The 57,671-nt window shown below is 40.4% G+C and carries 45 protein-coding genes and 1 pseudogene (1 of these 46 running past the window's edge); 25 read left to right on the forward strand and 21 right to left on the reverse strand.

The genetic code is table 11. The annotated features are described in order from the left end of the window. Positions 1-628 precede the first annotated feature (628 nt). The 4 genes from RH40_RS00675 (at position 629) to RH40_RS00690 (ending at position 3,649) form a co-directional block, all read left to right on the forward strand. Positions 629-1,852 (forward strand): methyl-accepting chemotaxis protein, encoded by a 1,224-nt coding sequence (locus RH40_RS00675; RefSeq protein WP_009599309.1) that lies wholly within the window; start codon positions 629-631, stop codon positions 1,850-1,852. Between the two features lie 308 nt (positions 1,853-2,160). Further along, entirely contained in the window at positions 2,161-2,541 is a 381-nt protein-coding gene (locus RH40_RS00680; protein ID WP_009599310.1) for a hypothetical protein, read from the forward strand. A gap of 123 nt (positions 2,542-2,664) precedes the next feature. After that, on the forward strand, positions 2,665-2,847 hold the full coding sequence (locus RH40_RS00685) for a DUF6435 family protein (protein ID WP_009599311.1): 183 nt from the start codon (positions 2,665-2,667) through the stop codon (positions 2,845-2,847). Positions 2,848-3,310: 463 nt separating this feature from the next. Beyond that, the gene (locus tag RH40_RS00690) at positions 3,311-3,649 is read left to right on the forward strand and encodes a HopJ type III effector protein (protein ID WP_009599312.1); all 339 of its coding nucleotides are present in this window, start codon (positions 3,311-3,313) and stop codon (positions 3,647-3,649) included. 168 nt (positions 3,650-3,817) lie between these two features. Here RH40_RS00690 and RH40_RS20755 read toward each other — a convergent pair whose 3' ends face one another. The 5 genes from RH40_RS20755 to RH40_RS00710 all read right to left on the reverse strand — a co-directional run bounded on the left by RH40_RS20755 (position 3,818) and on the right by RH40_RS00710 (position 10,868). Then, the gene (locus RH40_RS20755) at positions 3,818-3,979 is read right to left on the reverse strand and encodes a hypothetical protein (RefSeq protein ID WP_158091811.1); all 162 of its coding nucleotides are present in this window, start codon (positions 3,977-3,979) and stop codon (positions 3,818-3,820) included. A 170-nt stretch (positions 3,980-4,149) separates the two neighbouring features. After that, positions 4,150-5,130, reverse strand: coding sequence for a helix-turn-helix domain-containing protein (locus tag RH40_RS19995; RefSeq protein ID WP_009599313.1), 981 nt, complete (start codon positions 5,128-5,130; stop codon positions 4,150-4,152). Positions 5,131-5,252: 122 nt separating this feature from the next. Continuing rightward, a complete protein-coding gene (locus RH40_RS00700) occupies positions 5,253-6,974 on the reverse strand; it encodes an ABC transporter ATP-binding protein (RefSeq protein WP_009599314.1) in 1,722 nt (573 codons plus the stop codon). Beyond that, positions 6,967-8,742: an ABC transporter ATP-binding protein gene (locus RH40_RS00705; RefSeq protein WP_009599315.1), complete on the reverse strand. Its 1,776-nt coding sequence runs from the start codon at positions 8,740-8,742 to the stop codon at positions 6,967-6,969. The genes RH40_RS00700 and RH40_RS00705 overlap by 8 nt, the downstream gene beginning before the upstream one ends. A 62-nt stretch (positions 8,743-8,804) precedes the next feature. After that, on the reverse strand, positions 8,805-10,868 hold the full coding sequence (locus tag RH40_RS00710; RefSeq protein ID WP_009599316.1) for a TonB-dependent receptor: 2,064 nt from the start codon (positions 10,866-10,868) through the stop codon (positions 8,805-8,807). Between the two features lie 456 nt (positions 10,869-11,324). On the opposite strand from RH40_RS00710, the gene RH40_RS00715 reads away from it, so the two are divergent. Then, on the forward strand, positions 11,325-13,238 hold the full coding sequence (locus RH40_RS00715) for a hypothetical protein (RefSeq protein ID WP_009599317.1): 1,914 nt from the start codon (positions 11,325-11,327) through the stop codon (positions 13,236-13,238). Positions 13,239-13,342: 104 nt separating this feature from the next. On the opposite strand, the gene RH40_RS00720 is transcribed toward RH40_RS00715, so the two are convergent. Continuing rightward, a complete protein-coding gene (locus RH40_RS00720; RefSeq protein WP_009599318.1) occupies positions 13,343-14,227 on the reverse strand; it encodes an AraC family transcriptional regulator in 885 nt (294 codons plus the stop codon). Between the two features lie 179 nt (positions 14,228-14,406). Between RH40_RS00720 and RH40_RS00725 the strand changes: the two genes are divergently transcribed. Beyond that, positions 14,407-15,555: an iron-containing alcohol dehydrogenase gene (locus RH40_RS00725; RefSeq protein ID WP_009599319.1), complete on the forward strand. Its 1,149-nt coding sequence runs from the start codon at positions 14,407-14,409 to the stop codon at positions 15,553-15,555. Between the two features lie 43 nt (positions 15,556-15,598). Here the strand turns inward: RH40_RS00725 and RH40_RS00730 are convergent, their stop codons facing one another. After that, the gene (locus tag RH40_RS00730; protein ID WP_009599320.1) at positions 15,599-16,039 is read right to left on the reverse strand and encodes a GNAT family N-acetyltransferase; all 441 of its coding nucleotides are present in this window, start codon (positions 16,037-16,039) and stop codon (positions 15,599-15,601) included. A 210-nt stretch (positions 16,040-16,249) separates the two neighbouring features. Here RH40_RS00730 and RH40_RS00735 point away from each other — a divergent pair, with 210 nt between their 5' ends. Beyond that, a complete protein-coding gene (locus RH40_RS00735; protein ID WP_009599321.1) occupies positions 16,250-17,320 on the forward strand; it encodes a nickel/cobalt efflux protein RcnA in 1,071 nt (356 codons plus the stop codon). A 24-nt stretch (positions 17,321-17,344) separates the two neighbouring features. On the opposite strand, the gene RH40_RS00740 is transcribed toward RH40_RS00735, so the two are convergent. Further along, the gene (locus tag RH40_RS00740; protein WP_009599322.1) at positions 17,345-20,446 is read right to left on the reverse strand and encodes an HD domain-containing phosphohydrolase; all 3,102 of its coding nucleotides are present in this window, start codon (positions 20,444-20,446) and stop codon (positions 17,345-17,347) included. Between the two features lie 557 nt (positions 20,447-21,003). On the opposite strand from RH40_RS00740, the gene RH40_RS20760 reads away from it, so the two are divergent. Both RH40_RS20760 and RH40_RS00745 read left to right on the forward strand, forming a co-directional pair. Further along, positions 21,004-21,153 (forward strand): hypothetical protein, encoded by a 150-nt coding sequence (locus tag RH40_RS20760; RefSeq protein WP_009599323.1) that lies wholly within the window; start codon positions 21,004-21,006, stop codon positions 21,151-21,153. Then, positions 21,140-23,332 carry a hypothetical protein gene (locus tag RH40_RS00745; protein ID WP_009599324.1) on the forward strand — a complete coding sequence of 731 codons (2,193 nt, stop codon included), beginning with the start codon at positions 21,140-21,142 and terminating at the stop codon, positions 23,330-23,332. The genes RH40_RS20760 and RH40_RS00745 overlap by 14 nt, the downstream gene beginning before the upstream one ends. Positions 23,333-23,416: 84 nt before the next feature. On the opposite strand, the gene RH40_RS00750 is transcribed toward RH40_RS00745, so the two are convergent. Next, entirely contained in the window at positions 23,417-23,953 is a 537-nt protein-coding gene (locus RH40_RS00750; protein WP_009599325.1) for a DUF924 family protein, read from the reverse strand. A gap of 446 nt (positions 23,954-24,399) precedes the next feature. Between RH40_RS00750 and RH40_RS00755 the strand changes: the two genes are divergently transcribed. From RH40_RS00755 to RH40_RS00780, 6 genes and pseudogenes are all read left to right on the forward strand, one after another. Further along, positions 24,400-25,584, forward strand: a complete 1,185-nt coding sequence (locus tag RH40_RS00755) for an FIST signal transduction protein (protein ID WP_009599326.1) — start codon at positions 24,400-24,402, stop codon at positions 25,582-25,584. Beyond that, positions 25,581-26,966, forward strand: coding sequence for a sensor histidine kinase (locus tag RH40_RS00760; protein ID WP_009599327.1), 1,386 nt, complete (start codon positions 25,581-25,583; stop codon positions 26,964-26,966). The genes RH40_RS00755 and RH40_RS00760 overlap by 4 nt, the downstream gene beginning before the upstream one ends. Before the next feature lie 153 nt (positions 26,967-27,119). Beyond that, on the forward strand, positions 27,120-28,172 hold the full coding sequence (locus tag RH40_RS00765; RefSeq protein WP_009599328.1) for an aminotransferase class I/II-fold pyridoxal phosphate-dependent enzyme: 1,053 nt from the start codon (positions 27,120-27,122) through the stop codon (positions 28,170-28,172). Positions 28,173-28,614: 442 nt separating this feature from the next. Next, a complete protein-coding gene (locus RH40_RS00770; protein ID WP_009599329.1) occupies positions 28,615-29,493 on the forward strand; it encodes a 6-carboxytetrahydropterin synthase in 879 nt (292 codons plus the stop codon). 77 nt (positions 29,494-29,570) lie between these two features. Continuing rightward, a complete protein-coding gene (locus RH40_RS00775) occupies positions 29,571-31,274 on the forward strand; it encodes a protein adenylyltransferase SelO (RefSeq protein WP_009599330.1) in 1,704 nt (567 codons plus the stop codon). A 446-nt stretch (positions 31,275-31,720) separates the two neighbouring features. Beyond that, a pseudogene (locus RH40_RS00780) lies at positions 31,721-33,890 on the forward strand (TonB-dependent siderophore receptor). Between the two features lie 97 nt (positions 33,891-33,987). Here RH40_RS00780 and RH40_RS00785 read toward each other — a convergent pair. The 4 genes from RH40_RS00785 to RH40_RS00795 form a co-directional block, all read right to left on the reverse strand. Next, positions 33,988-34,527 (reverse strand): GNAT family N-acetyltransferase, encoded by a 540-nt coding sequence (locus RH40_RS00785; RefSeq protein ID WP_009599333.1) that lies wholly within the window; start codon positions 34,525-34,527, stop codon positions 33,988-33,990. A gap of 75 nt (positions 34,528-34,602) precedes the next feature. Further along, entirely contained in the window at positions 34,603-34,743 is a 141-nt protein-coding gene (locus RH40_RS20765) for a hypothetical protein (protein ID WP_158091812.1), read from the reverse strand. 56 nt (positions 34,744-34,799) lie between these two features. After that, complete coding sequence (locus RH40_RS00790; protein ID WP_009599334.1) at positions 34,800-35,348, reverse strand: hypothetical protein; 549 nt, start codon at positions 35,346-35,348, stop codon at positions 34,800-34,802. 1 nt (position 35,349) lies between these two features. Then, the gene (locus RH40_RS00795; protein WP_009599335.1) at positions 35,350-36,078 is read right to left on the reverse strand and encodes a zinc-dependent metalloprotease family protein; all 729 of its coding nucleotides are present in this window, start codon (positions 36,076-36,078) and stop codon (positions 35,350-35,352) included. 848 nt (positions 36,079-36,926) lie between these two features. Between RH40_RS00795 and RH40_RS00805 the strand changes: the two genes are divergently transcribed. Then, positions 36,927-38,261 carry an MFS transporter gene (locus RH40_RS00805; protein ID WP_009599337.1) on the forward strand — a complete coding sequence of 445 codons (1,335 nt, stop codon included), beginning with the start codon at positions 36,927-36,929 and terminating at the stop codon, positions 38,259-38,261. A gap of 24 nt (positions 38,262-38,285) precedes the next feature. Here RH40_RS00805 and RH40_RS00810 read toward each other — a convergent pair whose 3' ends face one another. Together RH40_RS00810 and RH40_RS00815 are read right to left on the reverse strand one after the other, a co-directional pair. Further along, positions 38,286-39,089, reverse strand: coding sequence for a DUF535 family protein (locus tag RH40_RS00810; protein ID WP_009599338.1), 804 nt, complete (start codon positions 39,087-39,089; stop codon positions 38,286-38,288). A 318-nt stretch (positions 39,090-39,407) separates the two neighbouring features. Further along, positions 39,408-40,301, reverse strand: a complete 894-nt coding sequence (locus RH40_RS00815) for a LysR family transcriptional regulator (RefSeq protein ID WP_009599339.1) — start codon at positions 40,299-40,301, stop codon at positions 39,408-39,410. Between the two features lie 144 nt (positions 40,302-40,445). Between RH40_RS00815 and RH40_RS00820 the strand changes: the two genes are divergently transcribed. Further along, positions 40,446-40,928, forward strand: coding sequence for a GNAT family N-acetyltransferase (locus RH40_RS00820; protein WP_009599340.1), 483 nt, complete (start codon positions 40,446-40,448; stop codon positions 40,926-40,928). A 70-nt stretch (positions 40,929-40,998) separates the two neighbouring features. Here RH40_RS00820 and RH40_RS00825 read toward each other — a convergent pair whose 3' ends face one another. Together RH40_RS00825 and RH40_RS00830 are read right to left on the reverse strand one after the other, a co-directional pair. Then, positions 40,999-44,016, reverse strand: coding sequence for an efflux RND transporter permease subunit (locus RH40_RS00825; RefSeq protein ID WP_009599341.1), 3,018 nt, complete (start codon positions 44,014-44,016; stop codon positions 40,999-41,001). Between the two features lie 5 nt (positions 44,017-44,021). Beyond that, entirely contained in the window at positions 44,022-44,807 is a 786-nt protein-coding gene (locus RH40_RS00830) for an efflux RND transporter periplasmic adaptor subunit (protein ID WP_009599343.1), read from the reverse strand. A gap of 164 nt (positions 44,808-44,971) precedes the next feature. On the opposite strand from RH40_RS00830, the gene RH40_RS00835 reads away from it, so the two are divergent. The 3 genes from RH40_RS00835 (at position 44,972) to RH40_RS00845 (ending at position 47,546) form a co-directional block, all read left to right on the forward strand. Beyond that, positions 44,972-45,658, forward strand: coding sequence for a response regulator transcription factor (locus tag RH40_RS00835; RefSeq protein WP_009599345.1), 687 nt, complete (start codon positions 44,972-44,974; stop codon positions 45,656-45,658). A gap of 14 nt (positions 45,659-45,672) precedes the next feature. Next, a complete protein-coding gene (locus tag RH40_RS00840; protein WP_009599346.1) occupies positions 45,673-46,953 on the forward strand; it encodes a sensor histidine kinase in 1,281 nt (426 codons plus the stop codon). A 128-nt stretch (positions 46,954-47,081) separates the two neighbouring features. Further along, a complete protein-coding gene (locus RH40_RS00845) occupies positions 47,082-47,546 on the forward strand; it encodes a hypothetical protein (RefSeq protein WP_009599347.1) in 465 nt (154 codons plus the stop codon). Between the two features lie 14 nt (positions 47,547-47,560). On the opposite strand, the gene RH40_RS00850 is transcribed toward RH40_RS00845, so the two are convergent. Beyond that, on the reverse strand, positions 47,561-48,277 hold the full coding sequence (locus RH40_RS00850) for a sugar isomerase domain-containing protein (RefSeq protein ID WP_009599348.1): 717 nt from the start codon (positions 48,275-48,277) through the stop codon (positions 47,561-47,563). A gap of 242 nt (positions 48,278-48,519) precedes the next feature. Here RH40_RS00850 and RH40_RS00855 point away from each other — a divergent pair, with 242 nt between their 5' ends. Next, positions 48,520-49,590, forward strand: a complete 1,071-nt coding sequence (locus RH40_RS00855) for a phage tail sheath C-terminal domain-containing protein (RefSeq protein ID WP_009599349.1) — start codon at positions 48,520-48,522, stop codon at positions 49,588-49,590. 272 nt (positions 49,591-49,862) lie between these two features. Beyond that, positions 49,863-51,668: a GTP-binding protein gene (locus tag RH40_RS00860; protein ID WP_009599350.1), complete on the forward strand. Its 1,806-nt coding sequence runs from the start codon at positions 49,863-49,865 to the stop codon at positions 51,666-51,668. Between the two features lie 368 nt (positions 51,669-52,036). On the opposite strand, the gene RH40_RS00865 is transcribed toward RH40_RS00860, so the two are convergent. After that, the gene (locus RH40_RS00865; protein ID WP_009599351.1) at positions 52,037-52,894 is read right to left on the reverse strand and encodes a LysR family transcriptional regulator; all 858 of its coding nucleotides are present in this window, start codon (positions 52,892-52,894) and stop codon (positions 52,037-52,039) included. Between the two features lie 107 nt (positions 52,895-53,001). On the opposite strand from RH40_RS00865, the gene RH40_RS00870 reads away from it, so the two are divergent. Beyond that, positions 53,002-54,258: an adenylosuccinate synthetase gene (locus RH40_RS00870; RefSeq protein ID WP_009599352.1), complete on the forward strand. Its 1,257-nt coding sequence runs from the start codon at positions 53,002-53,004 to the stop codon at positions 54,256-54,258. A 161-nt stretch (positions 54,259-54,419) separates the two neighbouring features. Here RH40_RS00870 and cfa read toward each other — a convergent pair whose 3' ends face one another. Continuing rightward, positions 54,420-55,562 (reverse strand): cyclopropane fatty acyl phospholipid synthase, encoded by a 1,143-nt coding sequence (gene cfa / locus RH40_RS00875; protein ID WP_009599353.1) that lies wholly within the window; start codon positions 55,560-55,562, stop codon positions 54,420-54,422. Positions 55,563-55,872: 310 nt separating this feature from the next. Between cfa and RH40_RS00880 the strand changes: the two genes are divergently transcribed. Beyond that, positions 55,873-56,178, forward strand: a complete 306-nt coding sequence (locus RH40_RS00880; RefSeq protein WP_009599354.1) for a hypothetical protein — start codon at positions 55,873-55,875, stop codon at positions 56,176-56,178. Positions 56,179-56,266: 88 nt separating this feature from the next. Here RH40_RS00880 and RH40_RS00885 read toward each other — a convergent pair whose 3' ends face one another. Next, the gene (locus tag RH40_RS00885; protein WP_009599355.1) at positions 56,267-56,893 is read right to left on the reverse strand and encodes a LysE family translocator; all 627 of its coding nucleotides are present in this window, start codon (positions 56,891-56,893) and stop codon (positions 56,267-56,269) included. Positions 56,894-56,996: 103 nt separating this feature from the next. Here RH40_RS00885 and RH40_RS00890 point away from each other — a divergent pair, with 103 nt between their 5' ends. Next, positions 56,997-57,671 carry the 5' portion of a LysR family transcriptional regulator gene (locus tag RH40_RS00890; protein WP_009599356.1) on the forward strand. 222 nt of this gene lie beyond the right edge of the window, so 675 of the gene's 897 nt are visible here — the first part of the coding sequence; its start codon is at positions 56,997-56,999; its stop codon lies off the right edge, out of view.

Consider the following 57,671-nt stretch of genomic DNA (forward strand, 5'->3'; position numbering starts at 1 on the left):
TTTATGAAGAAATACAACATAAGATAATTATGAAAAAACTTATTAATATTAGATGTATAATTTATATAATGAATGATTTAAAAATATTAGGACACTAATTCAGCCACTATTAACTGACTAAATTAACAAAAAAATCCATGAATTTTACATTAATGGCCTTTCAAATTATGATGAAACAAGCTATTATCATTCACCAAAAAAATGCTTTGTTAATTAAAAACAAGCCTAGATAGCCATCGAGAACAACCAAGGTGAAGGGAATTATTCGCTCAGAATATTGCCTATATACCCAAGTAACCTCAAGATGCCAGGTCCAGCGAGAATGGCTTGCTTGACTGGCAAGGCAACGATTTGAAAATCTAGTCATCTAAATTGAAAATCGGTAACGACGCATGTAAAGCAAGATCGCCCTTTGGGAACGTGCCACAGCGCCGATTTCATCGTCAAATAACTTGGTAAGAGTCAACTATTTCGCTGCGTTATTTTTCTTGAACTCAACACTGTGGCATCGCTCTGAATCCTGCATTTTGAAGTCACTTGGGTATATGGTTCATTCAAAACAGATTATTTTTTATTAATCTGTTTTTTAATTCAAGGAGGACAAATAAGATTACAGAGGTACCACAATATGTTTAATTCTTTATTTCAGTCACTTAGAGTGAGCCACTTAGTAAAATCACTTGCACTCTTAAACCTATTCATTTTTTTAGGGTTATCCTTAATCATAGTAGGCAAAACAGGATTTATTTTTTTAGAAAATCATGTCGTATTTTCTATGGAGTGGGTATTAATGCTCACTGAAATCTTAGTGCTACTACTCTCCTTCTTCATTATATACAGGGTGTTAGATCCAATTGACGTATTCAACAAGCATATGGACCAGCTAGTCCAGTTTGACATTCGACCTGGACCTGTTTGTGATTGGCTAGAAAGCAACTCAAGAAGAAATGATGAATTTTCTCAATTAGCTAAAAAGTTACGAGCATTTCGAGAACCAATTCATAGCTTACTATCAGACTTGTCAAATAAAAATCTAGTAGAACTAAATACTGCGCAAAAAGAAATTGCTTGCGCTATTCTTACCACATCAGAAAACTCACAGTCTGAGTTGTCCGAAGTAGAACAAGTAGCAACAGCGGCTATAGAGCTAAATGCTACCGCAAACGATCTGGTATTGAGAGTCAGTGATACTGAAGCCGCGGTATCTGCCACTCTTGATATCATTAACTCAAGCCGAAATACCTTGAGTAAGTCTTCTAAGATTTCCGAGAAAATTGGGGATTCAATGAAAGAGTCTCGCCAAATAATGAACACTCTAAATGACTATTCACAAGAGATCGGTTCAGTGGTTGAAGTCATTAAAAATATCTCTGACCAAACAAACCTTTTAGCGCTAAATGCAGCAATTGAGGCGGCAAGAGCTGGTAATTTTGGGAAAGGTTTTGCTGTTGTCGCTAATGAGGTAAGGTCACTTGCCGCTAAAACTCAAGCCTCAACTGACGAAATATCGAACAGCATAAATAACCTTCAAGAGCTATGCCGAAAAGCGCAGACAATGATCGACACCAATTCAGATTTGGTCGAAGATTCGGTTTCTATCGCAGAAGACGTTCATGATGGTTTTGAGTCTATTGCGAAAAAAGTAAGCTCTATTTTAAATACCAATACTCAAGTTGCTTGTGCTTCAGAAGAGCAGTCTACTGTGACATCAGACATCTCTCATCGTTTAGCGTCTATCAGCTCATTGGTACATAGTAATGTACAGGGTTGCAACAATATAAAAGAAATAAACACTGAAGTCTCTACAATGACCGATGATGTAAGAGCGATCATCCAAAGATTTACAGTATAAAAATTTAATTCACAACAGTAGTAATAGTTCGTCGTAAAGGTGAGTATTACCATCATCAATGTCAAAAACCTACATTGACTGGGTCACGCTGCTCGTTTGGCGTGCCCTGCTTCTGAGTTTTCTATAAGTGTTGTCTAATTCAGGATCATTTACATTCGACCTCCAGATTTTTATCTCGCTGCCACTTTGAAGTGAGATTAGTCACGCTACATCGCATGTCTTTTGTTTATTTTTTTTAACTCGCTACACTGCTCGCGGTTTTTAACCTCACCTCAAAAAACATAACACATTGATAAATAGTGATTAAAATGAAAAAAATAAACAAGCTCTACCTCACCCTAGCAACCGTATTTTGGTCAAGTACCAGCTTTTCTGACCAAACTGACGTTTTTTGCACTAAAGCAGATGCAAGCTCATGGGATTGGCTTTATGAGGAAGACGGCACTTATACTAGTGTAAATGGTAATTGGGGGTTTCATCGTATTGATGCTATCAATCGCTTCAGATATTTTACGATTCCGTATGATAATTATCGAGAGTTACAAAGCAGGTGTGATGAGAAAGGCATGATCGCTCAGCCAGCCATGAGTCGTTTTAGTGATTGGAATATATTTGAAATACAAATGCCAAGCGGTGAAAAGATATTTGCTCGTGGCTATTACACAATAGATACTGACTTTCACCTTTGATTCATACTGTGACACTCATTTGTGTAAAGCAACTCATTCTTTGTCAGTTAACTTTATGTATTTTGAACCAATACACCCAATATCCCGTAAGACTTAGTTATTCAACTTACTGAGAATAAACCGATGTTTTCATTTTTTAAAAGTAACCCGACAAAAAAACTGACCAAGCGGCACTCAATGCTCCTTGAGCAAGCAATGCAGGCTCAGCGCAGAGGAGATATAAAAACATACTCACTGCTGACCGCCGAAGCGGAAGAGATATTCGCGCAAATTAAAACTATAAATTCCCCCGATAAAAACAGTTGAGCACGTTCGGTCAAATTAAAATTAGAATGTGGCATAAATAAAACCTCGCCTCATATTTTTCGCAAAAATGCTAGGCGGGGACATGCGCTGAGTGATTTGACAGATTTTCTGCTCAGCAAAATGTTCTCTATCCTGCGACAACGCTAATTTGTTCGAATCAACTATCACTAATAATGATTCGGACCTCTATTTGCCTCTTTGGCATTATGAGGTAGGTCAGAGGTAGCGTTACCGAATAGATTAGATTCAACTGAGGCCTGTGATATACCTTATCCCCAGATATACAAGAAAAAATCGTACGAGAGAAGGCTCATGATGTCGTTCAATTAAAAAACAACCAACCAAAGTACGCTCCCGCCCTGCAGTTATAAGTACACAAACGGATTTTTCACTATATCTTTGCTAACTTTCTTTTTCCTAATGATATAGTAACTAGCCTATTCAACTGTAAGGAAAGAGATAAATGGATAAGTTTCTAAAGCGACTGACTACCACACCTAATGAGGTTACGTTTGAGCAGTCAATACAGGTGATCGACGAACATTTTGACTTTCACCCCGTCAGCTTTATAAACGGAGAAACTCAAAATCAAGCGGGGCAAAACAATGGCTCTTGTAAGATCTTTGCCTTCGCGCAACTGCAAGGCTTAGATGAGCCATCAACCTTAGCTTGTTTCGGCCAGTTTTATCGTGACGATGTGTTGAATAATCCAAATGGTAACGATCACGCTAATATCCGCAATTTTATCCAACACGGGTGGGCTGGCATTGACTTTGATGGTGTTGCATTAACCAAAAAGTGAGTCATCTAAGGTGCTACCTCGATCACTATGAATAATAACATGCTCAGGAAACACTCGACGTAACCGAGCCATCGATAATGCATCCCAGACCGGAGTTGTCGTCATCCTCGTATGTATTGATCAGAAAATCCAGAATTTATCGCCAGTCCTGATGCCAAAGGATCGGAGCTATCTGCCGTATTCACGACCTCTCGATAGATATTGCATCGAAGACTGAGCATAACCAGAGAACCCTATACTTGATTGAATTGACTCAACAACGACATCGTCGAAACTGGTAAAAGGATCACCGGCATAGGTGCTAGCACTGACAACCCATAAAAAAACCACTATGGATAATGCTTACTTTGGGACTGACATTTGCCGCGATGTTGCTCGGTGCTCAAAGCTATATTCAATTGAATAAAAAGCAATTCGTGACTCAAACCCCCACGGTATAAAATCGGGCTCAAGCGATGCTTGAGCCCGACATAAATAAAATTAAGATACTGAGTATATATCTATACGGGGTGAACTGACTTGCGTCGGTATTGCTTGGGGCTGCACATATATTGCTCTTTAAATTTCTTTGAAAAGTGGCCAACGTGCTTAAACCCTACTCGATGAGCCACTTCTTGTACCGAAAGCTCTCCAATCGCTAATAGCTCGCCCGCTTTCACCATTCTCTTGTTCGACAAAAAACCATAAACCGTTTCACCAAAAACAATTTTAAAATTCCTTTTGAGTTTGTTGTCATTTATGCCAATTTGACGAGACAGTTCAATCAACGACGGCGGGGACTCCATCTGCTCCTCCATGATTTTTGCCGCCAATTGTATGCAATCCATATCTCTGGGTGTCATGCTACAACAAACCGTTACCTTTTGGCGCATATTATGATAGATGAGGGCAAGCAATTCCATTACCTTACCTTGGAGGTAAAGACTGTGAGCAGACTTTCCTAACTTAGAGCACAAAATCTCATCCACATTTTTAATAATGTCATTGGTCACTGAAACAGACTCAAACAAATTAATACTGAAAGGCCTGCCCGTATCATCCTCAAAAAGTGTTTTCATCATCGACTGAGGTACACAGAAGTTAATTAATTTGGTACAAGAGGTGTCGTAGCGAAACTCCAATTCACCCTCATGACATACAAAAAATAGTGCTTTGTTTTTATCAATGGTGATCGGCTCTGACCCTTGAGAAACCCTGACCTCTACACATCCCTCGATAACGAGACAAGCCCCATAATAGTCTTTTGCCGACTCAGTAAAACTGGTCGGCTGATTAAAAGTTACATCACTATATGTGATATTGAGTCCTGGGTATAACTCAACGATATAACCATGACCTAGACATACGTTTTCATCCAGTTCTACTTTCGTTGTGGCATAGTCAGCCAACCGATTTTCACCTCCCCCTTCATATCCAGTAAACATTTTAAAGGTGGACTCAATGTTACTTTCTACATAAGCCATGATGGTATCTCTATGCATTATTCCATATTACGCAATCGGTCAAGCTACTACAAATGAGAACCATTATCAATTGTAGTAGTAGATTTTAACAATAGGGACACACTGAAACAACACTAACATAACACCAAAGTAACACTCGCTTATATTTGCCATCCTTGTGCCTTTAACTGGTCACTCCACAAAGCCTGATAAGTAGGTGATATTCTCATCAGCTCATCATGGACACCAACAGCCTCAATTTCTCCCCGTACGAGCACAACAATTTTGTCCGCCTTAATCACGCTCGATAGATTATGTGTAATAACAATAACCGTCTTATCTTTGATCAAAGCACTAATAGCGCTGTGAATGAGTACTTCATTACCTGAATCTAAGGCCGCAGTCGCCTCATCAAGTAAAACAATAGGGGCATCTTTTAATAATGCACGAGCAATTGAGATACGTTGCTTCTCGCCACCAGAGAGTCGCGTACCTCCCTCACCAACAACTGTTTCCAAACCATTAGGTAATGACTGGATAAACTCCCAACATTGAGCCTGTCGACAAACTCTTTCGAGTTTCTCTGCTGAGATATCTTGGCCCATAACAAGATTGTTATAAATTGTATCATCAAAAAGATAGACGTCTTGAAATACCATACTCACATGTTGCGCAATTTTGCTTTGGCTCATTTCGCTAATCTTCTGGCCACCAATTGTGATATTGCCATTGTCCGTATCCCAAAATCTAGCAATCAAGCTCATCATTGTTGACTTTCCAGAACCTGATGGACCGACAATCGCAGTGACTGCTTGCTCCGGAAATACCACATTAACCTTCTCAAAAAGAGGCGCTTCTTCGTATGCAAAACAAATATCGTTAAACTCTATTTCATAGCAAGAAACTTGAGGATCTTTTGAGTGTTTGTTCTCCAATTCTTTTTCCCCCAACAACTCATCAATGCGATTTAACGATACATTGAAATAATCAAACTGCGACAGTAGGATTGCCAGTTGTGTCAGAGGCCTAAAAAACTGCATAGAGACAAGTAAAAATAACAAAAATACAGACAGAGAGAGGGTTTGAGTGCCGATAGCGTGGAGGCCGAACAATATAAGACTGGCAAACCCCACTTCGGAGAAGATTACAAAAGCAGCAGGCGCTAAACTCGCACCCATTTCGTACTTTAAATGCGCGTCACGGGCTTGTTTCATTTTCTCTCCGAGGGCCAACATATCTCCTTCAGCTTGACCATGTGCACGCAATACACGAATACCTAAGATGAATTCAAAGATTGAATTATTCAACGTATCGGACGATTGAAATAGTCTTCTTTTCCCCTTCTGAGTGAGCTTGGTTAACCATACAAATAAAGAGATAGCAACTGGAAACCCAATCAGCATACTGAGCGAAAGTCGCCAGTCCACCACAAATAAACCCGCCATGAGTAGCAATAAAACACAGCTAATACCCAACATATAACTCAGCACATGAGAAAGGGCATACTCGGAAAACTCGACATCTTTGAGCAAAGTATTATTTATTGTCCCCAAGTCCATCGATAGCAGAGAGCCTAAGGGAATTTTCACCAGCTTATCCATCAAATTGCCTCGCATAGTATATCCAGCACCGCTACTAAATGAACTGTGAGTAATGAAACTCATCCACACCGAGAACAATCGCGCTACTAAACACGCGGCAATCAATGCGCAATAAATCATGAGTTTAGTATTCGACGGCTCAGGCTCGAGCATTTCCATTAAAATAAAGAATATGCAAAAGTTCGGCACTACCATGGTCGTGGCGTCCAAAATCGCCACCGCGATATTTTTGACGATAGTTGTGCCGGAGCAGCCCGATAATCTTATGATTTTTTTAAACATAATCTACTTCTCTCTCATGTGATGTTTGACTCACTGACCATGTTTTCGAACGTTGGCTGCTACGCCACATTTCCGCATATAACTCACCCTTTTCTATCAACTCATCGTGAGTTCCCTGCTCTATCACTTCACCATTTTCCATAAATATAATCTTATTTGCTGCTTTTACCGTCGCTAGACGATGAGCGATAATAATTACTGTTTTCCCTGCAGTCAGGTTGGAGAGCGCACTCTGAATTAAGGCTTGATTGGTTGTGTCGGAGTGTGAGGTGGGTTCATCCAGAACAATAATAGGTGCATCCTTTAAGATCGCGCGAGCAATCGATAAGCGCTGCTTCTCCCCCCCACTTAGACGAATATCCTGACCAATAATCGTATCGTAACCATATGGAAGTTGGCTTATAAAATCATGAGCATTGGCAGCTTTAGCCGCTGCTATTACTGCTTTTGGGGGATAATCTTTACCCATAGTTAAGTTAGTCATTACAGACTGGGTAAAAACAAAAGCATCTTGATATACGATAGCCATTGCTTCCATTCGCTGGATTTCGGATAAATGAGATAATGATTGACCACCAATCAAAATATCTCCGTTATCAGGTAGCCAAAAGCCCGCTAGTAGTGCAGCTAAAGTACTTTTCCCAGCTCCAGAAGGACCAACAATAGCGGTCAAACTATCAGAGGGTAATCGAAAAGTTACTTCTTTTAATACTGGTGCATCTTGCCCTGGGTATGTGAAGTCAACATCATTAAATGTAATATCAAAGTCACCTATTACGGCCTCACGCTTATTTTCGACCGAGTTCGGTAAATTCACAATTTTGATCAAGCGTTTCACACCTTCAAAGACTTGCCCCAGATACGTACTCAGTAAGCTAAGGTTAAACAGGGGTTCAAGCATTCCTACGCCGAGCAAAAGACACAACAAAAAGCGAGAAATACTGAGCGAATCTTGGGACCAAAAGTATAAGCCAAATGGCGTAAGGAAAACCAAACCAGAACCCAAAATGGTTTTAAACAGAGCAAATGGACCGCCAGCACTTCTAGTCCAAGACTCAATATAATGTTTATGGCTTTGAATTGATTTGTCCAACTGATTGTATGACTGCTTCCCAATACCGAATAAACGCACCACAGGCATCGCTTTGATAAACTCGGTGAGCGAACGATTTAATTTCTCCGCTGATTCGTGGTATTGCTCTGCTTTTAATTGATAGTCTCGGAATAAAACCGCTTGACACATTAGCGCTAGCGGAATGGGAATCAATGCTATCAATGCCATTCTCACATCAATCATGACAAGGAAGATAAACGTAGCCATTGGTAGCACAAAAGAAGAAACCAAATCCGGTAGCTGATGGGCAATAAATACTTCGATACGATCAATATCTTCCGTAAGATTCTTTTTTAATTCCCCACTGTTCTTTTGGCTAAAAAATCCAAGCTTTGTGTTAGAAAGCGCCGCCAATGTAGACTGGCGAATATGATATTGAAGGTGAAAGGCACACCGATGAGAAAGATAAACCGCCGATAGTAGACAAAGATAGCGGCAAATCATCAAGGTTAATGCAACTATGGATAGTGACCACAAGTATTGACCGGTCTCACCAACAAGCAATTTATCCACGATCAAGTAGGCCACATAATAAGGCCCAAGTGCTAAAACTGCCGCTGCTAGGGAGAGGCAAATAGCAAACCAAAGCATCCACTGTTTCGATCGAGATTGATTAAATAGCCAGACTAAAGGATTTAGCGAACGTTTTTGCATGATAACTCTCATAAAAAACAAAGAGGCAGCACATCCGGTGCTGCCTCTTTATTAGGAAGAAATTAGAACTTGGCTTCTAAATCCACGCCAAATCGGAGTGGATCACCATAGGTACTAAAACCAGGATAGGAAAATGTTTTATAGCGTTCGTCAGTTAAGTTATCACCCCACAGACGAATCGAATAATCATCACGATATTTAAATTCAAAATTACTCTTTACGATAACATAAGAGCCTTGGAACTTTTCCCCTTTGTCATCGAGCGCAACCTGACCATAATGACCGACGCTCAATGTTGGAGTAAAGACCCAGTCATCGCTGATTTGCGCAGAATAGGTTGTTTCTATATTAATATTGTGTTTTGGAGCATTAGGAACTCTCGTGCCACTTGACATACTGGCACCTGAGTAGCCATCAACTTGGGTCACTTTGGCATCATTGAATCCAAATCTTAATACCGCTTGCCACACATCGGTCAATAAAGCAGAAATTGAACCTTCGACGCCACGAGAGCGAATTTCTTCTATCGAAGCAATACGAGTCGCAGCCCCATCAGGATAAGAATATTGATAGTTTTTTACCCTAGCATCAAAGAGGCTCACAGTCGTCATCACACGACGATCTAACCAGTAACTTTTATAGCCAACCTCTATTACTTCACTCATTTCTGGAGCATAGGTTTTACCATAACCTAAACGTTCACCAAGCATCGTCGTTTCTTCTGCCATCCAGCTAGCGCCACCACTCAGTAATCCCTTACCGTAACTTGAATATATCGTATGATTATCGCCAAGCTCTTTACTAATCGCGAGCTTTGGCAAGAATTTACCATAGTCTGTCGAATAACGTCCTTGAGTTTGATCGGGACTGTAAAACTCTGAGTCAATCTCATAATTTTCTTTCGTATATCGACCACCAATATTCAGAGACCATGTTGGCAAGAAACGCCATAAAGCATCCACATAAGCCGTATAGGTGTCTCGGCTGAAATCTCCAGAAGTCTTTGTTAAATCCAAATTAAGAGCATTAGACAACAGACGATTTCGATTATCTTCTGTCGACCTTTGATAGGCCGCACCAATAATCCAGTCCACAGGCAGCTCTCCCGGTGTAGAAGTTAACCTTAACTCTTGAAAGTAGTCTTTCTCATTGATCCAAGCATCCTGACTCATTGAAGTAAGGAGAGGGGAAACGGATAAATCTAAATCAAAACGCCCGTAGGATTCAATGCTTCGATAACCTGTTACCGAGTTTAATGCCCATTGCGGTGACATATTCCAACCAATTCTTAACGCGGCTCCTTTTGATTTCTGGTCAAAGATATTTTCAACCTCCATCGCTGCTTTTAGGTCGTCACCTCTGTCAGTCTCAGGATTATCTGGCACATAAGGGTATGCTCCACCGTCAATCCTACCATAATCTAAATATAAACTTGCGGACCAATCGGTCTCTGGTGTCCAATTGAGACTGAAAGCAATATTATTTTGAGTTTTTTCGTCAATTGTTTTGCCTAAATACGTATTGTCAACGAAACCATCTCTTTTGAGGTGATCAATAGCAACTTTAGCACTAATATCGTTTTTACCCACGCCACTGGAAGCGATCAGTTGGGCACTTTTTTCATTATAATTAGCGCGCCCAAATTTTACGCTGGCACTTGGCTCATCGCTGGGCTTTTTGGTGGTAATAACAATGATACCGTCACGGGCGTTACTACCGTATATGTTACCTTGAGGCCCACGAAGGAATTCGATAGATTCAACATCAGATAAACGTAAATTAAGGCCATAGAGACTCGTTTGAGGCACATCATCTATGTATATAGGGACATTATTTTGCTCCAGATTTCTAGGCAAGCCACGCACCTGAATATAGTGATAGTCACCTGCTGTAGTAGTTAATACCATGTTGGGAATCGATTTAATGGCATCGGCCACCGTTTGATACCGATTAGTTTCAATATCATCGGATGTCACAACATCAATACCCTGAGGAACATCTTTAATATCTTTTTCTACACGAGTAGCTTGCACTACTATCGTGTGATCTGTGCTCTCTTGTGCTTGCACAGGTAACGTCCCGAGGAGCCCTAATATAACTCCTCCAACCACTGTATTTTTTTTCATTTTATTCTCTGATAGTTTAATTATTTAAAATTAGAAAAAGATTAAATGAATATGATTCTCATTTGAATGTCAAAAACATCACAAACGGGAGCGGTTTTAGCATTTTGAGTAGTTTTGTTTTAAATGGGGCACACGTTTTGCCAAAATAATTCCATCTAGCATTTTAATATGCATCACTATTATTATTTTAAATAGATATATTCAAGTAAGCTCACATAGCTCAATCAATCTGGTGGTCATGAGAAAATAATAAGAAAGAATAAATATTATTTATAAGTATTTTAACATCACAATAATTTTTTAAAATTTATAATTACTATTAAATAAAATATATTTGTACTGTTATACCAAGATTTAATTATATTTTTTATTAAGATATCGTGAGATAATTAAAATTAATAAACACCTTTTAATGAGTAAATTTTATTACTCCTTTAACTATGAGACTTCCTTATTATGAAGTATCTTTTTATTTTGATAATTTTAATATTAAAATCTTTTTATCTATACGCAACACCAATATCTGATAATATTCGAGACCATATCTACTCCAGCCAACTTCTTCCCTACCATTCTAATCTGAGTGACCAAGAGTCAGAACAACTAATCTTACGTCAATTCCAAATAGTTCAAGAGTGTGTTTTGGGAGAAGGCTATTGCGAGCATGCTCTTTATTCACTAAAAACTTCAGCAGAAATTGCAATAAGACAAAACGATTCGGTGGCTAATCAACAAATGCTCTTATTTCTACAAGATGCCTACGCAGAATTGGAAGATGAACAAAGTTATTTGACTGTATTTGAAGTAATGATAGGTTTTGTACAGCCAAGAGTTGAGTTACTACGACAACATTTGTTTAAAACTGTATTAACTCAAAATGCTCAAGCGACTCCGATTGATTTTGCCGGCTCTTATTCGTTACTACTCCGCGCTGTTACCAATGGTAGTATTCAATCTTTTTACCCGTCACAAAATGATGAAGTCATTGATTCAGGCAGCCCAATCACCGCGGCTTACCTCAACCTATTGAAAGCAGTTTTAACTAAGCACAACGAAAAAAGTAACTTTTCTCATCAGATGGATGAGCTGATGGCGACTTCGTTTTCTAGTATGGTGAATCGAGAAGGGTACATTCCAAGATGTCAGCAATGCACAACAAAATTTATTGTAGAACACTACAACGATAGATCGCGTGACAAACTTTATGATGAAGTGGACGTGACAAGTTTTATCGCAAAGAAAACGCTCAGAAATGCTATGTTCGATAACTATCGAATTGCTTTTCCGCACTACTACGTTAGTGAAGTTGTGCCATTTTTATTGGGCTTGAAAACATTTGCACATGAAAATGTCGCCAAGTTTCTCAAAAATAACCGCAATCTGGGATCTATCAACGAAACTCAGAGAGTGCTTATTTTAAAAGAAGTAAGAGCAGCTATCAAAAAGAAAGGAATTGAACTGAGCTTTTCGAGCATCGTAAATATGACCTTTCGCTACCTTACCGCAACGGGCCAGATAGAATCAATACTTTCATCAGGTGTGAAGCTTAATGCCTTGCGTTCCGATCCGTTTAAAGCTGGCTCCCACAACAAAATATTCGCCGTAAATATTTTTACGAACGTGGTATTAAAGAAGATACCACGAGTTTTAACTGGTGAGGTGCTCAGGTTTGGATGTGGTAGAGATCAATGGAGATTACCTGCTGCACTTTACATGTTACTTGAAGACAAATGTGTGTTTACTCCCTCATTTTCATCTGGCTCGTTTTCGATTACAACTTCCACAACGTTCAGCGCACAAGACCAATATGATTATCAGTTTTCTGTCTATCACAAACCTACAAATACTACGTTGTTGACAAAAAGTATCCCCAGCAAACAAGAGATTACTTTTTATCGGTCTGCTTTAGGTGCATTCAGTCCCGAAGATTTAGTTTTATATATCTCAAATACAAATCCAGAAGTTAGATCTGATATCGCAGCGATTCAAATTAGTAATAAGCTGTTTAGATATGGTTATGGCGGAGTTATTAAAAATAATACCGTCTATTTTGTGAAAAAGTTATTAACGCCTGAGTTTAACCGTTTTCGAGCTGAAGAGTTTGGCTGTACTCTAGTCAGCCGGACTGAAGAGCAACAAATCGATTGCTTACAAACAAAGTTAGAAACCTACGATCTTCCCGATTACTTTTATAAAAATATGGAATCAATTGGTCCTGTTCCGCACGATACCCAAACTACACTTGAAGATGTTATTGAAGCAGAGGATAACCGACAGAAAGAAGCGGAAAAAAAGGTTATCGAACAATCTATTGCTAATGCCCTAAGTGGGCATGGTTGGGGACCAAGCGGCGGGCTGTATGGCCTTTAACATAACCTATTTTTTTGCAAGTTATAAACTAGGGGGGATATTTACGCCCTCTTCTGTTCATCTTAAATGAGACACCATAAAGCGTCTCAGTCATGCTAAAAAATCTAGACCGCTCTAGGAGGAACATTAAAATGACGTTTAAACTCTCGACTAAATTGTGAGGGACTTGAATAACCAACTAGACGAGCAGCATCGTTGATACGTAACCCCTCTATCTGGATAAGCTCCTTAGCTTTATTAAGCCTAACTTTCTTTAGATATTGAAGTGGAGACTCAAAAGTAACTTTACGAAAAGCGTTGTGAAAAGCGGATAGACTCATATTCGCTTCTTCTGCCAATGACTGGACGGTGATAATCTGATCGTAGTCTTGATGTAGCTTAGATAAAGCCTTTGCGATACGCGCATAGTGTCCATCGTGGTGAGCTAAATCAAACAGCACTCGTCCCTCCGGTCCGGTTAACGCCCGATAAACAATTTCACTAACCAGTGCGTCACCAAGAATTGTCGCCTCGACATCATTGTGTAGCGTTTTAACCAGTCGCACAACACTATCTAACATTGACTGATCCATTGTTGTCGCCTGCAGACCACTCGAATCTTGGTTGGGCTTATGACCATAGTGCTCAACGACACCCTGCTCTTCTAGTTTTTTCACTAATCTATGCAAACGCTGGGGCTCAATGCGAATCGACAAACCGAGTAAAGGTTTACCATCGAGAGGGATCGCTTCACACTCCAGTGGAATCGGTACACCAACAACAAGATAATCATTAGCAGCGTAAGTAACAGGCCTATCGCCTAGGTGGATGTTTTTTTTACCCTGGCTGAGCATAATGATACCCGACTGATAAGTAAATGGCTGGCGCTGATTACCAGTACTGCTTCTATATATGGAGACATTGTCTATCTGCGTAACTCGACTGCCCTCTAAATCATGCCAGCCTTTATGTTCAATGTAGGATTCCAATAATTGACCGAATAAATTCATAGAGTCTGTATCCATCCAAAATGCGATGCGTATCAGTGTAAACTATCAAAAATGGAGAAATAGGCAATAAATTTAGAGAAACAGACCTTCATTACCCTACTATTGAAGAGTAATATGCAAAAAAAACAATCGAGAATAATACCAAAATAGACTCTCTTAATTTACACAAGGAAACAGAAATGCAATTTACTTACGTCAACCCTACCGTTATTCATTTTGGTCAAGGCCAAATCAAATCTATTCGTCAAGCTGTCGATGTTTCTCAGAAGGTACTGGTTATCTATGGTGGAGGGTCAATTAAACGCAACGGTGTCTACGACCAAGTCGTAGAAGCGCTGCAGAATCATACTTGGATAGAGTTTTCAGGAGTGGAAGCAAATCCAACTAAGGAAACTCTGGACAAAGCTGTCGCACTTGTCAAAGAGCACAATATCGAGTTTATCATTGCCGTTGGTGGCGGTTCTGTCATCGATGGTTCGAAATATGTTGCCGGAGCTGCAAAGTATCAGGGTGATGGTTGGGATATCTTGACACGTGAGCACACTGTAACAGAAGCCGTGCCATTAGGTGCTGTTTTAACACTGCCAGCAACCGGTTCAGAATCCAACATGGGCGCTGTTATTACCCGAAAAGCCACCCAAGAGAAGCTTTCATTTGGTAGCCCAGCAGTACAACCAAAATTCGCAGTAATGGATCCTGATGTAATGAAGTCGCTTCCGGAGCGCCAGTTACTTAATGGTCTAGTGGACGCTTGGGTACATGTCTGTGAGCAATACATAACCATGCCTACAGATGCAATGGTACAAGATGGTTATGCTGAGGCCTTATTAAAGAACCTTCTCACTCTTGGCAAGCAATATAACCAGCGTGATAATGATAGTTGGCGTGCAAATCTGATGTGGACGGCAAACCAAGCACTGAATGGCTTAATTGGTGTTGGTGTACCTCAAGATTGGGCAACACATATGATAGGTCACGAATTTACGGCCTTGTGGCATGTCGATCATGCGCGCTCTCTTGCTATTGTTCAACCTTCACTACTTCGCAATCAAATCGAAGTAAAACGTAGCAAACTAGAGCAAATGGGTAAGAATGTTTTTGCACTTGAAGCGAGTGCTGATCTCGCAGAACGAACCATTGAGGCCATAGAAGCGTTCTACCATAGTTTGAACATCGCAACACACTTTAACGATTATCAAGAAAACAAAACAACCGCGATTGATAATGTTGTTGCACAACTTGAATCACACGGCTATTTAAAGTTAGGCGAAAACAAAGCCATTACCTTAGAAAAAACTCGTGAAATTCTAGAATCAGCCATTCAGTAATACGCTATTGGAAAAGGGCATCCCAGAGATGCCCTTTTTTCTGTTAAGCTACCAATGAGACAGAGAGTTCTATTTCACGCCCCTCGACCCACTCTCCCGTGCGTTGAAACCCACAGCTTATATAGAAATCTATTGGGCTGTCTGGCCCGGGAACAACGCTGGTGTAAAGCTCTGATACACAAAACTCTTTCACTAGCTCAGATTTCAACAACCGAATCGCTTCTCGACCATAGCCTTTGTTCTGTCTTGAGCTATCGATCATCAATCGCCAGAGTGAAAGTCTCTCAGGATCAGCATTAATTAAGATAAAACCTATGGGAACATTCTCTAAATAAACCCCCTTAAACCAAGCACAAGGCATAAAGTTAGCCTCCGCTAATGACAAGGCATTAGTATCAACAAGATTGCGCTGGTGAGGCGCGACTTTAAGCTGACAGATTTCGTAGAAATTATGTTGGTTAATTTTTCTCAGCTCTAGGCTCATAAATTTCCTTTTAACTATGACGTATATTCAACCATTTATACTCTGAACCCCAGAATAGCTTGTGTGTTGATAATCTATCTAAAAGCCATAGTGGGTTCAAGAACCTATACTTTTTACGAAAGTTTTTCCTTAACATTATACTGGGGGGTAGTATTAAGTGCTTAAGGGGAGTATATTTTGAGTATGGTTATTTAACAAAAGAGAGTAATGATGAATTTTGTCACATTGCTGGAACAAGGCAATGGATGGCTTTTTATCCCAAGTGCCATCCTGCTCGGTGCATTGCATGGTTTAGAGCCTGGTCATTCAAAAACCATGATGGCTGCCTTTATCGTCGCGATAAAGGGTACAGTGAAACAGGCAATAATGCTGGGACTGGCAGCCACCTTGTCTCACACTATTATCGTTTGGTTAATTGCTTTTGGTGGAATGTATATTAGTCAAAGATTTACTGCTGAGGCTGCCGAGCCATGGATGCAATTGATCTCAGGAGTCATCATATTGGCAACGGGTCTATGGATGATCTGGCGGACATGGAGTGATGAACGTCAATGGCATAATGCACAAAACTACACACAGGACTGGAAAACACAGGTTGTAGATACAGGTCACGGCCATATTGCACTTTCGATTGTCAATGAGAGAGATATCTGTCGCTTACAACTCAAAACCTTAAGCGGAAAACAATTAACTGCTGATCAAGTAAAGTTTACTTTGCCCGAAACGAATAGTAGTAATGATCAGAGCCATACGTTCATCGATTATGAGGGCTATTTGGAATCAAAACAAATCGCCAACATAAAACAAGGATGTATGGTTAAACTCATGATTGGACACCACAATCACACACATGATTTTAATGTCCACTTTATCCCGAGGATAGCGAATGAAGAAGCGGTATATCAAGATGCCCATGAGCGTTCACATGCTAAAGATATTGAGAAGCGATTTGCTAATCGCACTGTTACAAATGGACAAATACTTTTATTTGGATTAACGGGAGGACTTATCCCCTGTCCTGCAGCCGTTACAGTGTTACTAATTTGTCTTCAGCTTAAAGCTGTTGCACTGGGCGCAACGCTTGTTATGTCCTTTAGCATAGGTCTTGCTATCACTCTGGTTACCGTTGGTGTCATCGCTGCATTGAGTATTCAGAAAGCTTCATCCAAATGGAGCTACCTTGATAAACTAGCCCGCCAAGCCCCTTATTTATCTGGGCTACTGATTGGATTCGTTGGGATCTATATGGGCTTGCATGGCTACGATGGAGTAATGGGATAAACGACCAAAAGTCACTGTAATGATCTAAGTGTTTTCCTCAACATCTATCTGATCCGGGTTTAAAAAACGTTTGGCGTAATTAATGTGTAAGTTATTTTTAATAAATAAGGAAAAGAGCTCACCATCTATGTGCTGATTTTTTACCATGTCTTCCATTATGGCGATCGCTTTGCTGAGCTTAAATGCCTTTTTATAAGGACGGTCGGCCGCCGTTAAAGCCTCAAATATATCAGCAATCGCCAAAATTCTCTCTTTAGTCGAAAGTTCATCTGCAGTAAGCTGGCGCGGATACCCGGTTCCTGCAAGTGTCTCGTGATGGGTAGTAGCGAGTCGCGCGACTTGCTTTAATTCGTCGGGGAAAGGCAAGCTCTCCAGCATTTTAATACCGCTTACCATATGTTCGTTGATGCGATAACGATCTTCTGCTGTTAGGGTTCCTCTTGAAATAGAGAGATTATAAACTTCTCCCAAATCACTCAGGTATTTTGGTGCTTTCATTTTTATGCCAAAGTCATAACAAGGCGGATGATATCTGGGTATTTTGTGCTCTGGAAGGTCCTTGAGCAGCGTTTGTTCAGTATGGGAAATAGATAAACGATCCTTTTCAACCGGTGATAAGCCAATCCTATCATCAAAGTATCGCGTCCAAGTTTGTGAGCCAATTTGCTTTAACCTTGTTTTATCTTCCTCAGATACCAGCTTATCGCCAATATTTAGTGAAGCAATAAACTCAAACTCTTCGTGCAATCGAGCATATTGTTCATTCATCCATAATTCGACTTGGTTATCTGGCTCACCGCTTGCCTTTTTTTCGAAACCAGTAAGCGTAATATCACGCCTTATCACCTCAAAGCGCATACGAATTTCATGCAAGCGATTATAATTCGCCTCCAACTTCGTGCCTTTATCAACAATATGTTCAGGTACGGTTATCTTGCCACAATCATGTAGCCATGCCGCCAATTGGAATTCACGTTTTTCTTGTTCGTTATTAAAATTAAAACTCGCTAGAGAACCTGAGGTTTCAGCCTCTGCAGCCCTAGCAAGCATGGAAGCGATCACGGGGACACGATTACAGTGACCTGCAGTGTAAGGCGATTTATCATCAATGGCTCGTGCGATAATTTGCACAATGGAGTCTAATAAAGCATCTTGCTGTTTTTCATGTGTTTGCAGTTGCTCTGCCAACTCCTCTACGGACTCGGATAACTGAGAAATTTCCCGAATTCGGCTCTCAACAGGTTGTAGAGAGTCGTATTTTTGTCTCTGGATTTTGCGAGTCTCTACCTTAAGCTCTCGAATTTGCTTGCTAATTGGGATACCGGAAAGCCACGCAAACCAAAGCGTTGGGAGCATAAACAATCCAGAGATCCCTGTAGCAACAATAACTTGACCCATCACCTGATTTTCAAGCACACTAACAGGCAAAGTAATCGCCAAAAACTCTTTTGGGGAAGAGGCACCCACTGGTTGTATGTAAACGTAAGTATCACCTGCTTTTGTTCTCGTTTTCACCAAACTATCATATTGAGAAGGTGAAGCCATTAAGTCGTAAAAAACGGCATGAGGAATGACTCTATGTTGAGTCGCTACCGTGTCACCCAACCATCGATTTAGCAATAATTCGTGCTCTACTTTGCCAATGTTTGCAATGGCTCTGTTAATAATAGGAATCAATACTTTATAATTTTCAGTCAAAGCAATATGAAATCGAGTTTCAAATCCTTGGTCAAAAGGCGCTACATTTTGTATGATAGAGAGCCCCTCAGTAAAATACTGATTAACTGCGAATTCCAATATAGCAACACTATCAATAAAACCATCAACTGCACCTAATTTTAAAAGAGATAACGCTTTATAAGTGTCTTCAACTTCAACTAACTCTATCTCAGGATAATTCTTCCTCAGTTTTGGGATGATTGACCAACCTGCAAGTATGGCAACTTGGTTTCCATTGAATTCATTGAGATCTGTTATATGAGTGAATTCCTCTGGTACTAACATTCCAAAAGGTAGGGAAAAAAGCTTATCACTAAACACGCCTTTAGCGTAGCCATCTTCATGGCGCTGAAGAGAATGTAAAGCATCAATTTTTCCACTATTGAATTGGTTAAGGAACTCGGTCCAATCTAATCCGTTGACGTAGAGCCATTCGATGCCTGTCATTTGACCTATCATTCTGACCATATCAATCCCATAACCTCTAGGCTCACCAAGAACGCTGTAGTCAATGGGAGCCCAATTTCTCTGGTTTGAAATGCGCAAAGGATTTAGGCTGGTTACTAGAGCTTTTTCCTCCTCGGTCATCGGTAATGATTTCAACTGAGGCAAGCGCTCTTCTTTTAACGCAGGGTTAGTATCCGCCAATAATTCACCAGTTTGACGAAAAACATAAGCATCACTAGGTTGGCTGTCAAAAGTCCGGTTGAGAATTGCAGAAAGAGAAGTAATTAGAATATCAGCACCAATAACAGCATTACCCGCTTCATTGAGAGAAGCATAGGTTTGCCCAGGCTCTGGCACTTGGGCAAACACGTATGGCTCTGTTTTTACTACCCCACCTAATTGTGCTTTTTGATGCCACGGTCTCAACGAGGGGTAGTAACCACTAACTGATCTTTGGACTCTGCGCACCTTGAGATCCTTATCGAGAAAAGAGAAAGTTCGTATTCTTTTTTTATCCGTCTCCCATTTAATAGTGACTGAAAGCCATCTTTCATCTAACTTCGCCCCCACAATTTCCCTTAGTGTTTCTACAACATCTAAATTTATTATTTGAAAATAGTCATCATCCGAATTGCTAAAATACACACTATATAAATCGGGGGTCGCTTCAAGGGTAGTAACAAAGATAGTTTGCCAATGAATATCGTCAAGATTAGGGTCAATAACATGCGAAAGAGTCGCCACTACTCTTCGCATGCGGTCGTCGGTCCTTTCCATATTTTTAGAGACTAGCTGCGCTACAGAAGAAAAGCGCTCGAGCTGATTTTCCTCGAGCGTCTTATATATCAGGTTGAATTGAACAAAAAGTGCAACTGCAGCTGTCAAGGTTGCCACGAAGATAAGCAAAAGACCGATAGTTAATCGAAAAGGAAAAGTACGTTTTTTATCATTTGAATTCATCTTGGATATTTCCACGCACCTTTATTGGCAGTTGTCTGTTTCCGGACTACTGAACAATTGCTAACAGCCCCAGCAGCACAAGACTTTTCTGTTTGACTAAGAACCGGACTAAACAATATAGACCCACCCAAGTTTACAGCTGGCCAAGAACAAAAAAATAAAATATTACTTAATTAGTAAAGACAGAATTTGACAAACTTACAAGTCCGGCTGGCCACGTAATTGTTAGGGAGGCGAACTACGATTCTAATAAACCGAGTAAAGTGTATTTCGTACTGAAAATAACAAGTTAAATTAGAGTATATGGCCATGTTCTAAGTCCTGAAAGCACTTGAGTAAATGTCGCTCGCGTAGAGCAGACACTTAGCTTTAATCCCCCCCAAAAAACACTAAGAAAAAAAAGACCTTATTTATTGAAACAATGTATAAAAAATTTAATTTTTAGCTAACGAAAATCTCTCCATTATACTTAGACGTTGTGAACTTTACTTTGGGTTGTACTCGGTTTTACTCGTTTGAAAGCGAGTATTACTTCAAGCTAAATACGTGGAGGGATTATGCATAAAAAACTATTCAAAGGACTCGCTCTATTGTCACTTTCTCTACTCATCGGAGCCTGCAGCGATAGCGATGGAGCAAGTGGAGTTTCGACCAATTCACTCGTTTTACCAGAACAATTGGAGGTCGTGACGAATGAAACAGAATAACTTATTTTTAATACTTGCTCTAATTTCACCATTATCGGTAAAGGCCGCATTTAATGACCCGGGGACCGCTTACACCAATGCTAAAGTCACCTCCTATGTATGGAATGACGCATTGGCTCCAATAGAGCTCGTGAACAGCATACTCTGCTTTACCGCACAATTTAATACCCATCAATTTGCTAATGCGGGAAATTATTTGGTACTCGCAGATGAAGCCGCATGCTTTGATAGTCAAGAAAATGGAGCCTCCGCACAGTCATCTGCCTCAAGCAATGTGCCCAAGTATATGAAGGCGGTGACTAATGTAACCCGTCAAAATGAATTTTCACCACTTGTCGTGAATGTCTGGTTACCGGAAATGGGTGAAGGAATTGAAACCCAAGCCATCAAGTTTAAAGCAGAAATATCTGAAGGTGCGAGTGAGAACAACCCCTTTGGGCAGTTTAGATTTAATTACGATTTTTTTGATAGTTTTACAGCCAGCAATCAACTCGGGGGCGGTGAAGTAAATACAATCAATACTATAGAAAACTCAATAGGTTTCACTCTTTTTGAAACAAGCACCGAAGGTGCTCATACTTACCAGCAAAGCGCGAGCGCCGTCATGTCCAGTGACCGCTCCAATGGTATTGCTTTAACAGGCACTAGTCATACCTTAGACGGCGCAACATCCTACGCTGTAGCTTTCAACGACTCCAATGTACTGGTACAAAGCGTAAATAGTAACTTTGACAATTTACCCTACAAATCGGGAGACAACAGTGGTACTTGCCTAAGCCGCACCAATTTTGACAGCCATGTCCATCGATACGATTTATTTAATGCAGCGACAGGCGCAAAAGTCGATATAAACAGCGGCTTTTCAATCAAATATGATGGTGATAATAACGGGAGCTATGAAAGCTATGGGTACGCTGGCTATTGGGGAGTCTGGACTGAAACGGAGGGGGCACTAGATAATGGTGATACCGTCATAGGAGAGACCAACGGTATCGAAAAAAATTATCAATATGTGAGCGCTCCGGGTCGTTTAATTAAACACAGTATCAACACAATAAACTTGATTAATGCCAGAGGTATTCAATTCTCTTATTGGGATAATGATATTTTTAATGATAATAATTACGATCAATGGGTAGTCCAATACATGACAAACGCAGAAGATGGTGTTGCCGGGGATGGCTTCTATAAGACGGGCAAACTCAAATGGGAGAATAATGGTCCTCAAATTACCCCAGAGAGCCCTTATCAACAAATACCGATAGTAGTTAACAGGCTGCTGCATATGTATTCCAGCCAACTGGGTGGTGAGGTAAAATACCGAGGTGGAAGTAACATCATCACATATTACGAACAAACATTTATTAATGGGAGCGAAACTGGGGCTGGTGAGTTACTCAACTCAGAAACAATCACGTTAACATGCTTCGATCGGTGCCCGAAAGGTACACTTGGTCAGTCAGACCTGACTGACTACTCAGGAGCAGGTAGCCCATTTGAAACAGGCCCTGGACCCATCAATTATACATTCTCAACATTGGGTCCCTATCCACTTACACTAGTCAGGGTCACCAACTCACAGCCCGTAAGATACAATGCTTCGCTAACACAGAGTAACATAGCAAGTACGCGTCATAACTGGGGGGTACGAAGCGGGCCAATGGGTATTGGTGTCGGCAGTGCTGATGACCTGTATGATCCTAATATTACCAATGAATACTATGTATGGGAGACAGGGATAAACGATTGGAACCAACTGGCAGCGCTAAAAGATGACTCAAGCAATATCGTAAGTTTTTCTCGTCCTATCCAAATTGCCTATGAACATTCCAATATAAAAGATCGCAGCGGCAACGCAGATACCTATAATGGGCAAAAGTTTTTAATTAACTACGGTGGAAATGGAGATCTCTGGGGCATACCTAATAAAATAAATAGCGCCCGATACCAACCTGCTTTCTCAATAGCCGATGGGGTACTAATGGGTAACTCAAACCAATATGTCATTAAGGCTACAGACATTGAGTACACAATGAAAAGTGCCACAGGAGAGTGCGCAGGTCTCACTTTACAAGACCCAGCAGTGCCAGTTCCGAGTGCCATTCAAGGTAATGCTGATATCGGCCAAATGCCAATTGTAACAGAAGAGCCGGCAGTAATAGGTGGCATCACTCAGTAGTACAAGTAGCAAGGGGCAGCTTTGGATGCAACGTCTATTAGCTAGCCCCTTCCTATAACTGAATCGAGAGTGCCTCAAAAACGTTCAAAAACTCGAATTTGGAAGTTTGAGAAACTCTAACTCTTCATTCGTTGTGGATCGCCCTAGAATAAGATTTCTGTGAGGATAACGGCCAAATTTATCGATAATCGCTTTGTGTTTCATTTCAAAATCCAAGTAACTTTCAATTCCCAGTTTCTCAAAATATCTCACGGCTTGCTGATGTATTATTCTTGACTCACTATGCATGAAAGCCATGTAAAAGAAAACACGCTGCTCTTTTCCCAATTGACTGTCAAAGCCCTGATTTATCGCACACTGTGATAACGCAACGGCCATTGGGTCACATGCAAATGACTCAGGGCTATCCCGATAAATATTGCGTGAAAATTGATCGAGTAAGATGATCTCTGCTAGGGCTCCTTGTGGAGTTTCTCGCCAAGCAAATAGTTCCCCCGCTCTAGCCATATTGTGTAGTTCACCAAACCTGTCACTAATATTACGGTCGAAGTCGTCACTTTTTTGCCACCATTGCCTCGGTTCAATTTCATCAAACCAAAACTCAAGAATTTGCTTATACATGTTACACAGTTCCCCCTGTGATGAGTTATTAACGTTCTATGTCCGTATGTTGCAAACATTCTTCATACACTTGATATTTAGTCATAGTTATCAGAATTTTATTCTAAACCCAAGTAACTTTTATACCCAAGTAACCTCAAGATGCTAGGTTCAGCGAGAATGGCTTGCTTGACAGGCAAGGCAACGATTTGAAAATCTAGTCATCTAAATTGAAAATCGGTGATGGTGTATATGAACAACAGCATATTTAAGATTGATGCCAAAGTAACCTTTAGCTATCTTTCAGCAAGCCTTGATTATTCAGTTACATGGAGACGGTAGCTCACTCGCCAAAATCAACTTATTAGTCTATGATTTAGTCAATTAGGGGATAGTTTTGCTACCTTTGTTACAAGTTATCTAGTCGTTTTGAGTGGTAAGGGTAGAATTAAGATAGGAGCAAGTGCGTGAGAGTACAAACTGCCTTTGCCAAAAATAAAGATACCAAACGGCTTCTTGATGATGCGTTGCAGCAGCTCACTTCAAGCGACATAAACCCAAGTGCCATATTTGCCTTCTTTAATACAGACCACCCGTTGCCCTCCATTCAATCGTCACTCACAGAGACATACGATTGCCCGATTCTACTTGCGAGTTCCTGCTTGGGCGCATTGGGCAGTAACGCCACAGGGCATGACTCGCTTAATGATCTGGTTGTCTTTGCATTAGAAGACCCAGATGGACACTATGGTGTTGGGAGTGATTCTATCAGTTTGAAAAACCCGAGGGAGGCGGCCAGTAGTGCTATCATGGCTGCACTCGAAAATAGCGGTGTTTCTTTTGAGAGTCCAGCTTTAGTTTGGTGTGCTATGCCGCCAGGAAATGAAGAGGAAATGCTCGCGGGCTTTGCAGATGTTATTGGTCCCAATATTCCAGTTTTTGGCGGTAGTGCAGCAGACAATGACGTAACCGGGCAGTGGCAACAAGGTACACACATAGATATCGGTGACGATAGAGTCGTAGTTGCTGTATTGCACACCAGTACTCCAATTGGTATGAGTTACAGCTCTGGTTACAGGCCGACAAAAAAAGAATGTATAGCGACCGATGTCGAAGGCAGGATCTTAAACCAATTGGATGATGAGCAAGCCGCCATTATTTATAATCAATTAAGTGACAACAGTATTGCATCAAGCCTTACTGGAGGTAACGTTTTAGCCAGTACAACCTTATATCCTCTCGGACAAGAAATAGAATCTTCACTTGGCATTACTGAATACCTTTTATCACATCCTGACTCTGTCACTGAAGATGGTGCTCTCACTCTTTTTTCAGAAATCAGCCCAAACACCCGCCTTGTCGTTATGGAAGGAAGTGTTGACGGTTTAATATCAAGAGCGGAAAAAGTGGTAGTCAATGCCATTGGCTTACTGCCTGAAGGATCAGAGCCCAAAGGGATATTAATCATTTATTGTGCGGGTTGCATGCTGACTGTCAGTGATAGTATCTCAACCATGCTCGACAAAGTACGAAACAGCATTGGTGATATTCCCGTTGCTGGCGCATATACTTTCGGAGAACAGGGACGTTTTCTTGATGGCGTCAATCGACATGGTAACCTAATGATTTCGGCAGTTGTATTTGGGTCATGAGCCAAGATTACGAAGATCTATCGGAACAACTCAAACTCGTTTACCGCCTCAAAGAGCAAGCAGAACAATCGCAGCACCGTAGCGACCTTTTCTTGCGAGGTATGCGAGCAGTATTGGAAGCAGACTGCTCTGAAAGCTTATACCAAAAAATGTACGATATATTTACTCATATCGTCCCTTATGATGTTGCTTTCGTTCTAGAACAAGACAGTCCTGGCTACATGCGATGTACATCCAGTACCCAAGACATTCTGATTAATACCACTTGGCCAGTTAACGTTATTTTAAAAAAAGTGATTTCTGGCTCACCTACCGCTGTGATCAATGCAAAGCTTCAAACGGGTGCCTCCGAACTTCTTGAACGCGTCAAACCCGAGATAAACTCATTGATTTATTGCCCCTTAAAAGCATCCGGAAAGGATGCAGTCATCACATTTGGACATCAGCAAATAGGGTTTTACACCCAAGACCATGTAAGCGCTGTCAAAGGTTTTCGTGATTACACCGACCAAACCCTATTAAGTGTTCAAGCCAAGTTACTGGCAATGGAATCAGAACAACTACGACGAGATAAGGAAAAAGCAGAGCAATCCCTTCTTCGCTCAGAAAAGATGGCCTCAATCGGTCTCCTCGCTGCGGGTATGGCACATGAGATCAATAATCCAATAAGCTTTGTGTATAGCAGCGTGAACTTTCTGAGTGAACAACTCCATCTATTACAAACCTTATCTCAACTTACTCAGGATATGTCCATTGACCCTAACAATATTGAAAAAGTGAAAAAAGTCTGCGAGTGGCATAAAAAACAACATATTAGTGAACTCATGGAAGAATTTGATGACATCTTTGGCGATCTAAAAGATGGCATCAACAGAATCAACGACATCATCGGCAGCTTAAAGTCATTCACACAGGAAAGTGGTCAAATCGAAACCTCCGCTTTTGATGTGATTAAAGCCATTGAAGAAACACTGGTTATTGCTTCACCAGAGATTAAGAACCAAGCGCAACTCCGGCTTGAACTCACTCCTATTCCGATGGTGAGAGGAAATAGCCGAAGGCTCGGGCAAGTCATTATTAATCTCATCATCAACGCAGGGCAAGCAGTGAATGAACATGGGGTCATTAATTTATCAACTGAATACGATGAAAATAGCCAGTCCATCAAAATCCGTGTTAAAGACAATGGGTGTGGTATTAGTGAAGCTTCAATGGAGAAAATTTTCTCCCCTTTTTATACAACAAAAGATGTAGGTGAAGGCACTGGTATGGGTCTTTACGTTTCTTATTCAATCATTGAAGCAATGGGTGGTAGCCTATCGGTAACCAGTCAGGTCAATGTTGGTTCTGAGTTTACTATCACCTTACCCACCGTGACATAATTTCAACAATATCTATCGTTCCTCTCTCCCCGCCGAACAAGATAAATTCAATGGCCTTTGCTCTGTTACCTCATAAAACACTGGCATTAACAATCACTATAAAGCATAATAAAATCATTATCTTATAAAAATAAAAAGTATCAAAAACAGCTTGTGAAATTCAATAAATCGCTTAAAAACAGTCACGCGTCTTACATCTCAAACCTTTACACTATCGATTGCAGACTGGGCACCAACCCATACGGTCATCCAGAGCTCAATAGTGATATTTCAGCCGATATTCTTCAAAACCTAAATGAATATTACGATTTTAGTTGGATCGCGAAACTGTCAATTCAAACTGCAAAATACATAAACTGTGACCCAGAGTGCGTATTTTTCGGGAATGGATCAATGCCTATTTTATCTACCTTATTCAATAAGCTCTTAGACTCACAATCAAAGCGAATGATAGGAATTGGCCCACAATTTGTTGATGCGATATCGGAATGGAAATTATCTGGAGGAGAATATTTAGCTGTTCATGATAGCGATGAGTTGATTAGTTCAATAATAAACACTAAGCCTGATGTCGTATATATCGATAACCCTAATAATCCCTCTGGTAAAGTTTATCCAAAACAGGAACTACAAGCGATCGAACTAGCCTGTAGAGAAGCTGCAACCCTACTGATCGTTGATGAAGCATATGGAGACTATTTGAACATGAGTGAATCTATGATTGGCGATACACAAACATCAGATAACATTATCGTGGTCAGAAGTTTTTCAAAAGGCTTAGGTATGGCAGGCATACGTTTGGGCTATGCCGTTGTGCCTAAATCACTGTGTGGTCACTTGACTCGAATCACCATACCCTTCACCCCATCTATCCCTTCTATTAAGATTGCTTGTAGTGCCCTAGAGAGTGCCAAACAGTTCATGAGTCAATCCATCGCTCAAACTCAAGCAACAAAATCTAGAATGATCGCTGCATTCAAAGAATGTGGGATCGTTGCCCTTAATTCTGATAAACGTACCCCCATTTTTATGGTCTATATGGAGGGTAAAAATGCGGCTGCATGGTTTGAGGACAAAGGAATTTTAGTCGAATCTTGCCACCACTTTAAAGAGACTTGTAAATCGATGAGTCGTGAATACGCACGAGTAAGAATTGTAGGAAATAACTATGATCTAGAACATCTGCTCTATCGTTTGAAAGCATAACTTTCGATAAAAATGTGATGTGTCATTGTTCGCTATCCAAATTTAATCGCTAAAGACTCCCACGGCATTAGAGAACGCTAATGACGTATCAATCTCGTTTCTAATGATAAATAGATAGCCCATTAAGTTAGATTGGAATGGCTTGACAACCACAGATTTCAAAAACGTCGCTCTCTTGAGGGAATGCTACCTTTAAAATAACTCCGTTGGCTGGCGGTCCTTTTACGAAGAACACTCACATAAATGACTTATTTGTTACTTTTACTGGCAACTGAGTAAACTTTGTTCTTTTCTTACAAATTAGATGGGGAAAAAGGTGGACTTTACCCATGTGTTGATACATGCTTCTTGTCCATTTCATTCACCCGAAGTCATGAGACGAAGTGCCTGCTGACAAAATAATCAGCCTCCCGTATCTCATTAAAGTATTAAGGAGTTCAACTTGAACCTATTCGTAAGAGATCTTACCGTTATCGATTCCTCATACATCTGTGAACAAAGGGGGATTGTGGGAGATAGTTGGATTGTCGATGTTGCCATGTATGGAGAACTTAACGAGATGAGCATGGTGCTCGACTTTGGCCGAGTGAAAAAACAGATTAAGCAACTTCTCGATGACCATATTGATCACAGACTACTTATCCCAACACAAAGTGATGCTGTGACATTCAGGCCAAGTACACAAGGATATTCTTCACTTGATGTATCACGTAAAAGTAAAAGTATTCACCTGCATTGCCCAGATGAAGCCTATTGTTTAATCGACACAAAAAGCATCACCCTAGACAGTATTATCAATCATGCCCATCAAATCTTACGCCGTCACCTTCCTAGTAATGTGACGGGTATAGAGATTACTCTTCGTCACGAGAATATTAGCGGTGCATTTTATCATTACACCCACGGCTTAAAGAAGCATGATGGTAACTGCCAACGTATTGCCCATGGCCACCGCTCTCCTGTTGAGATATTCATTGACGGTAAACGCAGCACAGAAAAAGAACACGATTTTGCTAAACGATGGCAGGATATTTACCTAGGCTCGAAAGAAGACCTCGTTACCATCTCTGAGCTTAGCTTCGCTGCTAAAACCGAAAAGATTAGTGATGAGAGCCATTATGCTTTCCACTATACCGCTCCTCAGGGTAAATTCGAGTTAGCCATTGCAAAAAGTGAAACGGAAATTATTCCCACGGATACAACTGTAGAATTACTTGCTTGCTATATTGCAGATGAAATCAAGACAACGGTTAATAAAGAGGCCGCCGTTAAAATCATCGCCTTTGAAGGTGTTGGAAAAGGTGCGGTGGCTATTCGCTAGCTTTCATTTTCTGAGCTAATAGCAACTATGTACACGTACATTGCTATTAGTTCAGTTTGATCTCACGGAGTATTACAGTGACGAATAAGAAGACTTCACAAACCCCCGCTACCATTTCTACCTTTGATGATTTTGCTAAAACGTCTGACTACTCTTTACTTGATACCCTTGTACCAGACCCCGATTCAACTCAAGACGGTTTTGATTTTCGTCCAAGACAAGTCTTTTCTGGGCACTTTGTTCCTGTTCAGCCAACCGCTATCGCTGAGCCCATGTATGTCACTCACAGCCATACGTTTTTTAAAGAATTAGGCTTAGATAACAGTTTGGCTTATACATCTGAATTCATTCGCCTTTTTTCTGGTGATGTGACTCATTTACCGGCACCAATGCGAGCGACGGGATGGGCAACGGGCTATGCTCTGTCAATCTTCGGCACAGAGTATGTACAGCAATGCCCTTTCAAAACAGGTAATGGGTATGGGGATGGACGAGCAATTTCAATCTACGAAGGCGTCATCAACAACCAACGTTGGGAAATGCAATTGAAAGGTGGCGGGCCCACTCCGTATTGTCGTGGTGCAGACGGCAGAGCGGTACTGCGCTCTAGCGTGAGAGAGTTTCTCGCACAAGAATATATGCATGCTTTAGGCATCCCAACATCGCGTTCTCTGAGCCTATTTGTGTCGCAATCTGAAACCGTTGATCGTCCTTGGTATCGTGAGGGTTCCCACTCTGAAGACCCAGATATAATGATCTCAAACCCTGTAGCCATAACAACCCGCGTAGCATCATCTTTTCTCAGAGTTGGTCAAATAGAGCTATTTGGTCGGCGAGCACGTGCCAACGAGCACCCAAATGCCATGGCAGAGCTTGAAATATTGGCTCTATATATCATTGAACGAGAGTACAAAGAACACATTGATGCCAAGCTCCCCTTTGAGGAGAAACTCGTGCGCCTTGCGGTCGAGTTTCGAGAGCGACTTACGTCACTAATCACCCATTGGCTACGTGTGGGTTACTGCCAAGGTAATTTCAATAGCGATAACTGCGCAATCGGTGGTTTTACACTCGATTATGGTCCATTTGGTTTTTGTGAATATTTTGAACCTTATTTTCAGCCTTGGACCGGCGGTGGGCGCCACTTCTCGTTCTTTAACCAACCTTTCAGTGCAGAAAAGAACTTTAAAAGCTTCTGTAACGCATTAAGACCCCTGCTGGAATCTAAACCTTCTGCTTTAGGTGAGTTAGACAAAGTCATCGAAGGCTTTCCTGCCGTTATGCAAGAAAAAGTCAGTACAATGTGGGCAACAAAACTTGGCTTAAAGACTTATGATAACGAGTTATTTAACTCATTAATCACTCTGATGATAAAGAGCCACATTGACTATACCCTATTCTTTCGCGAACTCTCTACGATTCCAACACAGATTTCAGAGCTAGAGACATGCTTCTATACCAAGCTAACCGGAGAGTTGGAATTAGAGTGGCAAGCATGGCTTGACCAGTGGCAGCAATCACTTAACGCTGACTTAACCACCAAGCAATTATCTCTTCAAATGAAACAAGTAAACCCAAAATATACTTGGCGTGAATGGCTGATTGTTCCTGCATATGAACAAGCAAAAAAAGGTGATTATTCACTGATAAAAGAACTGCAAGAGGTTCTTGCTCAACCATATCAAGAACAATCGATGGAAATAGAGCAGAAATATTATAAATTAAGACCACTTGAGTTTTTTAATGCTGGCGGTGTTTCCCATTATAGTTGCTCATCTTAGTTACAGAAAATGATCTCTACGTATAAAACTAGTTGAGTTATTCCTCTGTTATATCTCAGTCACCTCAATACGTTGGTTTCAGTGAGAGTACCAGAGGATAGCTTCTCAAGCAGCCCAAATTATGTAGAATCACTTCAAATCGTTGTAGACTCAAGCAGAATAGGAAACCGAGCTGAGCACATCAATTACGCCCTCTTTTTTCAATGTGATCGCGCGGCAAAAACCTGATTTCATCGATTAACAGACTTGGAAAGAGCGTACTTTTGGAACCACTATTCTCGTTAAACCTAACACCGCAGTAAGATTCCGGTGTCCTGCATCTAGAAATGACATCGCTATAGAGCCTTTACTACTCACTTTGCACCAAATTGTTAACTTTCTCATTTAAAAGTCGATAGAATGCAAATGAGATTTATTCTCAAAAAAGCATTAGTACTGAGGAACACATGATTACTTGCAAAATATTTAAACACTCAACATTGACAATAGCACTGCTAACGGCGCTATCCGCGCCGACTCTGGCGAGTGAAGAGGTCTCAAAAAAGTCCGAACAATTAGAAAAAATTTCTGTGCTCGGTAAAGCTTATCGAAATACCGCAACAAAAACAGCACTTGCACCAGAAGAAACGCCACAAGGGATCACTGTGGTTGATAGCGATCAGCTTGAGCAACGTGGTGTCGAATCGTTGAGTGAGGCGGTGCGCTACGCGCCAGGTGTTGTAACTGAAAATCGACGGTGGTGTCGTAACTATGTTTGACACATTTACAATACGCGGCTTCAAAGCAGAACAAAGCTATTACGATGGGCTTATGCTGCCGCTATTGAAAGGATGGAACCTTCAGCCACAAATTGACCCGATAGCGATTCAACAAGTTGAAATATTCAAAGGCCCCACATCCGTCCTCTATGGAGCAATGTCACCTGGCGGTATGGTAAACATGGTGGCAAAATCTCCCCAACAAAAGAAAAAAACCAAGTTAGAACTCGCCACAGGTACGCATAACTTAAAAGAAGGTTCTATCGATACGACAGGGCAATTTGGTGATAGTGATGTTTCATATCGCCTGTTAGCATTGGCAAAAGAAAAAGATAGTCAAGTTGATGGGGCAAAAGAAGAACGTTATTTGTTGGCTCCATCGATTGACTGGCAAATAAATGAAAAGACTTGGGTAAACTTTAACCTTTACTATCAGAAAGATCCAGCAATGGGCATCAACTCTGCACTCCCCTCTTCAGGGATGTTTGTTGCCAATTCTAATGGTTCAACGTCTCCTTCAACTTGGGTCGGTTCAAAGAGCTGGAGTACTTTTGACCGTGATGTGCTTATGTTTGGTTATAAAATTAACCACGAAATCAACAACAGTTGGAGCTTCTTACAAAATGCACGCTATCTCGATGCCTCTTTACTGCAAGAAAATACCTATCACGGAGGCGTCCCTACACCAAGTGGTAGCTGGGATTTCAATTATTTTGATCCGAATACTGGCAACTTAAGACTTACTGCATACCGCACCAAGGAAACATCAAAGGGCTTTACCATAGACAACCAACTTTCTGGTCTATTGCAAACCGGTAACATCGAACATAATATTTTGTTGGGCATGGATTACCAAAATCTCGATGGGGAATCCATTTACACAGCTTTTAACAAAGTGTATTGGAATAATATATTTGCACCAAACCATAACTACATTGATCGCAATGATATGGGGGGAGAGCTCAGAAATATCGATAAGGTGACGGTTGACCAGATTGGTATCTATCTCCAAGACCAGATCCGCTATGATAGCCTTGTCTTGATAGCAGGTGGCCGTTATGACAACTATCGTGGTAACAATGAATACAATGGCGTTTCGAATAAGGCAGAACACAAACAGTTTTCGTATCGCGTCGGCGCTTTGTACGAGTTTGAATCTGGAATTGCACCTTTCATCAATTATGCAACGAGTTTTGAGCCACTAGCAGGTACCAACAGTGCGACCGGTGAAAATTATGACCCAGAATTAGGTAAGCAAATTGAACTGGGTATAAAATATCAATCTGTTGATGGAACACAGTTCCTCACAACGTCTTTATTCCACATCACAAAATCAAATGTTCTGGCAGCTGACCCAAGTAACTTTCTTCAGAAAACACAAATTGGAGAAGTCGTCTCTCAAGGTATAGAAATTGAGGGGAAATGGTATGCAACGGATAATCTCGATTTCAGTGCATCCTATACCTATCTTGATATGGAAGTCACCGATGCTGGCGCTGATAAAGATCTAAAAGGAACAACCCCTATTTATGTACCAAAACACAGCGCCAACTTATGGACTAACTACCATTTCTTCGATGGCACATTGGCTGGGACAAGACTGAGTGGAGGGGTACGTTATGTCGGAAATATGGAACGTGATGCTAGGAATACAACTGGTAAAGTACCCTCTTACGCACTCATCGATCTATCACTGGGTTATGATTTAGGGTATGCAAATGACATCCTGAAAGGTGCAACGGTCAATCTCATTGCTAATAACCTGTTCGACAAAGAGTATTACTCTTGCTACGACAATGATAATTGTTGGTACGGCGCAGAGCGCAGTGTAGAGTTAAACGTAAGCTACCAATTTTAATTAACTACCCAGATATTGAGCATACATACCTAAGTCGCCTCACGATACAGGGTAGCTGCTGGCTACCCTGATTCTTTACAGTTATCACTGAGATTACTTATTCAGTATCAAAGCGTATAAAATGCATTTCTAGATCAATATCGATATCTATACATACTTCAAAGTTCTCTCCAACTCTATGGCTCACTACAGATTTCCAAAAAGCCAAAGCAGGCTCATTTTCCTTTAAGACCCTTATTTGCCATTTTCCGGGGTGGATATTTAAAATTTCTTCAAATGCCTCTTTTCCAACCCCTTGTCCCTTGTACTTGCGTAAAACAAAAAATTGCTCGACATCGAGCCTATCAGGGCTTGTTGGATAGGGCCTTATTAGCGCGAATCCAGCCAGCACATCATCAACATAGATAAAATATGGTACGTGATTTCGATCAAGCCAATAAGAATCCAGCGTTGAAGGCATATACCCAAGTGACTTCAAAATGCAGGATTCAGAGCGATGCCACAGCGTTGAGTTCAAGGAAAATAACGCAGTGGAATAGCCGTCTCTTACCAAGTTGTTTGACGATGAAATCAGCGCTGTGGCACGCTCCCAAAGGGCGAGTTGCCATGCTTTACATGCGGCGTTACCGATTTTCAATTTAGATGGCTAGATTTTCAAATCGTTGCCTTGCCTGTAAAGCAAGTCATTCTCGCTGAACCTAGCATCTTGAGGTTACTTGGGTATAAAGGTATATTGACCATCTGAGTTTGGATCCCAGCCCATATATTGAGACATATCGTAAATATAATAGGTGAATAGGTTTTCTAAAATATAGCGAGAACTTACCTCTATTTTCTTTAAATTAATATTCATTTTTTAACCACAATGGAGTTTTTATAAAAATACCATAGAGTTTGTGTAACGATGATTTATTTTTCAGAAAATAGCAGAAAGTCATCCTCAAAAGACGCAAATATTCCGTTCGAGGATGCAGATTTTAGATTATAAAATTCTCCGACTCCATTCGCATTGAGATCTGTTTCAAGTCGCGTCGTTTTTGTCTCAAGGCGCAAGTATGAGCGTCCTGTCTCGCTAAAGAATATGAAAAGGCTATGCGCTCCATCTTCACCATCTAACTCGTAGATGACTCTATCTTCATCTGGGTAAATATCTGAGAGATTGAGTTGATAATCCTCACCAGGCAATTGCAAGCTTATTTTAGAACCTATTGTTAATTCAACCAAGCTCGCAACGTCTATGCTGACAACACCAGAATACTCATTTGAATAACTCAGCGGTACCACTGATTGGGTAGTATTTAGCTTGCCCGTATCACTATTTGGGTCTGTTTCAGTAGAAAAGTGTTGCTCCACTTTCTCTCTTACTACGAAATCAACCTGAAGCGGGCGACGACGAGGGTGGTGTGCGACAAGCAGAAAAGCCACTAATAGCAGGAGAGCAAATATAAACTTACCCATTTTAATAATTCCTAGTAAATCTACTGGCATTTTCATTGATAAAACGCACAGCGTCAGCAAAGGTCTCATCACCGCATTGGTAAAATTTGTCGCAACTTAATGCTGGATTTGAAAAAACATGTTTAGTGATAGGACCACCATGTTGCAACGAGTAAGACATCATTGTTACCCAAAAAAAAGTGCCGTAACCAGCCGCATATTGATCATCTTTTCTATCAGAATAAGTATGCATTAATCCAAGATTGTGCCCAATTTCATGAACAAAAGTATCACCACTTAAACATAACCAATACCCTGCTCTGCCGATGGAAAAAGCATCCCTATTTGAGGTAGTGACTACTCCGAGACCACATCGTGAGATTCCAAAATCAAGATCAGCAAAAAGAAAAGCAATATCAGCACCCAATTTTTGCTTCATTTCTCTTACATATCCATCGGACATAAAGTCTTCTGCAGTTTTAAAGGTTCTCTCAGTAATTGGAATAGCCCCTATTAAGTGAGCTTTTATATTTGCACGAGAGCGTTTTAGTACAGAGTTTAAATAAGAGACTCTTGCTTTAGCATACTCTTTAAAATCCTGACCAACGTCAGCTGTTTGATCTTTGAACACGAGAATTTTGACTGTGTACTCAGGTTGCCACGAAGCTGGTGGAGGAGTAATAGCTGCAAAAATCCCGCTGTGAGGAAGAAATAAAGCCAAACCCAAAAGTATTATTTTGACTGGATACATTGTCATTCTTTACTCTCATACAGGTAAAGATTAAGACTTTAATTCATTGATTTAAATAATAAAACATAGACATGTCACAACTTAATTACGTTTAGCTGTCTATCCTATCTTCTTAGTTTTTTAGCTTTGGTTTTGCTCACAGTTCCATGTATTTGAGTTAAATAATATTTCATCTAACGATGACGGAAGAGGTAGGGCTGCTATCTACTCTAGCAAACCAGCAGTTCCTATCAAGGGATGAACCAGCACGAGGTCAAATATTGAAATTAGAATTTACAGAAGATGGTATGTTAGCCGGTCGACAGCCGATTAATCAAAAATTTGGCTCAGATAAATCACTCGTCTGTGTAAAACAGATCTTGGAAGGTTGATGAGAGATACGTTTATGTATCTCTCATCATTTGGCACTATGTACATCGAGTTTTTGCGTATTAGACCACGACTTCAAGAGCGGCTATTTTTCGTCTTTCAGTTTTTTTTCCATATCTTTTAGCAAAAAAAAGGCTTGTATAATACTAACTAAGGTAAATGGTAGAGCTCCCGCGATAGCAACTTGTTTATTTAAATCGACATCATTGGTATAGAGTTTTGAATACCGTGATGGTATTCATAACCTCCTTGAACTTGGCATAGCGAGTTGCTTACAGATTGTTTGAGAATGAAATTGTTGCTGTGGCAAACCAAAAGGGAGAGTTGATTTATAGGCTTCGTGACCAATTTTCGATTAAGGCGACTAACGCTTCAAATCGTCACCCTGCCTGAAAAACAATCCATTCTCGCTAATCCTAACATCTTGATGTAAGTTGGGTATAAAACACACAATTATAAATTCGAAGATATAACGTTCTATGAAACTAAAAGAAATCCTTGAAATCCCAAATGTCCGTTACTTCCTAATGTTTCGATGTAGCTATTTTGCAAGATTTTATTATCCTATATTTACTCTACTCTATTTAGATTATGGATTGAGCCTTTCTCAATTTGCCATGCTAAATGTTATATGGGCTGCAACCATCGTCATTTCTGAAGTCCCCTCTGGTGCTTTTGCTGATACTTTGGGAAGAAAGAAGCTAGTTGTTTTATCATCCTTCATTATGTTTATCGAAATAGCAATGATTGCTTTTGTCCCAACAGGCAATACCACGCTAGTCTTTGGTGTCTTTTTGATCAACAGAATACTAAGTGGTTTAGCTATGTCTCTCGCAAGCGGTGCTGATGAAGCCCTAGCATACGACACACTCAAGGAGCAAGGTAAAGAGTCTGCTTGGCCACAAGTTTTACAAGTTCAACTCCGTATCGCTTCCACGGTCGGTATTATTGTCACTCTCGTAGGAGCAGCAATGTATGATGTACATTTCATGGCAAATCTATATCAACTCGTTGGGCTACCAGCACCTGAAAATACTCGAGACCTGATGCGTATACCCGTCTATGCAACGCTGTTAGTGGCTGTGGTAGCTATTTATGCGGCATTAAATATGAGAGAGGAGAAAACCAGCTTCACCTCAAACAACAGTCGATGCGAAACCCTCTCAGCAAGCTTAAAGTTAACATTCAGCGCTGGAAAGTGGGTGCTATCCACACCTTATGTATTATTTATTATGCTTTATTACAGCTTGTTCGAGCATACATCACGAATGTTTTTGACCATGGACAGCCAATACTATCGCTCTATTGATATTCCGATTCTTTACTTTGGCTTTATTGGTGCGGGGATCAGTGTAGTAAAAATTATATTGGCTGGGCATAGCCGACGGTTGGCAGAACGAATGGAGCCAAAAGCTTTCATTGCCATAATGGGGCTGGCAACAATGGTTTCCTATTACTGGATCAGCCTAGGTTGGTCAATTTATGGAGTGATCCCTGCTCTCATACTGATTTTTATTATAATGACTATGAATATATTCGTGAGCTATCATTTGAATAAAAAAACTGAATCTCATAACAGGGCAACTGTCCTCAGTTTTAAAGGATTAATGTTTAATCTCGGTTACGGTTTTATCGGGGCCCTGTATGCATATTATTATAAATTAATCTCTCAAAATTACTCGACAGAAGAAATAGAAAGAAACATTAGCTTTTTAGATTCATTATCCGCATTTTTCTATTACTTCACATTACTATTTTTATTAATAAGCCTGTATTTTTTCATTAAAAACAAGCGTAATAAAGTGTTCGAATAAATAAGGGTGATAATCACCCTTACTCTATACTTCCAAAGTATCTAAGAACTCATAACGCTTTTTATACATTTTCCTTTTAGTTCTTGATAAGGCTGCTAAATCTTTTCTCGATTGACTCAGTGGTATTTGATAAAAATTCACATCCAAGCTCTGGCCACCATGTTCTTTCCAATAGCTATCAAAATCAAAGTTTATATTACCGTATCGAATTGAAGAGTACGTATGTTTTTTATTCTTTATTCCAAGAATTTCATTTATACCTTTATCTTTTAACCATAAACGCAGCACCTCTAGAATAAGAGATTTAGGCCTCAGACCGAACAGACCTTTGGTTATCTTTTTTGAAAAGCCACCATCATGTTCAGGCCCCTGTACACCGCCGACATAGGCCCTACCATCATAGATGGTAAAGGAAATAACATAGAAATTCTGAATATTATCTGTCAGTCTTAAGGTGAGCTCACCTTCTTTCCAATATCTGGGTTCATAAGACAGAATAAACTGATAAGAATCCTCACCTACCGTCAGATCTCTGATAGGTAAACCACTATCATATACTGCCATTAGGTGATTGTCTTCAACCCAATCATGGTGTTGAGATATCATATCCATAGCAACTTTCTTGTCGAGAGCTAACGCCATATATGGTCGCATGGCTTTGGTGTAGAACTCCGAGTGATTTTGTATAATTAAATTAGCTACTCTCGGATTCATAGAAGTATATAAGTGTTTGAGATATCGATAATAATATAATGCTCTAACTATGAATTTAGTTTGCTTATATTTATTCTCTGGATACGATATTTTTGATAATTCTTTAATATTCATAAATTTTACTTCATATGCTGCAGAATCCTTTTTTCTTTAATATGTAATAACTTATCAACCTTCTTTTATTGAGAGGGTGATAGCTTTTCCATTTACTTTTTTCGAGAATACTCTGTTGTTTCTACATTATGTCAGAAACACGTCAAAATGTATACATAGTGAAAATCATAACCTTAATTTAATATTTAAACTACTAATATTAACAATTTACATGCATATGAAACTCTTAAAATAATAATGTTTATTTAAATAACCTAATTGCATATGACTATTAATGGCAAATGTTAGGCTTTATTTTATTATTATATAAATCAACAATTAAGAATCACTTAACTTATCGATAATCCAGTTAATTTTTTTATCCTTATCCCTAGTTTTATGCCAATATAATTTAACCTGATAGTTTGGAACATCGATCGGTAAAGGTGATACATTAATAGGAAGTACATCACTAATGTAAGTGGCGTACTTTCTGGGCATCGCTAACAGATATGAAGTACCAATCAAAAATGTCGGTGCTGATAAAACACTGGGAGATTTAACAGCAACTTGTCTCCTCTTCTTCATTTTTGATAGTGTAATATCCAGTATTCCCCTTACTTCATTCCACGGCGTAACAAGTATATGGCTGTAATGGAGAAAAGCATCAAGATCGAATTCACCTTTTAAAGGGTGAGATCGACAACGCGCACATACATACTCATCTTCAAACCATACCTTGTTCGAAAAACTCTCAAAATGCTCGAATTCATGGGCAAAACCACATACTAAATCAAGTGTACCTTCTCTGAGAGCTTGCTCAGGTAATCGTTCTTCCAATTGGTGCAATTCAATTTTAATATTGGGATAGTCTCTACTGACGCTCGAGATAAAAGAACTCATACACCAACTTGTATAATCGGTAACCGCAATACGAAAAACATGTCTTTCATGTGGACTGAACTGAACCTTAGATTCGATCCCTTTTGTGATTAAATCTAAACCTTTTAGCATATCATCAGCAACGGTTTTGGAATACTCGGTTGGAAGCATAACGTTTCCAACTCTCACAAATACGTCATCATTTAAACTTTCTCTAAGCCTTTGCAGAGCATGGCTACATGCAGACTGGCTAAGATGTAATTTATCAGCTGTCTCTTTCACGGATCGGGTCTGGTACAAGACACAAAATAGACGTATTAAGTTCAGATCAATGTTCAAAGCCTTACTCATGTTTATTATTCATTTTACAACTGCATATAATGCATTTCATTCATTATAAAATGTAGCTTACACTCGTTACCTATCCTGTCAATACGTACCCTCTTTCATGCTATGAAGAAAGAAAATAGGACATATAAAAGTGAGGAAAATAAGATGAGTAATATTTGTGTAAGGGAAGCTAAAATAGAAGATGCGTCGTTAATCCTTGGTTTCATCAAGGAACTGGCAGACTATGAAAAAGCGCCTCATGAAGTAAAAGCCTCGGTATCAGACATTGAAGAAAAACTGTTTTCTGATGATTCAACAACACATGCATTGATCTGTACCCTCAACGATGAACCTATAGGCTTTGCAGTGTATTTTTATAATTTCTCAACTTGGCTAGGTAAAAATGGACTTTATTTAGAGGACCTGTACATCAGTCAAAAGCACCGAAAGCTAGGCGCTGGGAAAACGCTAATTAAGCACCTTGCCAATCTCGCCGTACAGAATAAATGTGGAAGGTTTGAATGGTGTGTATTGGACTGGAACACTCCAGCAATAAACTTCTACAAGTCCATAGGTGCTATTGCTCAAGATGAATGGACGATCTATCGCCTAAGCGGGAGAAACTTAGTCTCATTTGCAAAAAGTTAACCACTAAAAAGAAATAAGGCAAGGTGGTGTTTGGAACACCACCTTGTCAATTATAATATCTTGTACTGCCTTAGCGTTTTCGACCAAAACACAATACATAAGTTGCGGGAATAACCAAAAGCACGACAGGGAGAGAAAACAGTAACCCATATCCCAAAGTCAGCGACATTGGTCCCATAAAGACATCTGTCCCACCTAAACCATAAGCCAAAGGAATGACACCCGCGACTGTGGTCAAAGATGTCATAACAATCGGACGTAGACGCTCGGTTGTACCTTCAATCACGGCTTCTTTTACATCAAGCCCATATTTTCTCAGTTCATTAATTCGACTGATTAACACAAGGGAATTGTTGACTACAACACCTGTCATCCCCAATACCCCAATGAGACCAAATAATGACATAGGCTGACCATGGACAACCAAAGCCATCAATGATGCGATAATAGCAAATGGAATTACAGCCATAACCATGAAAGGTTGAGCAAGTGAGTTGAACATAATGGCTAACACAAAATAGATAGCAATCATTGCCGCAGGGAAAACGATCATAAAACCACTCATGGTCTCATTCGTTGTCTCTGCCTCACCGCCGACTTCGATAATGACATTGGGTGAATACTGCCCATTGAGCGATGTAATTAACTGTTCAGCAAGTTCAACGGAACCAACATCGTCGTTAATTAAATTACCTGAAACCGTCACGTCACGTTCACCATTATAATGTTTGATAAGACGAGGCGTCTGAATCGTCTCCACATCTGCCAAACGACTTAATGGTAGACTTTGTCCCTGAGTCGTGTAAATTTTTGTCGAACTCAACTGTTCAACGCTCCGATACTCCTTATCAAGCAGAACTCTAATATCAACTTCTTGGTCACCTAACCATGTTGAGCTTACTTTATCACCATCAAAACTCACGCGCAGCGCATTAGATAAATCACTAACACTAAGATCATACCTCGCTAGCCAGTGATATTGAGGTATCACATTTAATTGCGACTCTTTTAGTGACTCACTGTGATTTACACTAGTAACGTTAGGGTTCTCTGCAAGCCATTTAACCACTAAATCAACCGCATGATTACGTTCTTCCTCTGAACCAGCCAAAACACGCACTTCAACGGGCTCTCCTGGTGGTGGTCCTCCCGCATCAACCGTAAACTTGACGAAGACTTCATTTGAAATCGAATCCAAATCCGCGGTTAATTGTCGAATAATGTCTTCCGCTTTTCGGTTACGATCATCATAATTTGTCAAATTAATCACACCGCTGGATACTGGTGATGAGTAGGTTAATTCATAGCTCACTAGTTCGTCATCAGGCAACGCCATAATTGCGCTCTCAAGCTGTTTGTGCATACTAACGACTGTCTCAAGCGGCGTTCCCGCTTCTACCTCCGTATATACTTCAATATACTTTCCAGCTTCTGTTGGAAAAATATCAACATTGAGTGTCGAAACCAAGAAGCCCGATGTAACGAGGGCAATTAGAGCCGTAACAATGACAGACTTCTTGTAAAGTAAACTTTTACCGAGCAGCCTTCGATAGCCTTCTGTAATTACCGCTAAGCGGTTTTTATCTACATTATTTTGGTCATCACCGTTGGACTTGGCTGTTGAAGAGGCAAGGTGAGCAGGAAGAGTTAATGTGCATTCTAAAAATGAAAACACCAGTGCTGCAATGACTGTAATTGGTATTACAGCGATGGCTTTACCCATGGTTCCAGGAATAAACATCATTGGTATAAAAACCAATGCTGTCGTGACTAAGCTTGCCATCAAAGGTTTAATTACTTTTCGTGTCCCTGAGAGGGCAGCATCTAATCCCGTTTTTCCTGACTCTTTCTCTTGATAAATACTTTCCGCAATAATCACAGAGTCATCAACGATGATCCCCATCACTAACAAAAGTGCAGCGAGTGTTATGCTATCAAGATCTAAACCGACCACTGGTAATACAATTAAAATGCCAAATACGCAAAATGGAATAGAGACCGAAACCCAAAATGCGATTCTGCGCTGTAAAATTAAACTCAGAATAATCAAAACAAGCACAAGACCAATAGCGCCATTTGTCGAGACAATAGAGAACTTCTCAGCCATATCGTCACCAAGGTTTAAACCCGTTTGAAAAACGAACTGCCCCTCTAGACGCTTTTGCTCTTTATCTAAAAGTGATTCGATACCCTCAATTGTCGAAATCACGCTAGTGTTAGCACTGTTGGTAATCGAAAATATAACCGCTTCCTTGCCATTCATTACCGATATTTCGGTTGGGCGGGCAAAAGTATCCTTTACTTCAGCAACATCTCCGATACGAATAACTTGGCCAGAAGGCAAGGCCTTGATAACGATGTCTTTTATATCATTTTCAGACCCAACTCTTGTCATAGTGACAATTTTTTTATCTCGTTCAGATGACTCAACCACTCCACCTGACTGAGAGAGGTTATGCTGAGAGATTGCCGTTGAAATATCACCAATTGAAATTCGGTATCGGCTGATTTTTTGAGGATTGACTTCAACCCAAAATTCTCGCAGATTAAATCCCGATAGTTTTATTCTTCCAACACCTCCGAGCGCATTGATCTTTTTCTCAAGCTGGTAGGCATAATTTTGTAACAGTTTGCTGTCTTGATTACTATCAGCAAGGCTAACACCAAAGTGATAAACATCTAATATAGAGGTCTTCTTTTGCGTCACCGTCGGGGGAGCGTCTAAGTTCTTCGGAAAACTGCTCACCCTATCAATTGCCTGCTGAATATCTCTCAATACAGTATCTGCATCCTCACCAGGAAGGTATTCAGCTTCGATAAATGAATAGCCCTCTGACGACTGAGAAGTGAAAAAAGCAATTCCATCAACACTTCGCAGCTCTTTTTCAATAGGATTAGTAATGTTGAGCTCAATATCTTGAGCTGTCGCACCGGGGTAAAATGTCTCTATCTCAGCAGTATCCATATTCACATCTGGATACTCTTGAAGGTTAATCTGTATCAGAGACATGGCCCCAGTGAATAGAACCATAATAGTTATAATTCGAGCTAAAAATGCCCGCTGAGCAAAGAAGGAGAGGAATTTCATCGTATCTACTCCTTCCCAGAACTGTCGGCTACCAAAGACAGATCCGTCGAAACATAAACGGACATACCCGGCCTAAAGTTACGATTCAAGTTATCTATTTCAATGACTACAGGGTAACTGCCATTGTCTGACTCCAACTCCATACCTATGCGAGATACTTGAGCCTCGATCTTTTTCTTTGGTTCTGTTTCTGACCAAACAACAACACGCTGCCCTAGTTCAAAAGCTGCCAAATCATATTCACTGGCCACAAAGATGAGTGAAACTTCATCAATATTTATCATTTCATATAGCAAGTCACCTTTGTTAACCCAAGCGCCTGATTGAACCGATTTACTCGAGATGTAACCGGCAATTTTAGATTCAATCTTGGTATTTAAAAGGTCTTTATTCGCTTGCTGATGCTGGATCTTAGCCACCGATAATTCCGCTTTAGCACTTAAGTATTCAGAGCGTGCCAAATCCAACTCACCAACAGCTAAGCTCTGCTTTTGAGTCAATTTTTGATAACGTTTATAAGTCGCTTCTCGTAATTTCAGTTTTGCCGACATAAGCGCTAAGTTCGCTTCTTCTTTACTGGCCTGAAGTTCAAAGTCATCGTCTTTTATTGTTGCAAGCATTTGGTTCATCTCTACATAATGACCAATTTGATGCTGTGCACTATCAATGACACCATCGACCTCAGCCACAACGCTCTGTTTATTAAGTCCTGAGACTTGACCTATCAACTCTATGGAATTTGCGTACGGCGTTCCGAATGTCAATAATAGAGGTATTATTAGTCTTTTCATTGGTTGGCTCCTCGAAATATTGACGCTAGTATTAATTGGCTTTTGTCAAAGCCATGTCGATACTTCTCACCAAACAGTTTCATTTTATACAATCATCATTTTCGACAAAACTTCGACAATTGGCGTCTATAATTCTCAATGAAAAGTTTATTTAGGAGTAAGATGTGTTAGAACAGAGCCGAATTCTCGTTATTGAAGATAACCTGCAGCTTCAAAACACAATCGCTGACTTTCTCGAAGTAAAGGAAGCCCACGTCGATTTTGCAGTCGATGGAAAACAGGGATTTAAATTGGCTTCAGAGCACGATTTTGATGTCATCATTTTAGACGTCATGTTACCCAAAATGAATGGGATGCAGGTCGCTGAAAAATTGAGAGAAAACGGTGTTAGCACTCCTATCTTGATGTTAACAGCACTCAATGGGGAACAAGATCTATTAGAGAGCTTCGGTTCGGGTGTGGATGACTTCGTGACAAAACCTTTCCAATTTCTTGAGCTAGAAGCAAGACTTAGTGCCTTAATTAAACGTAATAAAGGGTTAGTTGCCAAGAAGACCCTCTGTTATGGTCAAATCACACTCGATGAAAAATCTCGCACCGTATCCAGAGAAGGCAGACCAATTATTTTATCATCGACGTTATTCGATATACTAAGAGAGTTGGTCAACGCACAAGGAGAGATAGTCACTCGTGAAAGTTTGACGCACATGCTGTGGGGCAATGACACCCCCGATACCGATTTGTTGCGCAGCCATATCTACCTGCTAAGGAATACGCTCGACAAGCCCTTTGAGTTTGCAATGTTGAGAACGGTTCCAAGACACGGTTACCAATTAACTTTACCCAATTAAAATTCAAACCCTTAATGAAGAAGTCAATAAACCACCCCCCTTCTTTTGAAGATATTCGAGTAAGGATTCTACGTTCATTTGCTACGATTGCGATAATTTCTTCGTTTTCTGTATTCTTTGCATTTTCATTATGGTTAGTGTGGCAAAGCAACCTTCAGGTTGGAAAGCAACTAGAGTTGTATCAGAGTATTGTAGAGCGGCATTATCGTCTATCTCCTACAAATGTCCTTACTTTATCTGATAATATTCATGTCTACTTTGAACAACAAAAAGACGATCAGACCTTACCAAAAGAGAACTTACTAGAACTCGACACCATTGCCTTCTCAGGAGAAAACCTTCTGATAACAGAAAGTCGATCTTTTTATCCAGACATCATTGCTTACCATTTTTCATTCGTGGATCAAGGGAAGAGAATATCCGCATATATCGCTATGGATACTGTCGATGATGATGCCATCATCGATAGTTGGGATGTTTTGATGATAGCAGCGATGGTGTTGATGTTTTCTCTTATCACCATTCTACGCTTTGCTTTAAAACGAGTTTTCATTCAACTTATGGTTCCTATCACCAGTTTGATTGACCAGTTAAATAATAAAGCTGAAACATTTAGCCTCTCGGAAGAGTCTGTCACTGAGTTACAACAATTAGCTGCGCACCTCAATCACTATTCACGAGCCAAAGAAAGTTTAGCTAGACAGGAGTTAATGTTCGCTAACTACGCAAGTCACGAGCTTAAAACTCCGATATCAGTGATCATTGGTACAACCGAGCTTCTAGAAATGAAACTAGATGATAAAGAGTTTCAGCAAAGACAAAGAGCAAGAATCCTAGAGGCAGCAAATGGTATGAAAGCCACGGTGGGAGCTCTACTTAATATAGTAAAGCAAGAGAACCCCTCGGCAGAAAAGCTAGTCACGCACGTGAACGAGCTCTCCATTGATTTATCACATTATAAACAAATGCTACCTTCTGGCTTACATTTGAGCTTGTCTGTGGAACCAAATACGGTAAGTAACCTTCCTGTGGCATTAATTAATATTGTTATTAAGAACTATGTTGAAAACGCGCTACGTTTTACAACAAAAGGGGAAATCAAAGTGACCGTTGACTCAAACACTATTTCCGTCATGGATACTGGTAGCGGGTTGACTAATGAGGCAAATGTGGAACATGGCTTGGGGCTCATCATTGTCGATAGGATTGGAAAAAGCTATGACTGGGAATCAACGCTGATCAACCGAAAAGATGGACAGAGAGGCTGCATTGCTTCGTTCACTCGTATTCTTTAATATTTTTGCTCTTTGATAAACATCTACAAGGTGACGTTAGAGCGCAAGATTCATTGCAACTCAACATTGAAAATACATCCTCGATACTCAATAGAGGGTGAACACCAAGTTTTAGCCAAGGTTGTTCTATGACAGATTTTATTGACGCAGAAATGGCAGATTTTTTAGACAAGACAAGATTCTTAACTATTGATTTAGAAATTCGCTCTGATGAACCTCTCGACGCACTATATGCCTTCCTCTATGAAAGGTACGATTGTTGTTCTAGGTACCCACCGTGCAAGCACTGTCCTGATTGGTTTACCATAATCTCTTTTACATCTTACGAGGACTGCAATCTGTGTATAGAAAATCATTGTAAATGGTTGAGCTCAATGCCTCCGGATGCAAAATCTCAATGGCTCAAAGCGAAACAAAGGTGCATGAATATTGGCTATAATACCTCTTCGAAACACCATGCATTTATCCAGTATATTCGCCCTGATCTCATCTCTCAGTTGGCCAAATTGGAGATAGGACTCGCTTTCACTCTCTATCCAATCGAAATCGAGCTTGAAGAGTCGAAAAATCTAGCAATATTCAACAAAGCGTAGTCTCTATTTAAAAACTATCGACACTTTAATCGATCACCAAAATGTTGATAAATCGCTTCATTATCAAAACCATCAACATTTTGGCTCGAGAACACGAGAGGCTGTCCACCGAGATCGAGTGCTCGCTTTTGAGCTTCAACACAAATGGTATTCATCAGAGTCATTCCAGCTATGCTTGAGAATGCACCTGTAATTCGGCCGTTCACTTTGCACAGACCATCACCGGTTGGAACGCAGTTATCTAAAATGATATCAGCAACATCCATTAACTTTAGGCCTGAAGTGTGACGGCTAGGGTTTATACTGGACTGTTCAACCGATGTAATTGCGATAACGGTATGACCTTCTTGTTTTGCTCGCATCGCAAATTCGATAGGTAGCGCATTCCGTCCCGAATTAGAGGCAACCATAACCAAATCATCCTTATTTATTTTTTGGTCATTCCACAGGATATCAGCCAATCCGGGTAATTTTTCTAACTCTGAGCCTCTTAAGGCCCCGTCACTCGTCAATACCGTTGAGTCAAGAATCGCATTGATATTGCCCAAGCCACCCGCTCGAATGAAGCCTTCAAGACCAATCATGTGCGAATGACCTGTACCCAACACCTGAATCATATTGTCTTCAATAATCGACTGAGCGAATAACTCAATCGTACGCTCCAACGGTTCCTTATTTATTGTGATTAACTTTTCGATCGATTGGCTTAAGTTTTTTACATATTCATACATTTAATAAGCTCTCTCTTTTAAATAGAATTTTTATCTCAAGCTCACCAGAACTTTTTTTGATTTTGATCATTAACTTTATGTAATAAATAAAAATATCATAATAAATATTTTCGTGTTAACTCACAGAATGACCCTGAAGTACTATCAAACTCTATTCGCCCCAAAAGCTCAAGACTAATATCACTCGATAGCCAAACCGATAACTAACTAAATCAATAATTTTATAAATCTGAGGATTTATTATGATAGATTCAAGCACTTTTCCAAGAGTATATACACTAGAGCAATCTCCAACTAATACGACAATACCGTTTAAAAAGAAAACCATCACTGCATTTGCCATCAATCCTCAGGTGGCAAGACTAATAGGTGCTGAAGCTAAAGCGCTTCGCATTGACAGTTTTGCTACTTATCAGCAGTTAGTCTTAAAACACGATATCGAAGAAGAAAACGATATCCAGCAACTAAAGAGTAATCTACGAGCCTATTTCAATAATGGAGGCGATACTTGTTTTTTGATGGTTGCTAAAAACATCGGTTTAGAGATACAAAAAAACAAAGAGATAGGCCTCATAGTTGCCAATGGTGAAGACATAGAAGAGGTAGCCAATCTTCTTACCAAGGAAAATAATCTTTTTGCCCTTTTGGATGGCCCAAAAGCGGAGCTTTCTAATAACGATAGAAATATACCTACCGGCTTTAAAGGGAACAGCTGTTCGGCGATCTACTACCCTTGGCTTGCGGATAAATGGACAAAAGCCGCGATAGCGCCGAGCGCAGCGATAGCGGGAGCCTATTGTAAAAATGATCGAATGTATGGTGTATGGAAGTCCCCAGCAAATATTGCCTTGGTTGGAGTTGACCCAATTCAACTCGTCACCGATCAACAACAGGGTGAATTCTCCCAAGAGAATGCCATAAATATGATTCGTCAGTTTAATCACGGTCCAGCAACACTTTGGGGTGCAAGAACTCTAGGTGGAGCGGACAGCTTTATACCCACTCAGCGTCTCCTTATGAAAGTTGAGCAAGATATCCAAAGCTTATTGAGAACCGTACTCTTTGAAGCCAACAGTCAAGCCACTTGGAGCAAAATACGTGATTCCATTCATTCCTATTGCCATGCACTTTGGCAACACGGAGCACTCATAGGATCAACTGAAGAAGACGCTTTTTATATTCAGGTTGGTGAAAACCTTACCATGAGCGCAGTCGATATACAGCAACATAAGATGATTGTGAAAGTCGGCCTTGCCACCATTAGGCCTGCTGAATATGTCGAGTTGGAGTTTACACAACAAATGGGCTTTTAGATTGGCCCGAGAAAATACTCTGAGACTCAAAGCTATCTAAAAATGAGGGAAGCTTAAACAGTCTTCCCTTAGACTTTTGCTAAATTCTCCATCACACAAATCTATTTTTCATTTCGTACGTTTAAATTCAATTACCCACAAAAGTCCTAATGTTGACATTTATTGTCTTAACATCAATAAAGATTTATCAAAACAACCATTAGACTGCTCTTCTAGTTGAGGAAACCACTTTCTCTAGCATCACTCATGAATTGACAAGAAAAGGAAAAGTAATGGAACACACTAACATCAGAAATATTGCCATTATTGCCCATGTCGATCATGGTAAAACTTCTCTGGTTGACACGCTCTTACGTGCAACAACCTCTCTCTCGCGACAAGATAATTGTCGGGAGCTATTACTTGACTCAAATGATCAAGAACGTGAAAGAGGCATCACAATCTTATCCAAAGTGACGGCCGTAAACTGGAATCAAAAAAGAATCAATATTATTGATACTCCCGGCCATGCTGATTTTAGTGGTGAAGTTGAGCGAGTTATCGATATGGCGGATGCAGCACTTATCGTTGTTGATGCAGTAGAAGGGCCAATGCCTCAAACTCGGTTTGTGGCACAAAAGGCAATTCAAAATGACCTAAAAATATTGGTTGCCATCAATAAAATTGATCGTCGAGAGGCCAACCCCCAACATGCACTAGACCGTGTATACGACCTACTTGTTCAGTTAGGTGCAAGTCTCGAACAGTTGGATTTCGATGCCATTTTTTGCAGTGCCAGAAATCAGTTTTCCTATGACGCGTTTTCTGAGTTTGACGATACTATGGGCATGACACCGCTATTGGACATGCTGGTAGACAAGGTAAGTTACCCCTGTTTAGCAGAGGGTAACGAACCGGTATTACAAATCCACCAATTGGATTACTCTCCCTACTTGGGGCTGATTGGGGTAGGCAAAGTACTATCTGGAGAATTCTATAAAGGTCAGGCAGTTGCGATTAAAAGAGAAGGACTCGAAGATAAGAACGGCACTATCCGAGAGGTTTATCATTCAGAAGGCCTACAACGAGTTAGCATACCCAAGGGTCAAGCTGGTGATATCATCGCTTTTTGTGGCATTGAGGATATTGCGATTTCGGATGTTATTACCTCCAGAGGTAATCAAATAAAGTTGCCACAACTCAAAGTCGATTTACCTTCGGTTAGTGTGCAATTTAGTGTTAATGATTCTCCTTTTGCAGGCCAAGAAGGAACTGTTTTACAGTCAAAAGCTCTTGCTGAACGATTGAAAATGGAATCAACCTATGACGCTGCACTTAAAGTGTGCGATTCACCAGATGGTGGTAATGTGGAAGTAATAGGACGAGGGGAACTCCACCTTGGAGTCCTCATAGAAAATATGAGAAGAGAAGGTAAAGAGTTCTGTATCTCTCGTCCTAAGGTATTGAATGGAAAATCAATACCAGAAGGAAAAGAGCCATATGATAAGTGTTTTATCAATTGTGAAAATGAATATTTGGGTGCCATTATTCATGAACTAGGGGTAAGAGAAGCTGTGCTATTGTCTAGCCTCCGATTAGAAAACGGTCAAAATGAACTGGTTTTTAGGGGGGCAAAAAGGGGCTTCCTAGGACTGAGGCATGCTATCAATAACCTCAGTGGTGGTACTGCCAGTCTTCATTTAGAAGACGATGGCTACGATAAAACATGCAGTGCCCGAGTAGGTCAACGCCACGAATCTGTCATGGTATCTAATGGAACAGGAAAAGCGCTTAACCACTCCCTCACTCACCTTCAGGATAGGGGGCGCATGATGATAAAACATGGACAACAGGTATTTACTGGCCAGATCATCGGTTCAGCAAACTCTCCGTCAGATCTCTGGGTGAATTGCCGCCAAGGCAAGCAACTTGCTAGAGTATGGAGGACAACCGCAGATAAACATTATGCACTAAAAGCGACTTTCACTATGAGTTTGGAGCAAGCAATGTCGTGGATAAATGATGATGAGCTAATTGAAGTTACACCACAAAATATAAGGCTCAAGAAAAAATCATCCAGCACCATTATGCTCAAGTAACCTTGAGATATTTATACCGTAATAATAATGACACAGTGGTATAACGGTGTTTTTGCCCATAAGAGGGGGCAAATTCGGTCCCCTCTCTTTTTTCTCTATTACCTACCAATCGACCCATTGACTATTTGTATACCCAAGTAACCTCAAGACGCTAGGTTCAGCGAGAATGGATTGCTTTACAGTGTAGGATTTCTACTGTGTACCCGAGGCCACTCCACCTAAATTAGTAATCCTCACCAAATGAGGTACAAATTATGTGATTGAAAACTCAGAAGGCCATCATTGATACCTGACATAGCAAGACAATGATCCATATCACTTATAAAAGCCCACTATAAAAAGTGGGCGATCCTATATCAATGGTTTCTCTATCTAACCTGATGGGAAACCCACTCTAGGAGTTGCTTGGCTGCTTTAGATAATACCTGATTTTGTCGCACAATATAGCCAAAATTCGTGCTTGGAAAATTTGGCAATGGTGTGAAATGCCTTGTTAGTTTTAATTTTGGGTTAAGAGAAAAATCCGGAACTATCGCGGTTCCGAACCCTGCTTCGGCCCAATCTATTTGCGCTTCTACACTTCCAACTTCCATCACTCTAAAATCAGGCAGATTTAACTTAGGAAGCGATAGATCCATTAGCTCTCGTGTGCGAGTGTCATGACCCAATAAAATTAAAGTTGGTTTATCTTTCTGTTCATTGTGCCAATCTAATAAATTGTCACCAAAGGCACACCATTGAATTTGCATGAGTGGAGTGAAATGTAATGGTTGGCTTTCCTTTTGCGCGATAACAAATCCGATATCAGAACGTGCACTTTTAACTAATTCTTCAGCTTGAGAAGACGTCGTATTAAACAAAGTCAAATCCATTCCCGGGTAATGACGTTTAAACTTTTGTAGAGGGTGAATGAGCAGCAAACGAGAGACAATATCACTGGCAGCAATAGACAAAGTTCCTTGGCTAAAGTCATTCATAGCATTAAGATCAGACTGACAAATCTGCAGTTCATCAAGCATTTTCTCTGCTGTTTCAAGTAATCGCTCCCCAGATTGGGTCAATTTTACCGGGTTTCGCTCTATCAACTTCGCTTTTGTTGAGCTCTCAAGTTGCTTAATGTGCAAGCTCACATTTGGCTGAGTCATGTGTAGCTCGGTGGCTGTTTTCCCGAAATGTTTAACTCTGGACAAAGTAACAAAAGTTCTTAACCAATTAAGATCTAGCATTGTTCATTTCGATATGTATTATTTATCAAGACAATTAGTATAATTAATTTTTCTTATTAATCACACCACCCTACAATTTCACTGTCTATTTTCTAGGAGAGTGAAGGATGTCATCAATCGTTGTTGTAGGTGCAAATTGGGGCGATGAAGGTAAGGGCCGCATCGTAGATTTTTTATCTGAAAAGGCTTCCGCAAGTATCCGCTTTCAAGGCGGTAATAATGCTGGCCACACTGTAGTCAATAATCTGGGTACCTTTAAGCTCCATCAATTACCTAGTGGCGTATTTAACCCTGACTGTTTGACTGTTCTCGGTCCAGGCATGGTCATCAGTCCAGGCGCGTTGACAGAAGAAATAAATTTGGTCGAGAAGGCGGGAGTTAAACTCAATCTGTCTATTTCTGATCGTGCAACCCTATGCTTACCTCTCCATGCTCTAGAAGATACCTTGGAAGAGGAACGGTTGGGTGACAATGCTTATGGCTCAACTCGCCAAGGTATTGCTCCAGCCTATGGCGATCGTGTTATGAAAAAGGGAATTCTCGTTGGCTGGCTAAAACAGCCTGAAGTATTGACAGAACGTATACAGTTTTGGATAGACTGGAAACTTCCTCAACTTCGTGCGCTATATCCAAACCTTCAGTTTAATCAAAGCGCAAAAGAAATATCTGATTGGCTTATCGAAGTATCAAAACCGTGGCGTAATTCTATCTGTAACGTAACCATTCCTTTGAAAGAGAAACAAGCGCAAAAACAAACTCTACTTTTCGAAGCCCAACTTGGTGCAGGTCGTGATTTAATTTATGGCGAGTATCCATGGACAACCTCGTCTAATGTCGTATCTATGTACGCAGGTATTGGCGGTGGTCTTCCAGCACTTCGTCCTACAAGAGTGATTGCGGTAGCAAAAGCATTCAGTTCTTCTGTGGGAACCGGTACCTTAATCACAGCAATGGATCAGCAGGATACATTTCGTGAAACGGCAGAAGAATATGGAGCAACAACTGGTAGACCCAGAGATCTAGGCTATTTTGATGCTGTAGCAACCAAAAACGGTATCGAACTACAAGCTGCGACTGAAGTGGCTCTGACCAAAATTGACTGCCTTACAGGCCTAAGTGAACTCAAAATATGCGTAGGTTATACAGGTGAACATAGTGATAACCCAATTTGGCCTCAGACCACAGAACTAACACCCATTTATGAACAAATGGAAAGCTGGCATGAGGATATCACCGGATGTCGAAAGTTCGAAGAATTACCAGAAGCGGCAAGAAGGTACATCTTACGTATTGAAGCACTGATGGAGATCCCTATAACCATGATTTCAGTTGGGCCACAGCGCGACCAAATGATTATCCGCTAGAGTTTCAAGTATTGGCTTTATTACGTTGTTGAGGCAAGGCTTGAAGTCTAGCATAGCGAGCAAGTCACCGGTTGTGTAACCAAAGCAGTGATTTTTCATTATTACTCGAAAAGTATGCGGCATTTTATTGAGCCGCATATTGTCAATATCAAAAGTAAAATTCAACTCTCACGAACACAATTAGGTAGGGGCCTGCCTACCTTAGTCATGGCTATTTGCCATAAATTAAGGTCTCGAGCTCTAAACGCGCCTGCACAAGACAGCAAATAATAGCGCCAAATTCTAAAAAACTTGTCTCCGTATTTATCTTGCAAACCTGGCCACGCAGACAAAAAATTGTCATACCAAGCAGACAACGTCTTATCATAGTCGGGCCCAAAATTATGAACATCTTCGATATTAAATTTCGGTTCCATCGCTGTGGACAGCTGCCCTAAAGAAGGGATCACACCATTTGGGAAAATATATTTATTAATCCATGGATCGCACTCAGTCAACGATATACTTGAGCCAATACCGTGCAATACAAATATAGCCTCGTCTTTCATAAATCGTTCAACGCAATCAAAGTATTCCCTGTAGTTTCTCGGACCAACATGTTCAATCATGCCCACCGAGACGACCGCATCATACTTTAGATTGGGGCGATACTCGCGGTAATCTTGTAGAATGAAATTTACGGGTAAACCAGAGATATCAGCTCGGTTCTGACCAAAGGTTGCTTGCTCTTTGGATAAGGTAAGACCATCACAAATAACGCCATATTTTTCGGCAGCAAAATTCATAAAGCTACCCCAGCCGCAGCCGATATCCAATACTCGCATTCCCTCTGACAGACCAAGTTTCCTACACAATAAATCTAACTTGTGCTCTTGGGCTTCACTGAGGCTTTGAGCTTGTTTCCAATAACCACATGTATAAGTCATTCTTGGGTCAAGCATAGACTCATAGAGATCATTTCCTAAATCATAATGAGCACTAACATCAGCTTTGGCTCTTATAATCGTCTGGGAATTTACCAAACGTTTGAATTTCTGTTTACCTAACGAGGCACCCATTTTTATTTTTGCTGCCAAGTTCACTTGTGACTCGATATCAGTCTGAATTAAACGAGAGATCATTTCAGCCAGATCGTCACATTCCCATTGCTTTTCAATATAGCTCTCACCCAACCCCAACGAGCCATGCTCAACAATTCGATTGAACATTTTTGGATCATTAACCTTGATATCCCATGCTCTGTTTCCATCTAATTCAATATCAGCATTTTTTAGTAAACTTTGAAAAAAATGATAGTAATCCATAGTTGCCTCTCGTCTCTAACCACGAGAAATACTAATACTTACATTAACAAATCAAACATCAACATAGGGACATAAACTATCACAATACAGACCATTGAGTCTGTACTATATCCTAGTAACTTCAAGGCACGAAATTCAGAGCGATGCCACAGTGTTGAGTTCAAGGAAAATAACGTAGCGAATTAGTGGACGCTTACCAAGTTGTTTGACGATGAAATCGGCACTGTGGCACACTCCCAAAAGGCGAGTTGTCTTGCTTTACATGCGTCGTTACCGATTTTCAGTTTAGATAATATATGAGGAAGATAAATTGATAGAAAGTGAATACCTAGCGAAACATTGCGATGGTAAGGAGCTACTTTTGCACATTAGAATAGACATTCCGAAAAAGGAAACCACACAAAACGGTGATTTTTGCTGCAGGTTTAGCGTACCTGAATTGAACATCGATAATCCTATTTTTGGCGTGGATGCAACTCAATCCTTGTGCCTAGCTATCCTGCGTTTTCGCTCTTGGGTCGAGAGTATGTCCAGTGATGGATGGACATTCTATTTCTCCCAAGACACTGACCAAGAAATCGACCTCCTCGCTACTTACTTTCCTACTCAGTGGTAGTAAATTGCCTCAAAGCAATGTTTTATTCACTAGTCACCTAGATTCCGACGCCATCACCCCAGAGAGGGTTTCATGCTTTTAATCAATTTTAGATTACTTGATTATTCAGTGCGAGTACCATAGCAGCGGCTAACAAAACACAGCCACCAAACCGATTAAGATAATTAGGGTAGTTTATCAGCCACCCCAAGAACTGCTTGGCAATAAAGGCATAAGTCATCACCCAACAAAAATCCAATATAACCATGGTTGGACACATTATTAGCATTTGTAGTGGTACATTATCATTGCCGGAAATAAATTGAGGAAAGAATGCACTAAAAAAGATGATCGCCTTCGGATTGGTCCCAGCAACCCAAAAGCCCTGCCAATAAAGCTTAAAGGATGACACATCGTCGGTTCGAAAGCTTGGCTTTTTCACTACAAGGACTGCAGAGCTCAATAGCATCTTTATCCCCATGACTAGTAATAGAAAAATTCCGCTCCATTGAATAAATAACAAGGCATTTTTATCGTTTGTACTGATTACTCCCAGACCGAAGGCAACGAAGATCATCTGGAACGCGTTCGCAGTAATATCTCCCAAGGCGGTAAAAATCGTCTTATTTACTCCATATTTTAGCGAGTGAACCATAGCTAAAAATACACTGGGGCCAGGTGTCATAGTGAGAATAAGCGATGCGATAAAAAATATAAGCCAGGCTTCAAAAGTCATTCTAACTCCTTAATGTTCGACTTAACCATTAAAGTTTCTTTAGAGAAGCCCAGCATGATGTAATAATGATATATAACAAAATAACCTGAGGTTATATTGAACCATGATTGATCAACTCGATAATCTTCCAGCACTCGTGCCAGACATTTTGCTGCAAATTTTAGAAACGGGGAGTGTTACCAAGGCTGCGAATTCACTCAAGGTGAGCCAGCCAGCAGTCAGTAAGGCGATAAAAACGGCAGAAAGACAGTTAGGACTAGAACTGGTTCGAAGAGAGTGTCGCCCACTCACTTTGACGCGAGAAGGTCAACTCATCGCTGAATATGCCAAGCACTCTCAAAAAGAAAAGGAAAAACTCATACAAAAACTTAGGCAGGCAACAAAGGAAGGAGGCGGACGAGTAAAAATCGCCTCTTTTGGTGCATCAGCGACCACGCATATTTTACCCCGATTTATTAGTAACTTGAAAAAAGTAAAACCTCTCATCAATGTAGAGGTGCTGGAGTTTAATGATGAGCAAGCACTACTGGCACTTAAAGAAGGTCAGGTAGATTTTGCCATTATTGTAGACAAAGAGTATCCCGACTTAGATATTATTCCCATTGTCACTGATCGTCTTGTCGCACTCGTTAACACTGAGGATCCACTTGCCAATGCCTTACAACTTTCAGCTTACGACCTTTGCCAGCGAGACTTTATACTTACCAAAGGAGGCAGCGCACCCTTAGTCGAAGAGTGGTTCAAACGTTCAAGTACTCACATAGTGGCAAAACATAAA

Origin of the sequence: Vibrio caribbeanicus ATCC BAA-2122 (assembly GCF_000165125.1) — a bacterium.
In the GTDB taxonomy this organism is placed as follows: Bacteria; Pseudomonadota; Gammaproteobacteria; order Enterobacterales; family Vibrionaceae; genus Vibrio; species Vibrio caribbeanicus.

Excerpts from the sequence above, each read along its gene's own strand:
- RH40_RS00850 (WP_009599348.1), bottom strand. The coding sequence starts at position 48,277 with ATGTATGAATATGTAAAAAACTTAAGCCAATCGATCGAAAAGTTAATC.
- RH40_RS00830 (WP_009599343.1), bottom strand. The coding sequence starts at position 44,807 with ATGAAAAGACTAATAATACCTCTATTATTGACATTCGGAACGCCGTAC.
- RH40_RS00870 (WP_009599352.1), top strand. The coding sequence starts at position 53,002 with ATGTCATCAATCGTTGTTGTAGGTGCAAATTGGGGCGATGAAGGTAAG.
- RH40_RS00855 (WP_009599349.1), top strand. The coding sequence starts at position 48,520 with ATGATAGATTCAAGCACTTTTCCAAGAGTATATACACTAGAGCAATCT.
- RH40_RS00845 (WP_009599347.1), top strand. The coding sequence starts at position 47,082 with ATGACAGATTTTATTGACGCAGAAATGGCAGATTTTTTAGACAAGACA.
- RH40_RS00735 (WP_009599321.1), top strand. The coding sequence starts at position 16,250 with ATGAATTTTGTCACATTGCTGGAACAAGGCAATGGATGGCTTTTTATC.
- RH40_RS19995 (WP_009599313.1), bottom strand. The coding sequence starts at position 5,130 with ATGCATAGAGATACCATCATGGCTTATGTAGAAAGTAACATTGAGTCC.
- RH40_RS00840 (WP_009599346.1), top strand. The coding sequence starts at position 45,673 with ATGAAGAAGTCAATAAACCACCCCCCTTCTTTTGAAGATATTCGAGTA.
- RH40_RS00740 (WP_009599322.1), bottom strand. The coding sequence starts at position 20,446 with ATGAATTCAAATGATAAAAAACGTACTTTTCCTTTTCGATTAACTATC.
- RH40_RS00795 (WP_009599335.1), bottom strand. The coding sequence starts at position 36,078 with ATGTATCCAGTCAAAATAATACTTTTGGGTTTGGCTTTATTTCTTCCT.
- RH40_RS00820 (WP_009599340.1), top strand. The coding sequence starts at position 40,446 with ATGAGTAATATTTGTGTAAGGGAAGCTAAAATAGAAGATGCGTCGTTA.
- RH40_RS00685 (WP_009599311.1), top strand. The coding sequence starts at position 2,665 with ATGTTTTCATTTTTTAAAAGTAACCCGACAAAAAAACTGACCAAGCGG.
- RH40_RS00810 (WP_009599338.1), bottom strand. The coding sequence starts at position 39,089 with ATGAATATTAAAGAATTATCAAAAATATCGTATCCAGAGAATAAATAT.
- RH40_RS00690 (WP_009599312.1), top strand. The coding sequence starts at position 3,311 with ATGGATAAGTTTCTAAAGCGACTGACTACCACACCTAATGAGGTTACG.
- RH40_RS00825 (WP_009599341.1), bottom strand. The coding sequence starts at position 44,016 with ATGAAATTCCTCTCCTTCTTTGCTCAGCGGGCATTTTTAGCTCGAATT.
- RH40_RS00860 (WP_009599350.1), top strand. The coding sequence starts at position 49,863 with ATGGAACACACTAACATCAGAAATATTGCCATTATTGCCCATGTCGAT.
- RH40_RS00745 (WP_009599324.1), top strand. The coding sequence starts at position 21,140 with ATGAAACAGAATAACTTATTTTTAATACTTGCTCTAATTTCACCATTA.
- cfa (WP_009599353.1), bottom strand. The coding sequence starts at position 55,562 with ATGGATTACTATCATTTTTTTCAAAGTTTACTAAAAAATGCTGATATT.
- RH40_RS00805 (WP_009599337.1), top strand. The coding sequence starts at position 36,927 with ATGAAACTAAAAGAAATCCTTGAAATCCCAAATGTCCGTTACTTCCTA.
- RH40_RS00760 (WP_009599327.1), top strand. The coding sequence starts at position 25,581 with ATGAGCCAAGATTACGAAGATCTATCGGAACAACTCAAACTCGTTTAC.
- RH40_RS20765 (WP_158091812.1), bottom strand. The coding sequence starts at position 34,743 with ATGAATATTAATTTAAAGAAAATAGAGGTAAGTTCTCGCTATATTTTA.
- RH40_RS00885 (WP_009599355.1), bottom strand. The coding sequence starts at position 56,893 with ATGACTTTTGAAGCCTGGCTTATATTTTTTATCGCATCGCTTATTCTC.
- RH40_RS20760 (WP_009599323.1), top strand. The coding sequence starts at position 21,004 with ATGCATAAAAAACTATTCAAAGGACTCGCTCTATTGTCACTTTCTCTA.
- RH40_RS00675 (WP_009599309.1), top strand. The coding sequence starts at position 629 with ATGTTTAATTCTTTATTTCAGTCACTTAGAGTGAGCCACTTAGTAAAA.
- RH40_RS00710 (WP_009599316.1), bottom strand. The coding sequence starts at position 10,868 with ATGAAAAAAAATACAGTGGTTGGAGGAGTTATATTAGGGCTCCTCGGG.
- RH40_RS00700 (WP_009599314.1), bottom strand. The coding sequence starts at position 6,974 with ATGTTTAAAAAAATCATAAGATTATCGGGCTGCTCCGGCACAACTATC.
- RH40_RS00790 (WP_009599334.1), bottom strand. The coding sequence starts at position 35,348 with ATGGGTAAGTTTATATTTGCTCTCCTGCTATTAGTGGCTTTTCTGCTT.
- RH40_RS00680 (WP_009599310.1), top strand. The coding sequence starts at position 2,161 with ATGAAAAAAATAAACAAGCTCTACCTCACCCTAGCAACCGTATTTTGG.
- RH40_RS00865 (WP_009599351.1), bottom strand. The coding sequence starts at position 52,894 with ATGCTAGATCTTAATTGGTTAAGAACTTTTGTTACTTTGTCCAGAGTT.
- RH40_RS00705 (WP_009599315.1), bottom strand. The coding sequence starts at position 8,742 with ATGCAAAAACGTTCGCTAAATCCTTTAGTCTGGCTATTTAATCAATCT.
- RH40_RS00720 (WP_009599318.1), bottom strand. The coding sequence starts at position 14,227 with ATGAATTTATTCGGTCAATTATTGGAATCCTACATTGAACATAAAGGC.
- RH40_RS00815 (WP_009599339.1), bottom strand. The coding sequence starts at position 40,301 with ATGAGTAAGGCTTTGAACATTGATCTGAACTTAATACGTCTATTTTGT.
- RH40_RS00715 (WP_009599317.1), top strand. The coding sequence starts at position 11,325 with ATGAAGTATCTTTTTATTTTGATAATTTTAATATTAAAATCTTTTTAT.
- RH40_RS00725 (WP_009599319.1), top strand. The coding sequence starts at position 14,407 with ATGCAATTTACTTACGTCAACCCTACCGTTATTCATTTTGGTCAAGGC.
- RH40_RS00750 (WP_009599325.1), bottom strand. The coding sequence starts at position 23,953 with ATGTATAAGCAAATTCTTGAGTTTTGGTTTGATGAAATTGAACCGAGG.
- RH40_RS00730 (WP_009599320.1), bottom strand. The coding sequence starts at position 16,039 with ATGAGCCTAGAGCTGAGAAAAATTAACCAACATAATTTCTACGAAATC.